At 43.7% G+C, this 57671-nt stretch carries 61 protein-coding genes, 4 pseudogenes and 1 riboswitch (2 of these 66 cut by a window edge); of the genes and pseudogenes, 22 read left to right on the top strand and 43 right to left on the bottom strand.

Going from position 1 to position 57671, the window contains the following annotated elements:
• Positions 1-620: the 3' portion of an aminoimidazole riboside kinase gene (locus P7F88_RS03430; RefSeq protein WP_277821944.1), read on the top strand. Its footprint begins 301 nt before the window's first position; 620 of the gene's 921 nt are visible here — the last part of the coding sequence; the start codon falls outside the window, past its left edge; the stop codon is at positions 618-620.
• A gap of 70 nt (positions 621-690) precedes the next feature.
• On the opposite strand, the gene pdxR is transcribed toward P7F88_RS03430, so the two are convergent.
• Positions 691-2112 (bottom strand): MocR-like pyridoxine biosynthesis transcription factor PdxR, encoded by a 1422-nt coding sequence (gene pdxR, locus P7F88_RS03425; RefSeq protein ID WP_277821943.1) that lies wholly within the window; start codon positions 2110-2112, stop codon positions 691-693.
• A 95-nt stretch (positions 2113-2207) separates the two neighbouring features.
• Here pdxR and P7F88_RS03420 point away from each other — a divergent pair, with 95 nt between their 5' ends.
• Positions 2208-2864 carry a pyridoxamine 5'-phosphate oxidase family protein gene (locus tag P7F88_RS03420; protein ID WP_277821942.1) on the top strand — a complete coding sequence of 219 codons (657 nt, stop codon included), beginning with the start codon at positions 2208-2210 and terminating at the stop codon, positions 2862-2864.
• Between the two features lie 122 nt (positions 2865-2986).
• Positions 2987-4654 (top strand): AMP-binding protein, encoded by a 1668-nt coding sequence (locus tag P7F88_RS03415; protein WP_277821941.1) that lies wholly within the window; start codon positions 2987-2989, stop codon positions 4652-4654.
• Positions 4655-4727: 73 nt separating this feature from the next.
• Here the strand turns inward: P7F88_RS03415 and P7F88_RS03410 are convergent, their stop codons facing one another.
• Together P7F88_RS03410 and P7F88_RS03405 are read right to left on the bottom strand one after the other, a co-directional pair.
• Complete coding sequence (locus P7F88_RS03410; RefSeq protein WP_277821940.1) at positions 4728-5084, bottom strand: YibL family ribosome-associated protein; 357 nt, start codon at positions 5082-5084, stop codon at positions 4728-4730.
• A 74-nt stretch (positions 5085-5158) separates the two neighbouring features.
• Positions 5159-6919: an ABC transporter transmembrane domain-containing protein gene (locus P7F88_RS03405; protein ID WP_277821939.1), complete on the bottom strand. Its 1761-nt coding sequence runs from the start codon at positions 6917-6919 to the stop codon at positions 5159-5161.
• 148 nt (positions 6920-7067) lie between these two features.
• Here P7F88_RS03405 and P7F88_RS03400 point away from each other — a divergent pair, with 148 nt between their 5' ends.
• The 4 genes from P7F88_RS03400 (at position 7068) to P7F88_RS03385 (ending at position 9912) form a co-directional block, all read left to right on the top strand.
• The gene (locus tag P7F88_RS03400; protein WP_277821938.1) at positions 7068-8294 is read left to right on the top strand and encodes an MFS transporter; all 1227 of its coding nucleotides are present in this window, start codon (positions 7068-7070) and stop codon (positions 8292-8294) included.
• A 2-nt stretch (positions 8295-8296) separates the two neighbouring features.
• Positions 8297-9214, top strand: a complete 918-nt coding sequence (locus P7F88_RS03395; protein WP_277821937.1) for a Gfo/Idh/MocA family protein — start codon at positions 8297-8299, stop codon at positions 9212-9214.
• An 87-nt stretch (positions 9215-9301) separates the two neighbouring features.
• Entirely contained in the window at positions 9302-9568 is a 267-nt protein-coding gene (locus P7F88_RS03390; RefSeq protein ID WP_277821936.1) for a hypothetical protein, read from the top strand.
• A 101-nt stretch (positions 9569-9669) separates the two neighbouring features.
• Entirely contained in the window at positions 9670-9912 is a 243-nt protein-coding gene (locus tag P7F88_RS03385; protein ID WP_277821935.1) for an EF-hand domain-containing protein, read from the top strand.
• Between the two features lie 43 nt (positions 9913-9955).
• Here the strand turns inward: P7F88_RS03385 and P7F88_RS03380 are convergent, their stop codons facing one another.
• The 19 genes and pseudogenes from P7F88_RS03380 to P7F88_RS03290 all read right to left on the bottom strand — a co-directional run bounded on the left by P7F88_RS03380 (position 9956) and on the right by P7F88_RS03290 (position 26170).
• Positions 9956-11014, bottom strand: coding sequence for a threonine aldolase family protein (locus P7F88_RS03380; RefSeq protein ID WP_277821934.1), 1059 nt, complete (start codon positions 11012-11014; stop codon positions 9956-9958).
• A gap of 92 nt (positions 11015-11106) precedes the next feature.
• The gene (locus P7F88_RS03375) at positions 11107-16059 is read right to left on the bottom strand and encodes a diguanylate cyclase (RefSeq protein ID WP_277821933.1); all 4953 of its coding nucleotides are present in this window, start codon (positions 16057-16059) and stop codon (positions 11107-11109) included.
• A 134-nt stretch (positions 16060-16193) separates the two neighbouring features.
• On the bottom strand, positions 16194-16952 hold the full coding sequence (locus P7F88_RS03370) for an adenosylcobinamide-GDP ribazoletransferase (protein WP_277821932.1): 759 nt from the start codon (positions 16950-16952) through the stop codon (positions 16194-16196).
• Between the two features lie 26 nt (positions 16953-16978).
• On the bottom strand, positions 16979-17578 hold the full coding sequence (locus P7F88_RS03365) for a histidine phosphatase family protein (protein ID WP_277821931.1): 600 nt from the start codon (positions 17576-17578) through the stop codon (positions 16979-16981).
• Entirely contained in the window at positions 17575-18198 is a 624-nt protein-coding gene (locus P7F88_RS03360; protein WP_277821930.1) for a histidine phosphatase family protein, read from the bottom strand. The genes P7F88_RS03365 and P7F88_RS03360 overlap by 4 nt, the downstream gene beginning before the upstream one ends.
• Positions 18195-19493, bottom strand: a complete 1299-nt coding sequence (locus P7F88_RS03355) for a cobyrinic acid a,c-diamide synthase CobB (protein ID WP_277821929.1) — start codon at positions 19491-19493, stop codon at positions 18195-18197. Before P7F88_RS03355 ends, P7F88_RS03360 begins: the two co-directional genes overlap by 4 nt.
• Positions 19493-20943: pseudogene (locus tag P7F88_RS03350) on the bottom strand (cobyric acid synthase). Before P7F88_RS03350 ends, P7F88_RS03355 begins: the two are co-directional and overlap by 1 nt.
• Before the next feature lie 231 nt (positions 20944-21174).
• Positions 21175-21519, bottom strand: a complete 345-nt coding sequence (locus tag P7F88_RS03345; protein WP_277821928.1) for a hypothetical protein — start codon at positions 21517-21519, stop codon at positions 21175-21177.
• A gap of 62 nt (positions 21520-21581) precedes the next feature.
• Complete coding sequence (locus tag P7F88_RS03340) at positions 21582-21755, bottom strand: DUF6693 family protein (RefSeq protein WP_338405529.1); 174 nt, start codon at positions 21753-21755, stop codon at positions 21582-21584.
• Entirely contained in the window at positions 21752-21895 is a 144-nt protein-coding gene (locus P7F88_RS03335; RefSeq protein WP_277821926.1) for a DUF6693 family protein, read from the bottom strand. The genes P7F88_RS03340 and P7F88_RS03335 overlap by 4 nt, the downstream gene beginning before the upstream one ends.
• Positions 21896-21920: 25 nt before the next feature.
• Positions 21921-22433, bottom strand: a complete 513-nt coding sequence (locus P7F88_RS03330) for a GNAT family N-acetyltransferase (protein ID WP_277824534.1) — start codon at positions 22431-22433, stop codon at positions 21921-21923.
• Between the two features lie 49 nt (positions 22434-22482).
• Positions 22483-22704, bottom strand: coding sequence for a VF530 family protein (locus P7F88_RS03325; protein WP_277821925.1), 222 nt, complete (start codon positions 22702-22704; stop codon positions 22483-22485).
• 83 nt (positions 22705-22787) lie between these two features.
• Positions 22788-23114 carry a hypothetical protein gene (locus P7F88_RS03320; protein WP_277821924.1) on the bottom strand — a complete coding sequence of 109 codons (327 nt, stop codon included), beginning with the start codon at positions 23112-23114 and terminating at the stop codon, positions 22788-22790.
• Positions 23102-23322 (bottom strand): annotated as a pseudogene (locus P7F88_RS03315) (GNAT family N-acetyltransferase); the annotation flags it as partial. The gene P7F88_RS03320 and the pseudogene P7F88_RS03315, both read right to left, overlap by 13 nt.
• Positions 23319-23798 carry a MazG-related protein gene (locus P7F88_RS03310; protein WP_277821923.1) on the bottom strand — a complete coding sequence of 160 codons (480 nt, stop codon included), beginning with the start codon at positions 23796-23798 and terminating at the stop codon, positions 23319-23321. The gene P7F88_RS03310 and the pseudogene P7F88_RS03315, both read right to left, overlap by 4 nt.
• Before the next feature lie 158 nt (positions 23799-23956).
• Positions 23957-24223 carry a Txe/YoeB family addiction module toxin gene (locus tag P7F88_RS03305; protein WP_277821922.1) on the bottom strand — a complete coding sequence of 89 codons (267 nt, stop codon included), beginning with the start codon at positions 24221-24223 and terminating at the stop codon, positions 23957-23959.
• On the bottom strand, positions 24216-24470 hold the full coding sequence (locus P7F88_RS03300) for a type II toxin-antitoxin system Phd/YefM family antitoxin (protein ID WP_277821921.1): 255 nt from the start codon (positions 24468-24470) through the stop codon (positions 24216-24218). Before P7F88_RS03300 ends, P7F88_RS03305 begins: the two co-directional genes overlap by 8 nt.
• A gap of 135 nt (positions 24471-24605) precedes the next feature.
• Positions 24606-25448 (bottom strand): DUF3626 domain-containing protein, encoded by an 843-nt coding sequence (locus tag P7F88_RS03295; RefSeq protein WP_277821920.1) that lies wholly within the window; start codon positions 25446-25448, stop codon positions 24606-24608.
• Positions 25449-25507: 59 nt separating this feature from the next.
• The gene (locus tag P7F88_RS03290) at positions 25508-26170 is read right to left on the bottom strand and encodes a DNA alkylation repair protein (protein ID WP_277821919.1); all 663 of its coding nucleotides are present in this window, start codon (positions 26168-26170) and stop codon (positions 25508-25510) included.
• Positions 26171-26661: 491 nt separating this feature from the next.
• On the opposite strand from P7F88_RS03290, the gene P7F88_RS25745 reads away from it, so the two are divergent.
• Positions 26662-26844 (top strand): hypothetical protein, encoded by a 183-nt coding sequence (locus P7F88_RS25745; RefSeq protein WP_422127380.1) that lies wholly within the window; start codon positions 26662-26664, stop codon positions 26842-26844.
• Between the two features lie 176 nt (positions 26845-27020).
• On the opposite strand, the gene P7F88_RS03280 is transcribed toward P7F88_RS25745, so the two are convergent.
• Both P7F88_RS03280 and P7F88_RS03275 read right to left on the bottom strand, forming a co-directional pair.
• The gene (locus tag P7F88_RS03280; protein WP_013868556.1) at positions 27021-27308 is read right to left on the bottom strand and encodes a type II toxin-antitoxin system RelE family toxin; all 288 of its coding nucleotides are present in this window, start codon (positions 27306-27308) and stop codon (positions 27021-27023) included.
• Entirely contained in the window at positions 27298-27549 is a 252-nt protein-coding gene (locus P7F88_RS03275; protein WP_277821918.1) for a type II toxin-antitoxin system Phd/YefM family antitoxin, read from the bottom strand. The genes P7F88_RS03280 and P7F88_RS03275 overlap by 11 nt, the downstream gene beginning before the upstream one ends.
• A 1056-nt stretch (positions 27550-28605) precedes the next feature.
• Between P7F88_RS03275 and P7F88_RS03270 the strand changes: the two genes are divergently transcribed.
• The 6 genes from P7F88_RS03270 (at position 28606) to P7F88_RS03245 (ending at position 32348) form a co-directional block, all read left to right on the top strand.
• Positions 28606-28851 (top strand): type II toxin-antitoxin system CcdA family antitoxin, encoded by a 246-nt coding sequence (locus tag P7F88_RS03270; protein ID WP_277821917.1) that lies wholly within the window; start codon positions 28606-28608, stop codon positions 28849-28851.
• The gene (locus P7F88_RS03265; RefSeq protein WP_277821916.1) at positions 28851-29168 is read left to right on the top strand and encodes a CcdB family protein; all 318 of its coding nucleotides are present in this window, start codon (positions 28851-28853) and stop codon (positions 29166-29168) included. Before P7F88_RS03270 ends, P7F88_RS03265 begins: the two co-directional genes overlap by 1 nt.
• A 79-nt stretch (positions 29169-29247) precedes the next feature.
• Entirely contained in the window at positions 29248-30276 is a 1029-nt protein-coding gene (locus tag P7F88_RS03260; RefSeq protein ID WP_277821915.1) for an IS110 family RNA-guided transposase, read from the top strand.
• 395 nt (positions 30277-30671) lie between these two features.
• A complete protein-coding gene (locus P7F88_RS03255; protein ID WP_277821914.1) occupies positions 30672-30956 on the top strand; it encodes a type II toxin-antitoxin system TacA family antitoxin in 285 nt (94 codons plus the stop codon).
• Positions 30953-31231: a type II toxin-antitoxin system RelE/ParE family toxin gene (locus P7F88_RS03250; protein WP_277821913.1), complete on the top strand. Its 279-nt coding sequence runs from the start codon at positions 30953-30955 to the stop codon at positions 31229-31231. Before P7F88_RS03255 ends, P7F88_RS03250 begins: the two co-directional genes overlap by 4 nt.
• Positions 31232-31322: 91 nt before the next feature.
• Positions 31323-32348, top strand: coding sequence for an IS110 family RNA-guided transposase (locus tag P7F88_RS03245; RefSeq protein WP_277821912.1), 1026 nt, complete (start codon positions 31323-31325; stop codon positions 32346-32348).
• A 394-nt stretch (positions 32349-32742) separates the two neighbouring features.
• Here P7F88_RS03245 and P7F88_RS03240 read toward each other — a convergent pair whose 3' ends face one another.
• The 4 genes from P7F88_RS03240 to P7F88_RS03225 all read right to left on the bottom strand — a co-directional run bounded on the left by P7F88_RS03240 (position 32743) and on the right by P7F88_RS03225 (position 35409).
• Positions 32743-33381, bottom strand: coding sequence for a hypothetical protein (locus P7F88_RS03240; protein WP_277821911.1), 639 nt, complete (start codon positions 33379-33381; stop codon positions 32743-32745).
• A gap of 140 nt (positions 33382-33521) precedes the next feature.
• Positions 33522-34127, bottom strand: a complete 606-nt coding sequence (locus tag P7F88_RS03235) for a hypothetical protein (protein ID WP_277821910.1) — start codon at positions 34125-34127, stop codon at positions 33522-33524.
• Entirely contained in the window at positions 34096-34287 is a 192-nt protein-coding gene (locus P7F88_RS03230; RefSeq protein ID WP_277821909.1) for a hypothetical protein, read from the bottom strand. The genes P7F88_RS03235 and P7F88_RS03230 overlap by 32 nt, the downstream gene beginning before the upstream one ends.
• Before the next feature lie 477 nt (positions 34288-34764).
• On the bottom strand, positions 34765-35409 hold the full coding sequence (locus P7F88_RS03225) for a hypothetical protein (protein WP_277821908.1): 645 nt from the start codon (positions 35407-35409) through the stop codon (positions 34765-34767).
• A 1199-nt stretch (positions 35410-36608) separates the two neighbouring features.
• Here P7F88_RS03225 and P7F88_RS25740 point away from each other — a divergent pair.
• Positions 36609-36815, top strand: a pseudogene (locus tag P7F88_RS25740) (phage integrase N-terminal SAM-like domain-containing protein); the annotation flags it as partial.
• A gap of 63 nt (positions 36816-36878) precedes the next feature.
• Positions 36879-37419: pseudogene (locus tag P7F88_RS03220) on the top strand (tyrosine-type recombinase/integrase).
• A gap of 3 nt (positions 37420-37422) precedes the next feature.
• Here the strand turns inward: P7F88_RS03220 and P7F88_RS03215 are convergent.
• The 15 genes from P7F88_RS03215 to P7F88_RS03145 form a co-directional block, all read right to left on the bottom strand.
• Entirely contained in the window at positions 37423-38436 is a 1014-nt protein-coding gene (locus P7F88_RS03215) for a nicotinate-nucleotide--dimethylbenzimidazole phosphoribosyltransferase family protein (protein WP_277821907.1), read from the bottom strand.
• A gap of 2 nt (positions 38437-38438) precedes the next feature.
• Positions 38439-38960 carry a bifunctional adenosylcobinamide kinase/adenosylcobinamide-phosphate guanylyltransferase gene (gene cobU, locus P7F88_RS03210; protein WP_277821906.1) on the bottom strand — a complete coding sequence of 174 codons (522 nt, stop codon included), beginning with the start codon at positions 38958-38960 and terminating at the stop codon, positions 38439-38441.
• Positions 38961-38965: 5 nt separating this feature from the next.
• A complete protein-coding gene (gene cobD / locus P7F88_RS03205; RefSeq protein ID WP_277821905.1) occupies positions 38966-40042 on the bottom strand; it encodes a threonine-phosphate decarboxylase CobD in 1077 nt (358 codons plus the stop codon).
• Positions 40042-40305: a cobalamin biosynthesis protein gene (locus P7F88_RS03200; protein WP_277824532.1), complete on the bottom strand. Its 264-nt coding sequence runs from the start codon at positions 40303-40305 to the stop codon at positions 40042-40044. The genes cobD and P7F88_RS03200 overlap by 1 nt, the downstream gene beginning before the upstream one ends.
• Positions 40245-41015, bottom strand: a complete 771-nt coding sequence (gene cbiB, locus P7F88_RS03195) for an adenosylcobinamide-phosphate synthase CbiB (RefSeq protein WP_277821904.1) — start codon at positions 41013-41015, stop codon at positions 40245-40247. Before cbiB ends, P7F88_RS03200 begins: the two co-directional genes overlap by 61 nt.
• Entirely contained in the window at positions 41005-42378 is a 1374-nt protein-coding gene (gene cobA / locus P7F88_RS03190) for a uroporphyrinogen-III C-methyltransferase (protein WP_277821903.1), read from the bottom strand. Before cobA ends, cbiB begins: the two co-directional genes overlap by 11 nt.
• Positions 42371-43168: a precorrin-4 C(11)-methyltransferase gene (gene cobM, locus P7F88_RS03185; RefSeq protein WP_277821902.1), complete on the bottom strand. Its 798-nt coding sequence runs from the start codon at positions 43166-43168 to the stop codon at positions 42371-42373. The genes cobA and cobM overlap by 8 nt, the downstream gene beginning before the upstream one ends.
• Entirely contained in the window at positions 43165-43986 is an 822-nt protein-coding gene (gene cobJ, locus P7F88_RS03180; protein ID WP_277821901.1) for a precorrin-3B C(17)-methyltransferase, read from the bottom strand. Before cobJ ends, cobM begins: the two co-directional genes overlap by 4 nt.
• 120 nt (positions 43987-44106) lie before the next feature.
• Entirely contained in the window at positions 44107-44817 is a 711-nt protein-coding gene (locus P7F88_RS03175; RefSeq protein ID WP_277821900.1) for a sirohydrochlorin cobaltochelatase, read from the bottom strand.
• 10 nt (positions 44818-44827) lie between these two features.
• Positions 44828-46465: a cobalamin biosynthesis protein gene (locus P7F88_RS03170; protein WP_277821899.1), complete on the bottom strand. Its 1638-nt coding sequence runs from the start codon at positions 46463-46465 to the stop codon at positions 44828-44830.
• Positions 46466-46477: 12 nt separating this feature from the next.
• A complete protein-coding gene (gene cobI / locus P7F88_RS03165; RefSeq protein ID WP_277821898.1) occupies positions 46478-47242 on the bottom strand; it encodes a precorrin-2 C(20)-methyltransferase in 765 nt (254 codons plus the stop codon).
• Positions 47235-48491, bottom strand: a complete 1257-nt coding sequence (cbiE, locus tag P7F88_RS03160; protein WP_277821897.1) for a precorrin-6y C5,15-methyltransferase (decarboxylating) subunit CbiE — start codon at positions 48489-48491, stop codon at positions 47235-47237. Before cbiE ends, cobI begins: the two co-directional genes overlap by 8 nt.
• Positions 48481-50322: a cobalt-precorrin-5B (C(1))-methyltransferase gene (locus P7F88_RS03155; protein WP_277821896.1), complete on the bottom strand. Its 1842-nt coding sequence runs from the start codon at positions 50320-50322 to the stop codon at positions 48481-48483. The genes cbiE and P7F88_RS03155 overlap by 11 nt, the downstream gene beginning before the upstream one ends.
• A 125-nt stretch (positions 50323-50447) precedes the next feature.
• Positions 50448-50621, bottom strand: a riboswitch (cobalamin riboswitch).
• 185 nt (positions 50622-50806) lie between these two features.
• A complete protein-coding gene (pocR, locus tag P7F88_RS03150; protein WP_277821895.1) occupies positions 50807-51724 on the bottom strand; it encodes a transcriptional regulator PocR in 918 nt (305 codons plus the stop codon).
• Between the two features lie 126 nt (positions 51725-51850).
• Positions 51851-52669 carry an MIP/aquaporin family protein gene (locus P7F88_RS03145; protein ID WP_422127370.1) on the bottom strand — a complete coding sequence of 273 codons (819 nt, stop codon included), beginning with the start codon at positions 52667-52669 and terminating at the stop codon, positions 51851-51853.
• A 569-nt stretch (positions 52670-53238) separates the two neighbouring features.
• Here P7F88_RS03145 and pduA point away from each other — a divergent pair.
• From pduA to P7F88_RS03115, 6 genes are all read left to right on the top strand, one after another.
• Positions 53239-53520 (top strand): propanediol utilization microcompartment protein PduA, encoded by a 282-nt coding sequence (pduA, locus tag P7F88_RS03140; RefSeq protein WP_277824528.1) that lies wholly within the window; start codon positions 53239-53241, stop codon positions 53518-53520.
• A complete protein-coding gene (pduB, locus tag P7F88_RS03135; RefSeq protein WP_277821894.1) occupies positions 53520-54323 on the top strand; it encodes a propanediol utilization microcompartment protein PduB in 804 nt (267 codons plus the stop codon). The genes pduA and pduB overlap by 1 nt, the downstream gene beginning before the upstream one ends.
• A 20-nt stretch (positions 54324-54343) precedes the next feature.
• Entirely contained in the window at positions 54344-56008 is a 1665-nt protein-coding gene (locus tag P7F88_RS03130) for a propanediol/glycerol family dehydratase large subunit (RefSeq protein ID WP_277821893.1), read from the top strand.
• 12 nt (positions 56009-56020) lie between these two features.
• The gene (locus P7F88_RS03125) at positions 56021-56671 is read left to right on the top strand and encodes a propanediol/glycerol family dehydratase medium subunit (RefSeq protein WP_277821892.1); all 651 of its coding nucleotides are present in this window, start codon (positions 56021-56023) and stop codon (positions 56669-56671) included.
• Positions 56672-56685: 14 nt separating this feature from the next.
• Complete coding sequence (gene pduE / locus P7F88_RS03120; RefSeq protein WP_277821891.1) at positions 56686-57207, top strand: propanediol dehydratase small subunit PduE; 522 nt, start codon at positions 56686-56688, stop codon at positions 57205-57207.
• A gap of 78 nt (positions 57208-57285) precedes the next feature.
• Positions 57286-57671, top strand: partial view of a diol dehydratase reactivase subunit alpha gene (locus tag P7F88_RS03115; protein WP_277821890.1) — the 5' end (the start) only. The gene runs 1438 nt beyond the window's last position; 386 of the gene's 1824 nt are visible here — the first part of the coding sequence; it begins with the start codon at positions 57286-57288; the stop codon falls past the right edge of the window.

Below are 57671 nucleotides of genomic sequence, written 5' to 3'. Positions count from 1 at the left end.
AGCCAAGTGCTGATCAGTTTATGCAAACATCTGATATCCCTGAGTTCAAAGCCAACGAGTGGCTGCATGTTTGCTCAATTGCACTGGCAAACGAACCTAGCCGCAGTAGCACGTTCGCTGCTATGGAGCAGATTAAAGCAGCTGGCGGATTTGTTAGCTTTGACCCAAACCTTCGTGATGAAGTATGGGCCGATCACACTGAAATTAAAGATGTTGTACTAAAAGCTGTATCACTGGCAGATGTTGTGAAATTCTCTGACGACGAGCTGTTATTCCTTACAGAAACAGATTCACTGGAATCAGGTCTGGATGCAGTCAAAAAATACAACAACCCATTGGTTCTGATCACTCAAGGAGCGAAAGGTGCTCTGGTTGTTCGTGAAGACTCACAAGAGCTTATCGCCGGTAAAGCGGTTAAGCCTGTTGATACTACAGGTGCCGGTGATGCTTTTGTTGGTGGTATGCTGGCAAAGCTTGCACAAAGTAACGACTGGAATACAGAAAAATACATTAAGTCTGCGGTTCAATGGGCAAATGGCTGCGGTGCACTAGCAACCACCCAAAAAGGCGCGATGACAGCTCTGCCAACACAAGCTGATTTATTGGATTATATTGCTTAACACAGAGTTATTTTATTGCTGCTGATGCCTATCCAGTTCAACGATTAGCATTGGCAGCCATTAAAAACGTTTACCGATAAAACAGTTTAGCCAACTGTGATACTTTACTATCAATTTGATCTAACGCTATATTGCCAAAACCAAGAACCGCCCCATTCCATTTTCTGTCTGTGTTACTGCCAAATTCGTAATATCCCAAAGCTCTTACAATGAGCTCCTCTTTCTCAGCCAATTCAACAAACTCGTCTTCATTAATGCCCTGAACCCATTTAAGCGTTAAGTGCATCCCGGCTGGCTGACTAACCACCTCAACCGCATCACCAAAATGAGTCGCCACCGACTCCACCATATGCTCATACTTGCTCTTATATAGGCGTCTCATCTTCCTGATATGCCTTAGCAAATATCCCTCACTAATAAAATCCGCCAATGCTGCTTGAGTATGAGTTGGTGAATCACCAGAAAGCGCATCTTTTATTTCCAGGCACTTCGGAAGCAGCGGCTCTGGCACAACCATATAACCCAATCTTAATCCGTTAAACATCACTTTACTAAAGGAACCGATATAGATAACACGGTCATCCTGACTAATTTGACCTGCTAGCCCTTGCAAGCTGGTGTAAGGCCTATGAGCAAACTGAAATTCACTGTCGTAGTCATCTTCGATGATCCAGCTTCGTGTTCTGGTTGCCCAATCAATAAGCTTTAGCCTTTGTTCAGTATCTAGCGTTGTCCCCATAGGGTACTGATTACTAGGTGTTATATATAACGCTTTGGCTGCGCTTCGAATAGCTTGTTCTACATTCAACCCTATCCGCTCTTCTACTTTGACAGGAACGTAATTTAACCCCAGTAATTTCATCACTTTAGTCATCTGAGCATACCCTGGTTGCTCCATTAAAACAGAGCCCGATTCATGAGTGGTCACCATTAAGGCGATTGATAGAGCCTGTTGAGCACCAGCAGTAATGATAATTCGTTCGGGGGAGCATTTTACTGACCGACTACCAGCCAGATAATTAGACAAAGCAACTCGAAGGTTATGGTCACCTTGAAGATCCTGATTACCTAACAAAGACGTACGAGAAAGGTGTCGTTGTAGTAATCGCTGCCAGATAGCATATGGAAACTGCTCTAAATCCGGGACTCCGGGAGCAAACGGCGCGTTAATTCTGGTTACATTCAACTGACCTCTGCTATGCGCTTTCTTAGACTCAGAACCGATAAAATGTTCTGGAAGCTCAAGAGTAATATAAAAACCAGATCCTCTTTTGCTTTCTATATAGCCTTCTGCTACAAGCTGTTCATAGACCAGAGTCACCGTATTTCGGCTCACAGAGAGTTCTTCCGCCAACTGCCTAGAAGAAGGAAGCTTTCCTCCTTTGTGCCACAGCCCGCTAACTATTTTATCTCTTATTGCCTGAAACAGTGCTTCCTGTTTCGACCCAACAGTATAAGCTAAGGATAAATCGCCACTGTCTAACGGCTGCATACTGGCACCATGTAAATATTAATTTTGGACCTAATCACCATACCAGTTGCTCATTATATTGAAAGCACATAAATGGATATCAGGGAAAAGAGACAATGCTTTCGCAAACAAAAAGAACAGAAATTAATAAAAGTAGCCACAAAGCCGTATTCGATACAGAGAAACTGCATCAAATAATTGATGAAAGTTTAATCGCACATATCGCTATCATGGAAGAATCAGGACCGGTAGTTATCCCGATGCTAGCCTGGCGTGTAGACGACTATGTGTATATACACGGAGCTAAGAATAGCCGTCTGATGAAAAGCCTGAAAAACGGAGTCCAGACTTGCTTAACATTTACGCTATTTGATGGTTGGGTATTGGCTCGCTCTGCCTTCCATCATAGCGCGCATTACCGCTCTGCCGTGGTGTTCGGTAGCTTTGAAGACATCAACGACAATGTTAAAAAAGATCGATTGTTAAACCACTTTATTGAACAAATAGCACCAGGACGTACCGAAGATATCAGGCTGAGTAATGAAAAGGAGTTATCCGCTACCGTCCTACTTGGCATGCCGCTTACGGAAGCGTCTGTGAAAATAGGTAAGCACGGTGTCAATGATGATAAGGATGATCTTGAGCTGGATGTCTGGGTTGGGATTTTACCTTACCGAACTCAAGTTGGACCTCTTGAACCTGTTTCAGATTTAACCGAAGGTATCAACACACCCGACTATAGCTCTGCATACTCCGGCAGGTGGTTCAAATAGTGCCAAATTGTTAACAGCCGCCACAAGCAAACGTTTGCTTGTGGCAATTAGAGCAAATTAACTATTGTTTTTATTGTCAATCCGTTATCTTAATGCGGTGTTTTAATCAATTAATCCAATCTATGAACTCTACTGATAAACCCTGGCTAAAAAGCTACCCTTCCGATGTGCCTGAAACTATCGATGTCGATCAATACCAAAATATATCTGAGCTATTTAGAGAGTCTTTCTCAAAAAATGCTAATAAAGCGGCATTCGTCAATATGGGGCACTCGTTAAGCTATCGTGAGCTCGAAGAAAAAAGCACCGCTTTTGCAGCCTATTTGCAAAAAGAGCTTCATATGAAGAAAGGTGATCGCATCGCTTTAATGATGCCAAACCTTCTGCAATACCCAATTACTATCCTTGGTGCTCTTAAAGCTGGCTTAGTCGTTGTAAACGTAAACCCACTTTACACACCAAGAGAACTCCAGCATCAGCTTCGAGATTCCGGCGCTACGGCGATTGTTGCTGTGACTAATTTTGGCAACAACCTCCAACAAGTGATCGGGAAGACCAGCATTAAGCACGTTATTCTCACTCGCATTGGCGACGAGCTAGCCCCGCACAAACGTACATTGGTAAACTTTGTGGTTAAGTACGTTAAGAAGATGGTGCCAAAATATAATTTGCCTGGTGCAATTTCACTTAGAAGAGCGCTAACACAGGGTAAAAACCTGACGTTTAATGAACCAGTGATAAATAGCGATGATCTCGCATACCTACAGTACACAGGTGGCACTACCGGTTTGGCAAAAGGTGCAATGCTTACTCACCGCAACATCATTGCTAACGTTCTGCAGGTATACGGCCATTTTGCGCCAAGAACATCATTAGAGAACGAACACGCGGTAACTCCACTTCCGCTGTACCATATCTTCGCTAACTCAGTAAGCATGATGCTGATTATGTTCTTTGGAGGCACGAACCTATTAATTACAAACCCTCGTGACTTAGATGGATTCGTCAGTGATCTGCGTAAGTACCCTTTTACAATGATCTTTGGTCTGAATACCCTGTTTAACGGACTGAACAACCACTCAGGTTTCCGTGCTCTGGATTTTAGTACCGCTAACTTCACCATTGCAGGAGGTATGGCTACCCAAAAGCATGTAGCTGAAGAGTGGCAGAAGATAACGGGTATGCCGATTGTCGAAGGTTACGGTTTAACAGAATGCTCCCCGGTTGTTGCAGGTGGCGTTCATACTCAACAGTCATTTGTACCTTCAATCGGTGTACCAATGCCCGGGACAGACCTAAGGATCGTCAATCCGGAAGGTAATGAGTTGGACGCCGGCGAAGTGGGTGAAATCCAGATTCGCGGCCCTCAGGTGATGAAAGGCTACTGGCAGCAAGAACTAGAAACCAAAGAAGTCATGCAGGAAGGTGGCTGGATTAACTCTGGCGATATTGGCCGCATGGACGAGCAGGGTTTCTTCTATATCGAAGACCGTAAGAAAGACATGATTCTGGTGTCTGGCTTCAATGTATTCCCTACTGAGATAGAAGAAGTAGCAACACTTCACCCTAAAGTGGTTGAAGCAGCAGCTATTGGTGTACCAGATGACGTTGCAGGTGAGCGAGTGAAACTCGTGGTTGTCACTAGCGGTCCTGTTACTCCGGATGATATTAAAAAGCACTGCAGAAACCATCTGACCGGATACAAGATCCCGAAAATCATTGAGTTTAGAGATGAGCTGCCTAAAACGAACGTAGGTAAAATTCTTCGACGAGAGTTACGCGACAGCTAGGCGCGCAATTGATACAAAAAAGCCTCTGCCAGTGAATACTGACAGAGGCTTTTTTAATTCTGGACAGAGGCTATTAAAACTTCTTAGGAGCAAAACCTGTCATTACATCCAGACGAAGCTCTTTTCCTAGCTTAGTCATTGGGTGAACAACCACCAGACCTTTAACTGAACGCTTCAATTTACCCATATCCGCCTGCTCTGCTTTAGTGATTTCGCGAGAGAAAGGCATATCTAACAAGCTTTTACGCTCTTTGTTCAGGTCATACTGTTGCTTGTGCTTCAGTTGGTTAATCTTTTTAGTTACCTGATCAATTTCATCAGTAAACTTTGAAATCATTGGCTGATCGCCACGAGATTTCGCCGCATCAAGCTTACGCTTACAGTTATCCAGGCGGTTTTGTTGCTTCTGGATATCAGTTTTCATACTCATGGCAATCAACTCTATGTTTGTTAAGGGGCGCGGAGTATAGCATATACTCAACTAACGTCACTAATGTAATCTGGTTATTGTAAGTTTTTAAACTGAAGCTCTACCAGTCGACTGTATAACTCACTGCTTTGAAGCAAAGAGTTATGGTCTCCGACATCCATCAATCTTCCATTTTCTAGCACGGCTATTTTATCCGCATGCTGAATGGTAGAAAGACGATGCGCAATAATCAAAGTGGTACGATTCTCCATCAATACTTCTAACGCTTTTTGTACCTTGTGTTCACTTTCGCTATCAAGCGCGCTGGTCGCTTCATCCAGAAGAAGCACTTCAGGGTCTTTTAGTATCGCTCTGGCGATCGCTATCCGCTGCTTTTGCCCACCAGACAGACGAACACCTTTATCCCCCAGAAAACTATTGTACCCCTCAGGCAGATTAACAATAAACTCGTGCGCGTTAGCTTTTTTTGCTGCTTCTATCACATCCTCATCAGTTGCTGTCGGGTTGCCATAACGTATATTGTGGAAAACGTCGCTACTAAACAGAGCTGGTTGTTGAGGTACTAAAGCCATTTTGCCTCTTAGTGCTTCTGGTTTGAACTCTTTAATGTCTACGCCACCAAACAACAAGTTACCCGACTGTGGATCATAAAAGCGCTGTAAAAGCTCAAACAATGTCGACTTACCTGCACCTGAAGGTCCTACGAGTGCTAATACTTTTCCTTGTTCAGCTTTCAATGTTAGGCCATCGGTTGCAGCTTGATCTGGGCGCGAAGGATAATGGAACGTAACATCCTTAAATTCGACTTCTGCAGGTAAGTTTTCTGTCGATAAACCTCCCGACTTTGGTGGAGTAATATTACTTTTTACTTCAAGAAGTTCGATCAACCTTTCCATTGCTCCTGCAGCTCTTTGCAGTTCTCCTAGCACTTCAGAAATAGTGGCAAGAGAAGAAGCAACAAGAATGGCGTAAAAAACAAAAGCCCCTAGCTCTCCCCCACTCATCACACCGGAAATTACGTCACTACCACCGATATAAAGCATGCCTGTAATAGCGCCAAATACGATAATGATAACACCAGCGATAAGGGTTGCTCTTTGCTGAACACGTTTACGACCAACCTGAAACGCCTTCTCAACCTCAACAGAAAACCCGGCTCTTTCCTGTTCTTCTCTGGTATAACTCTGAACAGTTTTGATGTGCTCAATCGCTTCTCCGGCATAGCTGCCGACATCTGACATGGAGTCCTGACTCTGACGCGACAACGCCCTCACCCTGCGGCCATACACTAATATTGGCACCAGGATAAAAGGTACTGAAATCAGCACAATTAATGTCAGTTTTATATTTGTGGCAAACAGCATTATCAATGCACCTACAAACATCAGAGCACTTCGCATCGCCATAGAAAATGACGAACCAATAATGCTCTGAAGCAAGGTGGTATCTGTGGTCAGGCGAGACATCACATCACCACTGCCTTTGGCTTCAAAATAGTCAGGTGGAAGCGTGATAGTGTGATTGAAAACGGCAAGCCGTATATCAGCACTGACTCGCTCACCCAGCCAGGAAACCAGATAAAACCGGGCATAGGTACCGGCAGCAATCATAACCGTTACCGCCAGTATAAATATCACCGCTAATCGCAGTTGTTCAGGTGAACGCTCTGCAAACCCAGAGTCAATGAGCAACCTGACTCCTTGCCCAATAGACAGCGTGAGCGCTGCCGTCGCAATAAGAGCAATCAAAGCAAAAAAGGCTCGTAGTTTGTATGGTCGAACAAAGGTAATTAAGTTAAGTAATATCGATAAATTTTTGTTTTTATTCTTATTCATAACGCTTCCAGTTGAAGTTCGCCAAATCTAAATGGCATAACTAGACTTTATATCATATGTAGTGGTTATGCTTGAATGTCACGTCACATTAAACCAGAATGGCACCCTCTAAGTAATGAAACTAGCAACACTCCATGGACGGTAATTGATGTCACAAGATCCAGAATTCACCCAGGTACAGAACACACCAGAAGAAAGGAAAATAGCTTCAACCTGGAAAACACCGCAGAATTTTCTGCTTATTATTTCTATTATTGTGCCTATTACCTTTTCCAGTTGGATGGCGTTACTGAATAATTTTGTCGTTGAAAGGGCGCAGTTCGACGGTGCAGATATTGGATTACTGCAAACCGTACGCGAGATACCTGGGTTCCTCGCTTTCTCCGTTATCTTCTTGTTAGCGTTTATTAGGGAACAGCGATTTATGATTATTTCGCTTTTCCTGCTCAGCATCGGTGTTGCGATCACTGGCTTTTTCCCGTCGCTTTTCGGACTTCTGGTTACTACATCCATTATGTCGATAGGTTTTCACTACTTTGAAACCTTAAAACAGTCCCTTTCTTTGCAATGGTTAAGTAAAGATGAAGCCCCGGAAATGTTGGGAAAGATGATCTCCGTTGGTGCATTGGCCTCCTTGTTTACCTATGGCTGCTTGTGGCTGCTGTTGGAACAGTTTGCGTTGGATTATAAATGGGTCTACTTGATCTCTGGTGGCGCTGGGTTCCTGTTGGTGCTTGTTATAGCGCTCTATTTCCCTCAGTTTGAAACCCATACCCAGCAAAACACTAAACTCGTTCTGCGTAAGCGTTACTGGTTGTACTACGCGCTCACTTTTATGAGCGGAGCAAGAAGACAGATTTTCACCGTATTTGCCGGATTTTTGCTGGTAGAGAAGTTTGGCTACTCGGTTTCAGATATCACGCTACTATTTCTAATCAACTACTTGTTCAACTTCTTATTTGCCAAGAAGATTGGCAGATTTATCGGTAGAGTTGGTGAACGCAAGGCGCTGGTCTTCGAGTATGTCGGACTCTTTATAGTCTTTTTCGGTTATGCAATTGTTGAATCAGCAGAATGGGCCGCAACGCTTTATGTTATCGACCATCTGTTCTTTGCCATCGCTCTGGCTATTAAAACCTACTTCCAGAAAATTGCAGACCCAGCGGATATGGCGTCGACAGCAGGCGTAAGCTTTACCATCAACCATATCGCCGCAGTAGTGATACCCGTCACCTTTGGCTTTATCTGGTTAGTGTCTCCGGCGGCGGTATTCTATATTGGGTCATTTATGTGTGTAATCTCTCTACTGCTTTCACTCAACATTCCCGAAAAGCCAGCCAGAGGGAAAGAAGTTCGCTTTTTTAGTTGGGGGTAGATATGAAAATTGCCGTTATTGGTTTAGGGGATATTGCATGTAAGGCTTACTTACCAGTGATCACTCAACTCAGTAATGTTGAGCTGATATTCTGTACCCGAAATCAACATTCACTAACACAGTTAGCCCAACAGTATCGAATATTTTCTACTGAAACCGACTATAAAAGCCTTATCAAGCACCAGCCTGACGCCGTGATGATTCACGCAACTACTTCAGCGCACAATGAAATAGCATCTTTCTTTCTACAAAACAGAATCGCTACGTTTGTGGATAAACCGCTGGTTGATAGTTACGAACAAGCTGAAAATCTCTATGAGATGGCTGAGCGCTACTCCACCCCTTTATACGTTGGTTTTAATCGTCGGCATATCCCGCTTTATAACCAGAACCTACCAGAGTTAGCTGAAGGTAATGTTGGCGAGCTAACTTCTTTAAGATGGGAAAAGCACAGATACAACCTAACCGGTGAAAGTCGCACCTTTATCTTTGACGACTTTATTCACCCTCTCGATAGTATCAACTTATCTTCAAATATCTCCTTGGACGATATTCATATCGTTACGCAGAAAAAAGATAATCAAATTGCCCGCATCGATGTTCAGTGGATGATAAACGGCTGCATTGTTGAGGCCTCAATGAATCGAATGAGTGGTGCAACTTTCGAAAGAGTATCTGCTTGTTATGAGAACCAGACCTATGAGTTTGATTCTTTTATTCAGGGTAAGCACCTGAGTCAAAACGTAGCGACAGAGATAAAGCTCAAAGACTGGACACCTATGCTGGAATCAAAGGGATTTGTTCATATGCTTAGAGATTGGATTTCGGTGATAGAAAAAGGTGCGATGAATCCAGAAGTTGTAAACCGAAATTTACTGACACACAGAATTGCTGAACATATCTATAGTCACGTAAGTTAACCCAACTCTCAATTATTGGATTCGTTATTTGACCATGTTTTCTACAGAATTCTATTATTAATACGTATAGTCAACTTTGGTATAAATATGAGTAACGAAACCCAAGAACAATTAAAAGCTTATCGTTTGATTTTACTGGCTATTGATGATGTGGTTCGCGCTGGCGCACAACCGAGATATGATGGTGATGACAGCTCATCAAACCCAGCTTCTTTTAAGAAACTGGTCATGCAATACGCTGGGGATAAAGTCAGTGAAGAAGCCATCGATCAAGCTTTAAAGATACCTCTTCAGGATATAGCCAAAGCCCTAATGAACGTATCTAAAACCGGGTCAGTTCAGGATGTTCGATAACTCCTGAATTACTCCATCATTTCTCCTCAATCAGCGAGTAGTCTGTAACCATCAAATAACGTACTACGCATCATGCGATTCGTATTTAATGGGTACAGACTATGAAAAAAATCATTCCTTTATCACTTGTTCTTGCATCGTTCTTTTCCGTCCAAACCATGGCAAATGACCAGCCACCTCAAGGGCAGCCACCTTCGTTTGAAGAGATGGATACAAACGGTGACGGAGAGCTTCAAGCAGATGAAGTAAGAGGGCCACTAGCCGATCACTTTGATGAGTTTGATAAAGATTCAAGTGGCGGACTTTCAGAAGAAGAACTACCGCCACCTCCACCAGCTAGATAAGTTTTTGTATACCCCGCACCGCTGCGGGGTATATACCCTAGTATTAACCAGAGATTGAAGCCGCACACCCAACAAAAGCATCAACTTCATCTTCAGTAGTAGAAAAACTCGTCACAAGGCGAACAACACCCTCTTCCCAGCGTCCGTGGTAGAACTGAAATCCTGCTTCATCTAAGACTGCAATTGTCTTTAACGGCAACTTGCAGAAAATAATATTCGTTTCCGATGGGTTTATCAGCTCAACACCATCAATATCGCTAAGTCCCTTTCTCATTTTGGACGCCATAGCATTTGCGTGATTCGCGTTATCGAGCCACAAGTTGTCAGTGATATAGGCATCTATCTGAGAAGACAAGAAACGCATCTTTGACATCAGGTGACCGGAACGCTTACGACGATATTCCAGTTCTGTCGCCAGGCTTTTATCAAACAGTACAACGGCTTCTACTCCAAACGCACCATTTTTAGTTGCACCAAAAGAGAGTGCATCTACCCCTGCCTTCCAGGTCATTTCTGCAGGAGAACAACCAAGCGCAGCTATAGCATTGGCAAAGCGAGCGCCATCCATATGGAGCTTCATATTGTGCTTCTTACAGACATCACCAATGGCTTGCAACTCTTCCAGTGAATAAATACTGCCAGTTTCTGTAGCTTGTGTAACGCTTACCGCAGAAGGCTGAACAGAATGAACATCTCCAGCTTTAACGGATGCACGGGCGGAAAGCTTTATAGGGTCAATCTTGCAATCTGCACCATCAATCGATATCAGTTTCACACCATTACTAAAGAATTCAGGCGCACCACATTCATCGTTATTGATATGGCTGTCCGGGTGACAAAGTACTGCCCCCCACGCGGGTGACATTGACGCAAGGCACAAGCTATTCGCAGCTGTTCCTGTAGGCACCAAAAGTACTGACACTTCTGTTTCAAACAGCCCGCTCATTTTCTGCTGTAGCTGCTGAGAAATCTCATCTGCACCATAAGGCATTGCGCCACCGGAGCTATCGCTAATCAGCGCTTCAAGAATTTTAGGAGACACTCCAGCGACATTGTCACTGCCAAAAGAGATCATTTGCTTTGGTGCGGTTTTAGACGTCATAAAAGTTCTCAATCCTACTGCAATCAAACAGTATTCTGTAATAGTAATCAGAGGATTGTACCGAAGGTAAGTTTATCTGAGAATAGATTTATTTAAGGCTCACTGACTACCCGATCTCGTCCCTGGTTTTTTGCTTTATAAAGAGCAGCGTCTGCACGCTTTATCAACGCCCTACTTTGGCGCTCTCCCTGATATTCAGCAACACCAAAACTTGCGGATACCCGCTTACCAAAATCAAAATCAATATCGCGAACTGTTTTACGTAGTTGTTCAGAGTATTTCATTGCTTCAATTAATGGCATTCCGGAACATATGATCAAAAACTCCTCTCCGCCCCAGCGACCCAGCGTACACCCCGTTTTAAGTTGATTTTTCATTGTTGCGCCTAATTTTTCTAGCACTACATCACCGATATTATGACCAAACGTATCGTTTATCGATTTGAAGTGGTCAACATCTAGTAAAATCACACTAAACGTAGAGTGTTGTTGGGGGGCAGTTTCCAGCTCGATATCAAGTTGTGCATCAAGTTTGTACCGATTGTATACCTGGGTAAGCTTATCTATGACACTCGCGCGCTCAAGTTCAGCCGTTCTTGCTCTTACTTCGGCTTCAAGATTCGAATAGTTATTTGCGTTAATTAGGGAGATAGCTGCCTGGCCTGACAACAGTTTCAACAATTCCACACGCATTGGCGTAAAGGCGCCTGATACCTGATTATTCTCTAAATAAAGCGCACCAATCATTATGCCCTGGTGATGTATTGGCATACAGAACAAGGAACGGACATTATTCTGCTTAACATAACGCTCCTGGCTGTAACGCTGCTCTGTTTTAGCGTCTGGGATAATAATTGACGATTCAGTTCTAACAACCATGTTGAAAATAGCGTTTGAATAGCTCTGACAGTCACTTTGGTTCAATGGCGTAAAATGCCGTATCTCTTTATCAATCACTTCAGAACCAGCTACAGCTACAATACCCCGCTCTTTTTTGAAAAAGAGTACACCTTTCTCAGCACCTGCGTTTTCAACTGCGATAGTAAGAAGTTGCTTTATCAAATCATCAAACACAATCTCTTTTGAAATAGTTTGAGTCGCTTTTAGAATAGTGGATAAATCAAACTTAGATACACTTTCCGTAACCTTGATATCCGACTGTAGCTCAGATTGAGAATACGATTCACTCTGACTAATTAATGGTAAGTAACTCTTAAACTTAACCAGAAGATGACGTAGTTTATTTCTTGCCTGCCACAACTGGTAAAAATGCCGAGCCTGCTTCAGATAGTAGACTCCAAGATTTTGCCTTCCCCGCTCAAAATAAAACTCCGCTGCCATTTCCCAGGCTAAGCCACACTCTTGATTAAATCCCTCAGCTTTCGCGCCTTCTATCGCGCGATCAAACAGATCTGCTGCCAGCGCATACTTTTTTTGTTTCGAGTTAAGTTTAGCCTTAACCAATGCAATACGATGAATATGATTATTTGGCGAGTGCATCGCCCATTTCTCAAGCTGTTTCAAATTGCGTTTAACTGCAAACAGAGAAGCGATATCTAAATGATCCTTTGATAACAACGCCAGTGATTCATAGAAAATAAACAATGGTACGTTGTACGTACCCGAAGCGGCTTTGATAAACGCCTTCCCTTTCTGAGCATAATCCAAAGCAGGCGAGCTACAGTTAAAATAAACCGCCAACATCAGTTTTGCACAATAGTAGTTGAATAGTGTTGTGCCATCCGATTTATCGATATGAATCGGAAGATTAACGCTTTCGCGATATACGCCCCCTTCTAGTACATGAGGATTGTCGACTTCTTGCACGAAATTTAAGGCGGTTTGATGCCAAATTGAATTCCAGTAAATCGAAGAGATATTTTCATAAAAGCCAAGGTCTTCAGCGGCAATACGCATATCGTCAATCACATCATCTAACGGTAATGCGACATGAAACTTTGCCTGACACTCATTATTTAGCGAATAAGCCGCGTACTCAAAGTCCCCTAGTTCCAGAGCCTGACGATATGCGAGGCGCAGCTCTGGTATCGATTCCCGGATATGATAACCAAAGTTCTTTATCACCCAACCCCAGTTGAACTGAGCCTGATGAACGGGAAGGTTGTTCTTTTTGGCTATCTCAAGGCCTAATGCTCCAAATTCTAGCCCGGCTTTTAAATTGCCGATCACTGAACACTCCAGAATCCCCCACCATGAGTAACCAAGTCCAGCGATACTGCAGTACCCATGTTTAACCAGAATCCGGGTAATATGCAAAATTAACAATACTGTCAGATAAGGGTTCGCCCAGTAGGTTGCGGGGATCGTATTGCTAATGAGATCAACGATAAGTAGTACTTTCTCATCTTCGATTCGTTTTTGATTAAGAAGCTGTTTTTTAGCACTTTTTTTAGTAACAACAAGCTTAGTCATCCATAATTGAATCAGCAAATACCACTCTTTCGGCCTGGCTGGTAACTTTACACCAAGAATAGACAATGCCTCTAAAGCGCAATCAACAGCTTCAGGCAGTCTGTTTTGAGCCGTGTACGCTTGTATACGAATAAGGTACGCCTTGCCTTTCCAGATGGACGATTCCTGACTATCCAACAGTATATTCAGCCTGGCCGTTTTTAAATCATAATCCTTAGTCAGAAACGCCGCTTCCGCAGAAAGTAAGTATAATTCTGATGCCAACTCCTTGTATTTGTCCCAGTAGCTCCCCGGCATGAAGGATACTGCCTTTTCAAAGTAATACTTAGCGGCTCCGAATGCGGTTGCTTGTTTAGCTCTTTTACCGGCAGAAATATTTAGAGTAATAAGAGTATGCAATAGCGATTTTGAACTGGTCGTCTCACATGCCAGATTAAGGTGTTTAACCAGTTCAAATACGTGTTTCTCAGTATCGTCGGGATCATAGTATTCAGAAAGTATTGAATAAATGGTGAGATGAATCTTTGCTGCTGACTTCTTGTTCAACAGCTCATACGCCGCTTCCTGAACCTTATCATGAACAAATACATACTGAATTTCGTCAATCGCACTATCGTTCTGAGCCAATCTCCAGTTTTGGCTTAACGGCCTTAAAAGACCTTCATCAATGACAGGCTCAAGGAGCAATGCTACTTTATCCGTCGACGAACCTAATAATGTGGAGAGTATTTGTAACTCAAACCTGTTGCCAATACATGCCGCAAATGTCATTGCTTCTATACAAGCATCACTAAATCTGCGCAGCTTGTGTGTCATTAGGTCGACAACATTATCGCTAACTGCCAACCCTTCAATTGAACGAATGTCATACTCCCAGCTTCTTTTGTCGTAATCGTAAGTCAGGATGCCTTCTTTATGTAAGTTCAAGAGAAACTGATAAACAAAAAACGCATTTCCGGCTGTTTTCTCGTAGATGCTCTCAGCCAGTTGTGTATGATTTACTTGGGACTTAAGTGAGTCTTTAACTAATTGCTCAACATCTTCATAAGTAAGATTAGTGACTTGTATTTTATTGATAAACAGGTTGGAGAAACTTAGTTCATTAAGTGCCAACGAAAAAGGATGGGCGTTACTAACTTCGTTATCGCGCCAGGCGCAAATCATCAAAAGATGGTTAAGTTCGGAGTCCAACATTAAGTAGTGCAGCAAATTTATTGAACCGGAATCTGCCCATTGCCAGTCGTCGATGAAAATGACAACCGGACATTCGTTGCTACAAATGGCCCGGAAAAATGCCCGAATAGCCTGATTAAACCGATTTTTAGCCTTCTCACCTTCAAGTCTTGGCGCTTTTGATTGCGAGCCAATAATCAAGGCTAATCTGGGAGCCAACTCTGTAACGACCCCACTAAGGTTACCCAGTACATTTGTAAGATGCTGTCTGCATTTAAGCAACGCTACCTCATCGTTCCTTAACATGAGATCTACGTACTCATCAATAACCGCAATCCAACCACTATAAGGCACGTCCGATTGATATTGGTCGAACTTACCGGAAATAAAAATACCTAGCTTTTCAGTAAGTGGTTTATATAACTCATGCACCAGAGCACTCTTGCCCGTACCAGAATAACCGTATACCAGCGTAAGTTCTTTACTTCCCTGACTGGTTCTGCCAAACGCATCCAGAATTGTCCGAACTTCTTTTTCCCTGCCATAAAGCTGATTAACTATATGGAACTTATCAGAAGAATCGTATTGAGCTAAGAGAAAGTCCTGTACAGAACCTTGCTTCTTATACTGCTTGTAGCAAAGCTCCAGATCCGCTAGGACACCTGACGCACACTGGTACCTATCATCTGCAGACTTAGACATTAGTTTTAAGATAATCCTGGCCAGAACTGCAGGTATATCGCGACTTAATTTCGAAGGATCTTCCGGGGGAATGGCAATGTGCGCATGAACAAGTTGAATGCCTGATAAGTCATCAAAAGCCGGTGCCCCAACAAATAGTTCATACAGTGTTACCCCAAGAGAATAAAGATCACTGCGGGAGTCAACTGGCCTATTTACACGCCCAGTTTGCTCTGGAGAGATATAGTGAAGCGTTCCTTCCAGCTCATTCGTGTTGATAAAACCCTGGACTTCCTGAATCAGTTTCGAGGCGAGGCCAAAATCAATCAGATATAATTGCGAAGTTTCCTGATCCCAGAGTAAATTTGTTGGATTAATATCTTTATGAATGATTTGCTTCTGATGGACACTCGTCACCATCTTCGTTAGCTGGAGGGCAATATTAAGCTTTGTTAAAAATGGAGGTTTACCGTCTTTTAAGTACTCTTTTAACGGTATCGCCTGGGTGTCTTCTCTGCTCAAATAGAGCGTATTTTCATACTCATATATCCCATCATACGGAAGTATTCCGGGTATCTCTGTTAGGGAGTTATTTATCTCAAACTCATTTCTAAATCTCAATAGCTCTTCCGGGCTAGGAAAGTCTTTATTCAGTATTTTTAAGATAACAGGTTTAAAGCTTGCCGCTTCGATTGCGCGACATACCTTCGAAAGCGGACTTTCATAGATAGTTTCAATATTCCGAAATCTATTTAGCAACGCTATTCACCTCTTTAGTCACCCCTTATTATTTACTTCGTTTTAACCCTTTTGAACATAAGGACTAACTTAAATATAGGTTACTTGAGTATAAAAAGAAGAGGTTGTGGGCTCCAACTTGAATTTGTAACAATTTAAACGGCTAAAAACACCAGATAACAAAGCACTTCAGACATCTGCTGAACGGCGCCTAGAGCGTCACCCGTGTAGCCACCAACCTGTTTAACCATCCAGCGGCTAAACCACAGCCGAGCCGCTATTAATGTAACAATTAACAGTACCGCTAGTTTGAATGTCGGAATTAATAAGGTCGTTAAAGCAGCTACAACCAGTAAGGTAACAAAGTCACTTTTACTGCTTGGACTTTTGGCGACTTTAAGTTTTGATTGCTCAGTTTGACGCACATATCCATGGGTATAAATAAAGCTCACCGCCATAGAGCGACTGAGCACATGAGCGATAATAAGTGCCAGAGGTATTTGTTCCAAAGAAACAAGGCTCGTGTACTTTAACAATAGGATCATGATCATCCCCAAAAGCGCATAGGCACCGATTCGGGAATCCTTCATGATTTCAAGTTTTTTCTCGGGTGTGAACCCACCACCAAAGCCATCACAGGTGTCCGCAAAACCATCTTCATGGAAAGCACCAGTTGCATAAATTGAGAATGCCATAGAGATAACAACCGACACTTCAACCGGCCAAATTGCGTTCGCTGCACTAAATACAATTGCTGTAAGGCAGCCGATTAGAAGCCCAACTAACCCGCAATACTTATAAGATTCGTTTTTGAGCTCTTCACTATAAGGCACTGAGGCAGAAACCGGTATACGGGTAAAAATCGCAACAGCGAGGAGAAAAATCTGGCTTTCCTTGATGAGTTTTTCTTTCATTTTAAGGTTCTTGATCTGTTCATTTGTTATGACCAGTGCACTTCTGGCCACAGTTTGCCCTGGTCATCATGATATACAGTAATGGTGACTCTTGCCGCATAAGGAATATTTAGACGCTGGAGATAAGTCGCAGTTTCAGGTATTTCCAGTATTTGCCGCAACAATTGTTTGATTACACCACCATGAGTAACTAACAGAATAGATTTTCCCTGATGCTGTTCCAGTAAGTGCAACCAAGCTTGTTGAATACGCTGGTCATAAGCTTTTAAACCCTCACCATTTGGCGGTAAGGTCTCCCAAGGATGGGACCAAAATTTCATCAACAGCTCTTGGTTAGTTTCCCAAACCTTTTGCTTGGGCACCCCATCCCAATCACCAAAGTTAAGCTCCTTAAAAGCGGGCTCTTCGATTACTTCTAAATCGTATTTATCTGCGTATTCCAGAGCAAAATCTTTGCAGCGACTTAATGGTGAGGTTACAACTAAATCGATATTTTGACAGCCTGATGCTGAATCATGCATTTGCTGAAACCCGGTCTCGGTTATTGCAAAGTCAGTATGGCCTCTAAAGCAATCGTCACCTTCAGGCAAGCCATGCCTGAGCAGTTCAATTCGAGTAGTGGTCATGCAGTTTCCTTATTTTCAGCAACATCACTGCTTTCAGATAATCCATAAGGTTGACCTGAATACTCCAGTACAAATGGAGTACCGTTGTTTTCTATCCCTCTTCCCTTACGCCAGGACGGAACACCGCTTAGGATATTGATAAACGCCCGAATCCACTCGCCATGAGAAACAACAACAACCTCTTTTTCATCTCCCAGATATTGCTCATTCATTTGAACTATGTCGTGCAGAAAACTTAGGATGCGTGATTCAAAGTCCTGCTCCGACTCTGCGCCAAAAACGGCGTCCATTTTATATTCGTAGCGTCGATGATAGGCATTCCAAAACGAGGTTAACTCATGATCCTGATCGATAACCTTTCCTTCCAGCACACCAAGCTTTCTTTCTCTCAAGCGAGTATCAGTGATTACACTTAGACCAAGACGATCTGCAAGAATTTGAGCTGATTGATGAGAACGACCCAAATCGCTTGAGTAGATAATCGGAGAAACCAATTCAGGGAGCGGTAATTGGCGCAATAGCTCTTCAGCCTCTGATGTCAGCGGACTGTTGTGCCACCCCTGAATTCTACGATCCAGATTCCACTCGGTTTGTCCGTGCCTGATAAGTACTATTTTCAAAGCTCGCCCCGAAATATCTTAGCGGTGAGTTCAGGGTTATAAGGAAAGTACCAGTGAACATAAGATGCGATAACATTCTTATGTTTCCAGACAGGATCCAACTTTCTACCTCTTTGGGAAATTGGCATACAAAGCTCATGCTCTTGCGATTCCGTTTTCGAGTAGTGGAACGTGTGACCTCTTAATTGCTCATTTCCCGCGAGCTCACCTTCAACTAATCCGAGTGCCGCGAGTTTCTTTTGCATCGTCGAATGTGCATCAAGAACACCACACATCTCTTTGTCATCGCCTTCGACTCCAGTCAGTGTCTTGTTGAGATAGAGCATCCCGCCACATTCAGCGAGCACCGGCTTACCCTGATCAACATGATTGTGGATCTGCTGCTTCAATTCGGCATTCTCGGACAACTCATCCAGATAAAGCTCCGGGTATCCTCCTGGTAAATACAGAGCGTCGCACTCTGGCAGCGGCTCTCCCTTAATCGGAGAAAAAGTGATTATATCCGCACCCTGCGCTTGCAACAAATCAAGGTTAGCCTGATAGATAAAGCTGAAGGCGGTGTCAGACGCAACTGCAATGTTCACACCAGCTAAAGACTTCTCATATACAGGAGCATCACCAAGCTCAAAAGATACAACTGGCGGTAGTGAGATATCACCGCTCTTTCCGATAAGTTCCGCAGCAAGGTTTAGCCTATCGTCCAGATCTTCCAATTCCTGAGCCTGTACCAATCCAAGGTGCCGTTCAGGCAATGTTAACCCCGCATCTTTTGGCATATAGCCACAAAATTCTAAGGGTATTGGAAGAGATTCTTTCAACATTTCTGCATGCCCGGAAGAGCCAACCCGGTTGGCAAAGACACCGTACATTTCAATATCGTCACGATAGTTCGCCAGACCGTATGCCAGCGCACCAAAGGTCTGAGCCATTTTTCCTGCATCGATGATGGCCATTACCGGAATACCCAGCGTTGCGGCAATATCAGCACTAGAACACTGCCCATCGAACATGCCCATAACACCTTCGATGAGGATAAGATCCGCATCCTTTGCCGCTTCAGCCACAAGCTGTTTGCAATGTGCTTCCCCACACATCCAGAAATCGAGCTGATACACAGGCTGCTTTGAAGCAAAGGAAAGAAAATTCGGGTCGATAAAATCAGGCCCGGTTTTAAATACCCTTACCTTCTTTCCCTGATTGGTAAAGTATCTGGCAATAGCAGCAACAATGGTTGTTTTACCGCTTCCGGAACTGGGAGCCGCAACCACCAGCGCCGGACAACTCACTGAACCCATTACTTTTGAAACTCCTTTAAATCCGGCCACAGTTTCTGTAAATCAAGGTGCTCTTCAATGGCATCAGCCACTCGGTTGATACCATCTTCACGCATTTGCGCAAAATCAACACCCTGAGCTTCACGTAAACCAGCCCAGCGTAAAATAGATCTACAAGCATTCGGAGATTCAAAGATACCGTGTAGATAACTACCAAATACCTGCCCATCCATACCTATTGCGCCATCTTTTCCTTCGCTTAAAGAAAGAGGTGCGTCTTTTGCTACACCTTTAGTAATACCCGCATGGATTTCGTATCCAAAGACATCAACAGTACCCTGCTCAGGTAACGTCAATGTACCTTTGGTCCGCTTAAGCTGTTTGTTGTCTTTAAGTTCGGTTTCCAGAGGCAAGTAACCGAGACCAACGCTTTCTCCTGCTGGTCCTTCAAGCCCTAGAGGATCCGCTACCAGCTCGCCCAGCATCTGATAGCCGCCACATATACCCATCAACTTGCCACCAAAGCGTAGATGGCGTTCTATCTGCTTATCCCACCCCTGTTCATGCACAAATGCCAGATCACTACGAACACTCTTCGAGCCTGGAAGAATAATTAAATCAGCGGGAGGAAGTGGTTGGTTTTTACCAACAAACACCAGATCAACATTTGGATGCATACGCAATGGATCAAAATCGGTGTGGTTACTGATGCGTTGCAGAACCGGAACCACCACTTTGAGTTGTGGTTCATCATTATTTAATTGGCTGATGTTTATCGCATCTTCAGCTTCAAGCATTAACCCATGTAGATAGGGCAAAACTCCGATGACTGGTTTGCCAGTTTTTCTTCCAGCCAATCAAGACCGTTCTCTAGCAACTTGATATCACCACGGAATCGGTTAATAACAAAACCAGCCACGCGGTTTTGCTCCGACTCACTTAGCAGTGCTAACGTTCCGTACAGATGAGCAAATACACCACCGCGGTCAATATCCGCCACAATAATAACTGGAGTATCGGCCTCTTCAGCGAATCCCATATTGGCAATATCGTGGTCACGAAGGTTTATCTCAGCCGGACTACCAGCTCCTTCTATCATCACGCTTTCGTATTCGTCTTTCAGGCGCTCAAACGATTCGATAACGTACTTCATCACCTGCGGTTTAAATGCGTGATACGACACCGCATCCATATCTTCAAGTGCTTTACCGTGAATGATCACCTGAGCACCAATATCAGTATTCGGCTTTAGCAGCACCGGATTCATATCTGTCGTTGGCTCAACGCCACAAGCATACGCCTGAACCGCCTGAGCTCGACCAATCTCGCCACCATCGACGGTAACCGCACTGTTAAGCGCCATATTCTGTGGTTTAAATGGCGCTACCTTTATGCCTTTTCGTGCCAATACGCGGCAGAGGCCCGCAACGAGGACGCTTTTCCCTGCGTCAGAGGTGGTGCCCTGCACCATTAAAGCTTTTGAAGCACTAATCACTGTCTGAACTCCAATAATTCTTTGACCGTAACCATCCTATCAATAAGTCTTAGATGTTTAACAGATAAAAAATGGGCTTGTGATGGTAATAAATTGCTGTCATTGCAATTCTTTGAATTGGTAACAACGGAAATAAATATTTTTGATTTACTCAAGGTGGGGGATCAATAGATGTTTAACTAACATCTATTGATCCAATTCGACTGGTTATTTACATGATTCAGGTAGTATAAAGGTGTATTGCTTCACTTCACTCACTCTAATCAAACCATCAAAGTCACTCGCAAATCCGTCTACTTGTTCATTGAGTATTTGTCCACGGAACTCAATGTACATTGGCTGATAGTTTTCTTTCTGGTTGGCTTTATAGAAATCATTCATTTCTAAGCCCGCCCAGTTGTAGCTTACCCAATATTCCTCTTCAGTATTACAAGCACGAAAGCTATGCACTTCATGTCCGTATACGTATAAGCCTTTATATACCTTTTCCACAATTTCGGCATGACCGGCAACAGAAAAAAACGCCAAGGTGAATGCAAGTAATTTTTTCATTAATGAGCTCAATATATAAAAGTTATGTGGGTTCTGATACGGACGCGCATACTACCAGTTATTTAGTTCACCGTCGTGTTATTCAAAGCGTAGTTCCACACTCGATAGAAGTAGAATATATAACCAATACCAAGAGTTAGTATTGAAATAACAAACCAAAGAAGTACGTGGCCTAAATCACTGAACATGTTGATGTTGCAGTCCATTCTTCTCTCCACACCATTCTCATCAATCACTGAGGTTCTATTGATAATAAACTTCGAGAACGAGTAAGGAAAAAGAACATCGCAATACCCAGTGTCACCAGACTAAGAAGTAGCCAAATAATTAGATGACCCAGAATATCGAGAATGGCAACATCCGCTTTTAATTTCATTTTATTTTCCTTTTAATACCTAAATTCACTTAGCCCAGACATATTCTTGCGCACTTTCATGGCGCCCATTTAGCAATGTAAAATCTTTAATATATCTCTTAGATTTAAAGCCGTTATTTTCCAGAGTTCTACACGAGCCTATATTGGTAGTCAACGCTATTGCTTTTAATACTCTTATCTCAGTATTTTCAACCACATATTTCTGGAGATATTTCACTGCTTGAGTAGCAACACCTTTACGTGTGTATAGCTCTCCGACTCTATATCCTACCGTACCCACTGTTGATTCTGATTCATCGATACTCAAATTTAGGCGTCCACAAATCTGGCCATCTAACGTCTTTATCAGCATAGGCACCATCGTTTGGTTTTCATAATTTTCCAGAAACTGTTCTATCTGGACTCGAACGCCAGTCAGAGAATAGAAACTGCTTAAGCGTGGAGGAATATGCTTCTCAAACCATTCCCGGTTTTCCAACTCGAAATCTAACAAGTCGTTTGTATCAGAGAGCTTGACTAGCTCAACAACTATCTCCATCACAGGTCTTCCCAGATTTGAATGTCTACCCCATTGTTTTATTTAAAACTTACTGGCAAAACGTTTCTATATAAAGCGCTTCAACCTTGTCTCGTGCCCACTGAGTGCGGCGTAAAAATTTTAAAGATGACTTGATAGAAGGGTTATTGTAAAAGCAGTTGATCTGTATACGTTCGTCCAAACCCTTCCAGCCATAATGCTCCTGAAGGCGAACAAGTATCTTCTCTAGAGTCAAACCATGCAAAGGGTTATTCGGTTGCTCCTGACTCATGGCATATCCTTAATAAAAATCGATTTGGACGCAGTGTAACAGATTAAGGTTGTCATCATACAGCTAACAACCTCATATACTCGTTAAGTACGCTTAGATTTAATTCTGGTCACGACTTGCTTGATTTTCGCGTAAGCCACGGATAAACCGACATAAATTGAGAAGAACAAAGCAAGATCAATCATCGCCAATTTAAAATCAAATGGATCGGAGAAAATGTTATACGTAAAACCTGCCTTTGCTTCTAAAAGTCTGGCTAAAGCCACTGCGGTAATAATTATCAAAATGCCCATACACTTCCTCTGCATAACTCCAAACAAGGTATGCATGGGTAACACACTGGCAAAAAAATCAATTTTGATTCTGCTAAATCTGCGAAGCAATATACAATTTTTCTCTACAGCTGCCACTCAGAGCGCAGTACTCCGTACTTGACTGAATCGTAATACTCACCCTGGAAATAACGAACTCTACGTAATCGCGCTTCTTGTTTAAATCCTAACTTTACTGCAAGAGACATCACCCTTGGATTTCCAGACCAGGTTGTCATACCTACTCGCTCTTTTCATGAATCTCAAACAAGTGAGACCCCCATAACGAAACGGCTTTTGCGGCTATTTCTTGACTCGTACTAGCTCTTGTATGTCAACTAAATCAACTTCCCTGGCCAATATCCGTTTGTATTCAACTAATCGATGAACCGGGATTACCGGCAATTCGATACCTTGATAATCCTTAATCACAGACTCTGAAAAGTCGATTTCAAGCTGATGCCAGGAGCCATCTTCTGCCGATTGTATCCTGGTATTTTTAGACAAGCCGATTTCAATTTTCTGACCGTGATGAATCAGCTGAAAATACTCAAGATCCCATCCGTATTCAGCGTAGTGGGTTAGAGGTTTAGATATATATTCCGCTACATGTTTCAGTACTTTATTAGCGTCAGAATTACGAATGTAAAGGTCTATGTCAGCGATTTCTCGACCACCACCATGAATAGTCGCCGCTAACCCACCGACAATTTGGTACTCCACATCCTCTGAATCTAAAACGCCTTTGAGCCATTTCAAGGCTGCTGTTACTTTCTTGCTCATTAAATCCCTTGTACTGAATATTGCAGAACCACATCGCTAAGCTAATAGACACGATATATTATAAAAAACGATAACACTAAACTCTGCCTAAACCAAAAATGCCAAAGGTGAGCGGTCTCTATTTAGTGGCTTGTTAGCTAACGCACTCAACAAGTGCGCTAGTAATGATAGCGGCAAGAAATGATAGTAATCGCTTGATTATCTACGGCGTAAACCAAGCGATTTGTGTCGTCAATACGGCGAGACCAAAAGCCCGAGAGATTTTCCTTCAAAGCCTCTGGCTTACCTATGCCTTCAAATGGAGAACGCTTAACATCATTAATAAGCTTATTGATACGCTTAAGTGTCTTCTTGTCTTGGGTTTGCCAATATAAGTAGTCACTCCAAGATTCATCTGTCCACGATAATAAACGCTGACTACTCATCAATTAGATCTCGTGGTGTCGCTTGACCTGCACGATACTGAGCGATGGAACGGTTCAAATGCTCCGCATTCTCTGGTGAGCGCAGTAGATGTACAGTTTCCATTAAGCTGTTGTAGTACTCCAGAGACATTACAACTGCGTCTTCTGAGTCACGACGAGTAATGATCGTTGTATCAGCGTCGTTAACGACCCCGTCCAACACTGCCTTTAAACTATTCCTAGCTTCAGTAAACGATACAATTCTCATAGAAACCTCACATGTACAATAAACAAGACAAGTATAAACTTACAAACTCAAGTTGTACAGTAACACGAACATGTATGCGACAGACAGCTAACGGGCGAAACCACCAGGCGTAAGAAGCCACTCATAAATGCGCTTTTATACTCGTGCGGGCTGATATCCAAACCTAGCCAGGTAGTGCCATACCTTTTTTACATCTTGTTCATCATACTCCAGTTCTGTCACAGCCGAGCCAAGGATTCTTGCATTGATCGTACCGTTTAGTGCCAGTTCTTCGGCTAGATCAATGAACTGCTGGCCGCGATAGTCAGGATAACGACTCATATCTTCAATAGTTAGCTCATAACCATTGTGCCAATTTACAGGGATACCGAGTTTCGAAGCATCCTGTTCCACTTTTGTTGCGCGGAAAACCGGGTCTAATACTAGACATTCGACATCATCATGTAAGCGAATAACACCATGAATATGAGCTTCAATATAGTCATCAAGCAAATCGATTTTTGATGAAGAAGCTTTATCTATGAGTCGCTTTACACGGTTCGAAATCGCAAAATCTTCTGGTTCAAAGAAGCTATCCGGATAACAAAATGTGGTTCGCTCAAGAATATGCGATTTCAGTTTAAAATACGAAGAACCAAAACGAGGTGAAGCTCCTGCTTCATAATTGCGGAAATTTAGAGCACCATATTTGGGTCTAAGGTTATCTGGAGCATTGTCGTATGCTCCATCGAAGGCACGCTTTTCCCAGGACCATCGTTCGCCACCGGAATAAGCCGTCAAACCACCATTACTAGTGCCAGTTTCAAATTGGGATTTCAAGTAGCCATCTTCTGCGATAGCCTGGAGTAGAGGCTTATTATCCAAAGTGTAACGATCTGGGTGGAAGTTAATTGTAACCGCACATTTCAAGGGGTAATACTCACCTTTAGACTTCATGCGGATATTCTCAATAGCTAGCTCTACTATGTTGTTACCCACGAAATCTCCTATTTTCGAAAAGCGTTAGGAATCACTCTTAAATGCTAGCATGCCAATACTCAAAGTGACATCAACTCTTGCCGTGTCTGTTTATCTAAATTTTCCAGTGCATAGCGAAAAGCTGTTCTTGGCATTTTTGTATAATTTCTTCTCAAATAATCCACAACTAGTTGAAGCTCTTTTTTAGAAAGTACTTTCAGTAACCACCCATAACCCTTTTGAACTAAATGATGCTCATTTTTGAGCAAAAGATCAGCAATTTGTAAAGGACGCAATCCATCATAAAACCCTTTATTTATCGGATATATTAAGATAACAGCAGCTGCCCTTTGAACAGCATAATTATCATGATGAACCCAGTTAAGGACTCTTTCGAATAACTCATTATGCTGCCGGATTAATTCACCAAAAGCATGAGTACAAAAGTCATCACAATCGCCCCAATCGGTAACATACTCAAACAACCAATTTTCGAAAGTAGTAAACGTTTCTATTGTGTATTGTTTCTTTACTCGAAACGCCCAATCATAAGCTATTACACCCAGAGCCCAGTCTCTACGCTTAAGCAAATTTTCGCAAATTTCAAAGACATCATATATCTCTTTACTTTCAAGAGCTCTAAAGACTTTCGCGGATATACTGCGAATTTGGCTAGTACGAACACCTTGTGTTGGATAGCCAATTTCTCTTAACTCTTGTTCAATAAGCCCTATGGAATCCATACTAAACCCCTCCAAAATGCTGACCACCAAATACATTGGTATACCGATTAGCTAATTGGCAAAAATGCCAAAGGTTAGTTGTCGCTCTTGTCTTTTGAAATATTTACGAAACCTAAGACTATAAACATAAGTGAAACGCCATAAAAAGCGATTTGGTCTCCGAGTAGTCCCCCGATCAAAAATAACAAACCACCAAGTATGAATAGCAAACCAGTTTTTTTACTTCTCGTCATGCTGAATCCTTCTTTCAACAACCAAAATATTCAATTTTGACTCTATCTTCGTAGCCAAAATACACTTATACGAAATTTGCTCATTGTAACGCGATTAATGTTCCAGAACCGCCATAGGAGCCGACCCAACTTCAATAACTTATCTAACAAGTGGTGGCTCGACTCATGATGACACCTAACGAATGATATGGACTCCCTCTCCCTGAGCCAAAGCGTGCCACAGTTAACTTTGACTACGCATAGAAACTGGAGGCTACTATGTCCACCATTCAAATTATTGGCGTTAATCTTGCGAAAAATGTGTTCAGTATTCATGGCGTAGATGCATATGGCAAGTACGTCTTGCGCAAAACTGTTAAAAGAAACAAACTCTTAGACACACTCGTCAATATTCCACCATGTATTATTGGGATGGAAGCCTGCTCTGTTGCTCATCACTGATCACGAGAACTTAAAAAGCTGGATCATACGCCTAAGATTAGGGCTTCTAAGTTTGTCATTCCATGCCGACAAAACGAGAAGAACGACCCGAATGATACAGAAGCCATTGATAACAATATGATCAGACCGAGATGCCAAAGGTTAGCCCTCACTCTTAAGCAATTTGTATGCTGCTGTTACGAGAACCTCGATGCTAGCTTTTTGTACACTGCATCTTTATCCCTTTTACCAATAGCCAACACATACACCACAATTTCATCATCGATGACTTCGTAGGCTAAGCGATAGCCCGCAGTGCGCAGTTTAATCTTGTAAACTGAGTCATAGCCACGAAGCTTAGATGAAGGAACATGCGGATTTTCGAGACGCTCTTTAAGCTTCTTTTTGAACTGACTTTGAATCGGTGGAGCTAACTTGCTCCACTCTTTCTTGGCGGCAGGTAGAAATTTAAGCTTATAAGTCATCGATATCTACTTCCACCGCTTCAGATAACTCACCACGGCGACTTTCAACTAGTTTTGCAAGCTCGTAATCATCGAGCAAATCCATCAGAAACTCATAAGTTTCTGCTGGGACAAGATAAGCTGCTGGCTTATTGTGGTTCAGGATAGCAATAGCAGAACCATCAGCTTCGTTTAGCAAAGCGGTGGGATTTTTCTTTAACTCAGAAATACTTGCTGAACAATCAGCTAAAACCTGTCTCATAACAACACCAATTAAGCACATAAATAAGTGCTAATTTTAGACCTTATTATAAGTCATGACCAGAGGTTTTTAATTGCAATATAGTTATAATGCCGAAATGACAAAGCGAATCAGATAACTTTGTTGTGCGAAAGGTATTGGATGCTGTCGCAGCCAACAGAATGATGTTATCTCGACTTTTTGTAGTAGCGTTTTCTTGTTTCTAAATATCGATTCGAATGCGGATGAAAGCTCCCTTTCAGCATGTAGGAACCTACAAGCAAAGTTGTCATTACTAACACCATTAGCCATAAGTGTATGCTAGCAAGGATAAATAAATAAGCGAGACATCCACTAACTATACCAGTAGCAAATAGGCTAGAGAGAGCTTCCTGCCTTTCAAAGTAAACGTAAAATACTCGGTGGCATAAGAGTAAGCCCAAAGATATGACTGAAAGTGATAGTGGGATTAATTGAAATGAAGTCACGTCAATTAACTTCGTTGCATTAGCCAATATATATGCTGAGTTGACCGTCAGCATTCCAGAAACTAGCCCACTCAAATGTTTTCGAATGATCATCTATTTCCCCGAAGTACCTAACGAATGACATGGATTCCCCCTCCCGAGGATCAACCACACTTAAGTGGTCATTATTAAAACCGGAGGCACCATGTCTGATTATTCTTTTTTCTGCGGTATCGACTTCGCTAAAAACCACTAGCGGAGAGCCTGTTAATGCGGCGGACACATTATGATGTCATCTAACGAATAAGGCACCGCAGTCGCGCAAAGTTATCAGGGCCACGATGTTGCGAACCATCGATAAGAAGGCCGAATGTAGAGCGGCAGTCCAAAACCCATCACCTGAAGTTTAGCGGGCGTTTGACAACCTGGGGAATCCATGTCGCCTGCTTAAGCGGCTACCAATACACGCCCCCCAAACAGACCACCGTAATCACTAAACTCAACTCTAACCAAAAATACCACAGGTTGGCAGTCCGTCTTAAAGCACTTGTTATATGCCATGCTCCCACCTATACTTGATGCGTACATATAATGCGCATAGGTTACTACAATGAGAAATACATACAATACACAAGCCCCCAAAAAAGCAGCAAACTTAAGCTTAAACAGTGAATTACTTGCTGAAGCAAAACGCCTTAACGTCAATCTATCTGCGACTATGGAGAAAGCTTTAGAGAAAGAAGTTAGTCAACTGCTAAAAAAGGAATGGTTAGAGCAAAATTCGGAAGCCATTAATGCTTGTAACGAACTGGCTGAAAACCACGGACTATTCTCTGATTCTTACCGAGTATTCTAATGTCACAATTTGCTTTATACCCAAACAACGATAAAAACACCGCTAAGGCTTACCCATACTTTGTCGATGTACAAAGTGAACTTTTGGATACACTTAATACACGACTAGTCATCCCACTAACTCCTGTCGAATTTCTTGACAAGAAAGCCCCTACTCATCTTTGTCCTGTGATTCACATTGACGAAGGTGACTTCGTGATCCTGACACACCAAATGGCTAGTGTTCCAACGAAAATCCTACGTGACCCTGTGAATGAGCTAAGTACTTTTCGGGATGAGATCATTGCAGCGATTGACTTCTTAATCACTGGCATATAACGAATGATATGGACTCCCTCTACCCGAGCCGCAGCGTGCCATAGTTAACTATGGATACGCTTAGAATCTGGAGGTTACTATGTCCACCATTCAAACTATTGGCGTTGATCTTGCCAAGAATGTATTCAGTATTCATGGCGTAGATGCATATGGCAAGTGCGTCTTACGCAAAACTGTTAAAAGAAACAAACTCTTAGACACATTAGCCAATATTCCACCGTGTATTATTGGGATGGAAGCCTGCTCAGGTGCTCATCACTGGTCACGAGAACTTAAAAAGCTGGGTCATACGCCTAAAATTATGGCGTCTAAGTTTGTCATTCCATACCGACAAAACGAGAAGAACGACCCGAATGATGCAGAAGCCATTTGTGAAGCTGTCTCTAGGCCAAAAACTCGATTTGTCTCGGTTAAAAGCGAAGAGCAGCAAGCCGTACTTTGCCTACATCGAATACGGCATAGTCTAGTAAAAAGTCGAACCGCGACCATTAATCAACTTCGTGGCTTACTGTCCGAGTTTGGCATCATCATTCCTCAAGGTCGCTATCCACTTCAGAAAATGGTGCCCGATATTCTCGAAGATGCCGAAAATGGCATTCCTTTTCTTGCTCGGGAACTACTGAGTGATTTAGTAAACAACATCCGCCACCTTAACGAAGAAATCCTTCGCTATGATAGAAAAGTCTATCACCTGAGTAAGGAAATGAAGCAAGCAGCCAAGCTCATGGCCGTCCCTGGGGTTGGGGAGCACAGCGCAACAGCTATAGTCGCAACCGTCAGTGATGGCAAACAGTTTGGTACCAGTCGCCAATTCGCGGCGTGGATAGGATTAGTACCAAGGCAATATTCGACAGGTGGTAATGTACATCTTGGTCGTATCAGTAAAAGAGGCGAAAAGCACATTCGTACTCTGCTTATTCATGGTGCGAGAGCTGTCATTGCCCGCTGTAAAGAGAAAACCGATAGAAACAGTTTATGGATACAACAGCTCGTTGAAAGACGAGGATACAAACGAGCGGCTGTCGCCCTAGCAGCCAAAAACGCTCGAATAATTTGGGCACTATTAACAACAGACAACGAGTATAACGCTAACTATATAAGCGGTTAGCCCTTACCGAATCAAAGCAATAGCCATTGATGACAATATGTTCAGACCGAGATGCTAAAGCCTGTTTAGCAAGAAAGTGGAAAACACTGTCTAACGAATGAGGCCAGCATCAAGCGAATATCATCAGGGTGACGGGTAAAATCCGATGAAGCACCGAATGTAGAGCTGCTGTCCGATCCACTGTTGTCAGCGGTAGCTATTGTTGACAAAAGAGGGAGTCCATGTAGCCTTGCTAAGGTGCGGTTAACACCACTAGACCCAAACAATGCCACCATAAACACTAAAGCCAACCGAACCGAAAATGCCCAAGGTTAGCCGTCACTCTTAAGCAATTTGTTAGTTGCCCGACCCAATGTGTAGTGCTAACATTTGTACACACACAAGAGGAATGCATTATGGACACTAGAATTCAATTTCGTGTTGACGAAGAAACCAAACGTCTAGCCCAGCAAATGGCAGAGAGCCAAGGCCGAACACTTAGTGATGCTTGCCGTGAACTCACTGAGCAACTAGCTGAACAGCAAAGAAAAACATTATCGCATGATGCTTGGTTAACAGAACAGGTAAACCTAGCATTTGAGAAGTATGACTCAGGTAAAGCCGTTTTTGTTGACCACGATACAGCAAAGTCTCGAATGGAAGAGCGTAAAGCAAGAATTCGTAACCGAGGCAACCAATGATTGTCTGGGAAGAAGAATCTCTAAATGATCGTGAGAAGATCTTTGAATTTCTATACGACTTTAACCCAGCAGCAGCCGAAAAAACTGATGACCTCATTGAGTCAAAAGTTGAGTGCCTGTTAGAGCAACCTTTAATGGGAGTTCAGCGTGATGGAATACGAGGTAGGCTGCTGATCATTCCTGAAATTTCGATGATTGTCTCGTACTGGGTTGAGGGTGAAATCATTCGTATCATGCGTGTACTCCATCAAAAGCAGAAGTTCCCGACAAGCTAACTTCAGGCGCTGGGCAACTAACGAATGACATGGACTCCCCCTCCCGAGGATCAGCCACACTTATGTGGTCATTATTAAAACCGGAGGCACCATGTCTGATTATTCTTTTTTCTGCGGTATCGACTTAGCTAAAAACCACTTCAGTCTTCATGCTGTCGACCAGAATGGTAAAGTTCTAATCCACAAATCCGTTAACCGCTCTAACTTGCTGACTACAATAGCAAATATGCCACCTATGCGTATAGGACTTGAAGCGTGTGGCGGTGCACACTATTGGGCGAGGACACTTCAAAAACTCGGACATGACCCACGCATCATGGCAGCTAAGTATGTCGCACCATATCGAACTAAAGGCAAGAACGACCTCGATGATGCCGTTGCTATCTGCGAAGCGGTTCAGCGACCTTCTACCCGATTTGTTCCGATTAAATCGCCCGAGCAACAAGCCATATTGTCCGTTCACCGAATGCGGGAGCATTGGGTTCGTGAACGAACCGCTATCATGAATCGTATTAGAGCACTGCTTTCTGAGTTCGGCTTAGTTATACCTGTCGGTCGTTCATCTTTAATGAAACAAGTACCGCTAATGCTTGAAGATGCTGAAAATGAACTTCCTCAACTGGCAAGAGCTGTACTTCATGATGCCTCTCAGCATCTCGATATGCTCAATCAGCGTATTGCTGATACTGAACATACTTTTGATACCTTTGCTAAAGCCAGTGACAACGTTCAACGAATAATGAAAGTCAGAGGTATTGGCCCTCAAACAGCAACCGCAATATTGGCATCAATCGGCAATGGATCCCAGTTCGATAAAAGTCGGGACTTCTCTGCATGGTTAGGTTTAGTGCCCAAGCAATACTCCACAGGCGGAAAACCACGACTTGGCAGAATAACCAAACATGGCGACAAGTACCTTCGAACACTTTTAGTTCATGGAGCGAGAACAGTTATCTCCAATCTGGGAGATAAACAAGACAGGTTAAGCCAATGGTGCAGAGGCGTATTAGAGCGAAGGGGGATGAATCGAGCCATTGTGGCACTTGCAGCTAAAAATGCTCGTATCATCTGGTCACTGCTACACAATCAAACAGAGTATAAAAATTGCGCTGCCTAAGCGCTTTACGTCTTAAGCAGCGTAACAAAAGTCACACCCACCGGGTCATAGCGGACGCAATGGATGGAGATAGGTTAAGACCACTAGCGGAGAGCCTGTTAATGCGGCGGACACATTTTGATGTCATCTAACGAATAAGGCACCGCAGTCGCGCAAAGTCATCAGGGCCACGACGTATGCAAATCGTCGATAAGTAGGTCGAATGTAGAGCGGCAGTCCAAAACCCATCACTTGAAGTTTAGCGGACGTTTGACAACCGGGGGAATCCATGTAGCCGCATTAAGGTGTGAGCAACGCTACCACGAAACTTAACCTTACCACCATAAACACAAAACCCAACGATGGAATGAAAAATGCCATGCGTTGAGAATCACTCTTAAATGCTTTGTTATATTTATTTTTCCACGGGTTGTAAGCATCCCTCGACTAAATACTCCCAAATTTCACCAGAGTCATAAGTATTACGGGTAAATTCTGGACCATCTGGTAGCTCCATTTGAATGTTGCCCTCGCCAGTCCAATAAGCACGCCAAATATCCTCAACATTTTGTATTGTAGCAGTTCGATAAGCATGACGAGCCAAAGAAACATGCTCCATGTTAACTTTAGCAACCCGATTTAGCGGCGACTCCAAAAGCTTGAACTTACGAACCGTTTTCAGATCCCACCCATATTTTCTGCTCACCTCTTGGCATGTTTCAAAATCACCAAAAGCATATGTTGCAGATAATCGAGATGGATACAGTGGATGATGTTCCTTTCTATAAACTTCCGCATCATATTCAATTCTATAATCATTGATAGCACTTAAGCAGTACGGTGACACTGCCATAGGATCTCTTTGGCTAGGTTCAAATGGTAAGTAATTTAGGCTGCCATCTTCATACTTAGCACGTGTTTCTTCATGAAGCCATGTACTACAAGCGCCTGATGTATACGCCCCTACCTTATAATTATTCGCGGCTAAAGGAGACGAAAAATTCACAAACACAAAAAACTCATCTGGAATATTTTCATTATTATTAATAAACATCTTAAATACCTTACTAAATTATAAATATAACGCCCGCTTAACTTGCTGCCAACTGCACCACACTCAAGCAGGCCACCGTAATCACAAAAGCCAAACCGAACCAAAAATGCCATAGGTTGGCAGTCAGGTTGAAGCGTTTGTTATGTACGTTTTTGCTGTTTGGAAAACTCACCAACAATAGCTTTTACGTATTCTTCGAAAGCACCAATCACATATTGCAAACTACCTTTTTCAAACAACACATAGCGCCCTTTTCGGCGTTCACCCCCACTAACATACCTGATAGCATTCCCGCTAGCATCAACATCCCTTATGCCATCATGATGGAATAGATTCGAGTGCTTTTGAATTAAGCTTTCTATCTCTTTGACTGGTTTACTATTAGACTTGAATGCACGACCATCGTTATGAACGCAGTTATTTCTTAGTATGCGTAATTGATCAATAGCCTCCCATTCAGCGGTATTTTCCAAGTTTGGAAAGTGGTGCTTAATGAAATTATGTACTTTTACAATACCTGAGCCTTCATATCGGTCGAACTTCTTGCCGCCCAAATCTTTGTGATAGCGCCTACATAGAGCCTGTAATTCAACTTCGTAAGTGCTGTAAATCGTCTGAAAGGCAGACCGACGATTCAAACTAGGAAAGTACTCAGTAAAGATCTCATCTAACATGACTTCTTGGCTGGTTAAGCCGCAATAATGTTCAATATACTCATGAGATCCCTTCTTCAGCGCATATCTCAATTACTTGTTCTTCTGGCCCATTTTCCTTAAATTTTGCGACTTCCGATTCAATTACATTTTCAGTCTGGATGACAAAAGAGTCCATCATGATGTCAGTAAATTGAATAGGTGAAACATATGGGAATTTAACCCCACTAAACAGTGAACCAATTGTTGTCATTATCAACTCCTACGACTCGTTTGATAACTAATAAGTACATAACGCCCCAAGCAGAGGCAATTTTTAAAGCAGGCTAAAATCGACGCCAAGCGGCGAGAGCCTGCTTAAAATTGTCCCCTGACTTGGCTTGTTAAATGCACTTCCATGCAAATAAAATTCAAAGAAATAGTGGATGCGACAATACGGGAGAGCCGAAAGCCAAATTCCTTTTTCAAACTTTCAAAGTGCTTCCGCAACACAGTACGAAAGCAATGATTTTCATGGTTCAAATACCACTTGCAGATGTCGGTGCCAAGCAAGCCCGTAACAAAACGCAACTACCAGGCTTTCCAAAATACCGCACTCTATTTCTCAAGTGCATTTAACGCCTGCTTAAGTGGCAGCCAACTTACACTGCACTCAAGCAAAACACCGTAATCACTAAACTCAATTCAAACTAAAAATGCCAAGCGTTGGCTGTCCGCCTTTAAGCACTTGTTAAGCGCCGACATACTCAGGCGCAGTATCTTTTAAAGTTAATAGCACTTCATGAGCAATTTGCCTCATGCAGGCCAGTTCTGGTCTGCCTGCTAAAGCCTCTTCGATATTGCCATCAGAAAACTGCCAACCTAATGAATTATTGCGAGATAAATCCATATAGGCTTCCTCAAGGTCTGGATCAACATGAGCGCCCCCGTCTGTATTAGCTACATTTTCAACAAGTTCTCTGCGACAATAAGTTCTACCTTTATTATCTTTGAGCACATCGTTGTTCCACCAATCAACGAACTTTATTTTTTGGGGCGTTATAGGTGATCCGCCCATTTGAACCATTGGCATGTATTCCCCACCTTCTCCAGATACTCTCATTCCAACCAAATTACATTCAGTAAGTAAATTGCCTGGATTAAGTGGTCCAGCGGTATCGTAAAACCTCTTACTTCTTAAACCTAGCTGTTCAAGTAAAGATCTCGACTGCCCTCTATGATGTAGAAGAACCCTGAGTGTTAGAGCGATATGCTTTCCTATAGCATCAAGACCCAAGTCAAAGCTTGTACAAGCATGCTCTAGTAGAGAAATTTGCTCCTTGAGTTCCTTTTTCAGATCATCTTTGGTACGACTAACCCTTTTCTTCTTTGGCACAATACCTCCTTTGCGCTTAACGCTTAGCTAATGGGCAAAAAACACCCAATAACCTCAATAAAAACAACGATAACACCAAAACCAACCAGAACCAAAAATGCCAAACGTTTTTTGTCCCGTTAAGCGCCTTGTTAATAAAGGACTTACCTCGCTACTGGTGTTCACTACTGCACAACACCCGAAACGGCGGAGAAGCTAAATACATGCAGGCTACTGACCACCTGAAATAACCAGAAACCGAATTGAAGCTCGCGCAAAAACTAAATTTTCCGAGGAGACGCCGCCCACAGAAGTAACGGCAAAACTAATTGCCACTCAGTGATGTTGAAAGACCGAAAATGGTTGGTGGCATATTAGCCCTTTCGATGACCTAAAATGGCGAAAGCACCAAAGAACCAACCTGAACCAAAGCGATTGCTTGGCTACCTAAAAGCCCAAATACTCACCACAAACACAGAATCACCTAACCACAAACTTTATGTTTTTCAGTAGCCTATTAACGCCCTGTTAACTGGCTGCAAACCGCCACAAAACCTAACAAGGCCACCGTAATCACGAAACTCAACCGAACCAAAAGTGCCCAAGGTTTGCAGTCCATTTGAACAGTTTGTTATGTGGCGAGACAGTACGATGAACCTAAAGGCTTGGTGGCAAAGTGTTGATTTGGAATATCATTACTAGACCCTACCACTGAGTAAAACGGACAGCTGCCCAAGTTGAACTGACTCGATTAACGCACTTGGCAATGAAGCGACATTTGAGGAGGTTCCCGCACCAGCTGTGCTCACATGGCAAAGGATACTTTCACTGAAGCTAACCACAGCGAGCACAGAAATTTCGGTTTGTGGACAGGCATCCCACTACAAAGAAACAGCGTGCTTGAACACATAGAATCATGATGACTGAAAGGTGAAAAGCACTGACGTAGAACTCAGTATCCTTGCGCCGAACAAAGCTAGAAAACATGAACTAAAACAGCTACATAACGCTTTCTAAACGGTTTCTTTCCGTCTATCTCACACTGGTTTGTCCGTTTATAGCACGAACTAAAGAGCCAGTTAACCATTTGATTAATAACTCAATAGTAAACAGTTCAGTTTAACTAACAACTCTAAAATACGGAAATCATCCTTATATCACACTAAATTTTGCCAAGAATCAGATACTGTTCATAAAACCAGTTAAAACGAGCAACGAACATGAAGTCAAATTCACCGTTTATTCAATATATCATCGAGTATATGTTAGCCCGGCATTATGCGCTCAAGACGGTACAAAGCTACGTTTATTGGATTAAACAGTTTATTTACTACAATCAGAAACAGCACCCTGACAAACTGGACGAATCTCACGTTGAGGCATTTCTCACCTACCTTGCTACATCTAGAAACTCTTCACAGAAGACACAAGCTATTGCCTTAAATTCTATAAACTTTTTGTACAAAGAGATTGTTAAGCGTCCACTCTCAATGGAATTAAGGTTTCAACGTTCTGCCATTGAAAGAAAGATTCCTGTAGTCCTTACGCGTAAAGAACTAGGCAGACTTTTCCAGGCCATAAACCCCATATATAAACTCCATGTACAAATGCTATATGGTAGCGGCCTAAGGCAAATGGAACTCCTGCGATTGCGGTATCAAGATATCGACTTCGATTATGGTGTCGTTAGGGTCTGGCAAGGCAAAGGAGCTTCAATGGCAATTTCTATTCCCTTCAAGAAAACTATCTGGCGATCCTGAAACAGGCTTGATTAGACGTCACCACATCGACTCTACAGCACTGAGCAAAGCAATTAAGCAAGCATCCAGAAAAGCAAAAATATCCAAACACGTTACCTGCCATACATTAAGGCACAGTTTCGCGACTCATCTATTAGAATCGAGAGCCGACATACGAACAGTCCAAGAGCAGTTAGGTCACAAAGATGTAAAAACGACCCAAATATATACTCACGTACTTAACCGAGGTGCAAGCAATGTCACCAGCCCGCTTTCTTTACTATCTACATAGCTGTCACACCAACCAATGCTTCACAGCACTATCTAAGCTAGCGATGATTTCATGCTCTAACAGCCCATGCTGCTCTGCAAAATAGAGACATGCACCTAAACCACACCCTTCGATTACATAGCCTTTTTCATACATGCGGATCGCTTCGTGCTCCGAAAGCAAAAAGTTAGCTTTAGGAGTAGATAAATGGCAGTTATCCGGCAGCGAGTATGCCGCGACTCTTGAGTCGTTAGAATCAAGCACCCATTTGGTTGTTGAAATGGAGACTTCCTTAACCGGTGAGCCGCCGTTCATCGCGATCACGGGTGCGAATATCATCGCGCCACCAGCCAGGTTAAGTTTCTTAAACGGAGCCTCTAACAACGCGCAGCATGCGCGCTGGACAGGGTCTGAAAGTTCAAAGCTTTGGCGATAGCTTGCAACATCTAAAGGGTGGTCTGAAGATTTTTTCCACAAAGAGTTTAGCAGTTCTGATTTTATGGCGAGCTTTTGAGGATCTTTTGTACTACCTGCGAACCAGAGTGACTCATCTATCCAGCGCCGAAGCCATAGTGTGGCAAAGGTTGTTCCGCCAATGCCCGATTCTGCAATCAGGTGCTCTTCTTTGTTGTTGGCCTGTCTTTTTAATTCAGGAATGAGCGTTTCCTGAATCAGTTTTGCTTCTTCGCCAGTATCACACTGATGAACCACAACATCATCCAGTTGGCAATCCGTAAAATCAGGGGTGTTGTCCAGTCCTAATTGATAACAGTGAAGGCGAATCTTAAAACCCTTTTTCTGAAGCGCTTTAAACAATCCATGAACGAGAATAGCAGGGGTAACAGAGCCATTACCAAGAACAGGAGAAGGAAGGTATTCGCCTTTTAACAAGGTGTTTGCTTTACCACAAGCGATATGTTCAGTGTCACGCGTTGGGTGAAGCTGCATTAACCCCTCTCCCGCTCCTGCATCACTAATCTGATGCAGGTTAGGAACAGGTGCCACGGAGTTTAGGGTAATGTAGTTCAACCAACTCATAATTATTCTCCTTTAAGAGTTAATGGCAGTCCCGCTGTCACTAGTGTGACCTTAGAGACCTGTGCAGCAATTGCCTGATGTAGCCACCCTGCTTCATCCACGTATCGGCGGTTTATTTCACCCATAGGTACAATGCCGCAACCCACTTCGTTGCTGACCAACAGTACCTGTCCGGGTAGTTCCGTCAGTGTCTGTAAAAACTCGGCTTTTGCATCTGCCCACTCTTTATCAGTATCTCCAAAGAGTGAGTTGCTTAACCATAGTGTTAAACAATCGACCAAGATGCAGTTATCTGGCGTGCTGTGCTGTTTTAGTGCGTCAGAAAGGGCAAACGGCTCTTCTACCGCCAGCCATTCTGATGGTCTTTGCGCTTTATGCAGCTCGACGCGCTTTGCCATCTCTTCATCACGCACTTCAGATGTCGCGATATAAATAACGCTTTTGCCAGACTCTTTTGCAACGCGTTCGGCATAGCTGCTTTTACCCGATCTGGCTCCACCGAGGATAAGTTCTACATTACTCATTGAATTTAAACCTCACTATTTTTTGAGAGATTCCTGCCTTCGCAGGAATGACGAACTAGGCTTTTATGTAGCGAATTTAAAGCACACTCTAGTTGCTGCCACTGAGCCTCAGTTTCAGGCAATCCAAAGCGAATGGCATTTTTCTCATCACACAGTCTTGTCAGCACCTGTTGGCGACATAGCAACTCGTGGCACGCTTGTGCATCTGGCATATATACCGTAGTGAATAGCTGCGTCCCGGCTCGCTTGCAATCGAGTTTGCTATCGAGTAGCTGATTTAACCGTTCAGAATCGTCTGCAATTCTCTTTGCTGTCGCTTCTTGCCATTTCATATCCTGAAGCGCGTTTTTCATCACCCAACGGGCAGGCCCTGTTACTGTCCATGGGCCGAGTGTTTCTTCAAGCAAAGATTTTATGACCGACTTAGCAAATACAAATCCAACTCTTGCTCCGGCAAGGCCAAAGAACTTTCCTACTGAACGTAGAACAATCAGGTTGTCGCTATGTTTGTAAGGGTTCAGCATAGAGATTTCTGGAGTGCAATCCGCAAACGCCTCATCTACTATCAGATAACCGCCTTTTTGCTCTTTGTTGCTTAAAACTTTGTGCAACTGTTCCTGCTCGGTAAACTTTCCGCTTGGGTTATTTGGATTGATTATCAGAATAACATCGCAGGTTTCTATCTGCTGCGCCGTTGGAAAGTCGTCATAGAACTCGATTTCCCACTCGTTGCCATCCTGTTCAAAACTACTCCATGCGTGCTGATGCTCTTTGTACCCCACTCTTGGCAACGCAATGGTTCCACAGCGCCCTAGCTCAAGGGTGATGCCCCCTGGAAGAGCCATAATTGCAGCCTGAGAACCAGATACGGCTATCGGTTCAAACGCCGCGTCGTAATACACTTTCGCTGCTGGTTCTAATCCATCATTAGTTTCAGGAAGTCGGTTCCAAACGGATGTTGGAATGTCACCTACAGGGTAGGTAAACGGGCTCACTCCTGTTGAAAGGTCGAGCCACTCTGTGGGCTCTGTGCCATATCGGGCAGCAATCTCTATCAAATTGCCACCATGTTTAATCGTCATTAAATTACTCCTACAATGACGCAAGCGAAAGCTAACCATAGATAACTCAGCATAAAGCTTCCGCGTTCAACCAGTTTATTCGCGGCAGGAATAGAGTCAGCATTGGCATACTCTCCTGTTCCCATCGTTTTTTTGTCATGCAGTACCCCGTGATAATAGGTAGGGCCACCTATAGTGACATTCAGCGCACCGGCACCACTCGTCATGACAACGCCACCATTTGGACTACTACACTCTTTGGCTTGTGTCCTCCAGCAGGTAATTGCATTACTGAAATCCCCTGAAAGGCATAAGCCAAAGCGGTAGCTCTGGCAGGTAACCAACCTAAGAAATCATCTACCTTGGCGCTAATAAAGCCAAAATTTATGTACTTTTCGTTTTTGTAACCCCACATGGCATCCAGAGTATTGGCAAGCCTTAACAATACTGCACCTGGAGCACCTAAGATCAAGAACCAGATCATCGGAGCGAACACGGCATCATTACCATTTTCTAATACCGACTCAATAGCAGAAGAGGTGATATCTTTCACTTCCATTTTTTCAGTATTCCGGCTTACGATCATGGATACCTGATAGCGCGCACCCTCAATATCACCAACTTTAAGCGGCTGATAAATATTGTCCGCATGTTGAATCAAACTTCGCCCACCGATAGTGAGATAAAGAATCACTACATTGAGTACAAACCAGAACACTATATTGAGTTCCAGTGCAAACACAACCAGATACTCCGTTCCGATGACCAGTGGAACCACCGCTAACAACCAGGCAAACAAACCTTGCTGTTCCTCACTGAGAAACGAAATGCTTCGACAAAATGTTTCAATACGTTTAACCAGATAACCGAAACCTACCAAAGGATGAAAGCGGCGGGGCTCGCCCAAACACTTATCAATCCATAGCGCGAAAACAACTGCCAACGCACTTGCCAGCAGGCTTAGGTCATCCGATAGCGTGTATTCAGGCAACATCTGCTCGCTCGCATGATTGTTCCAGATCGGTAATATCAACAAACTCTGGAATGTCGTTGCTCTCAGCTAAGTAATCATTCGCTATTGCCCACTCTCTTACTTCTTCGTTCAGCGGTACTAGCTGAGCATTTTCGATTACATCCGGGTGATGCTGAGCAATAGACTGGAACACCGCTATATTTTCAACCAATACCCACTCTACCTCTGGCAATGCATAGTGTTGAGGCTCACTTTCCATTCGGCCAGCTAAATAGAATTTCTCTTTTTCACCAAAAGCTTTTTCTTCGCTAAGCGTTAGCGTTACTGCCTTATCAGAAAGGTTTTCCGGTCGGATTCCAATATCACTCAGCGCTTGCCTTACGTAGCGGTTGTCACTGCCCATAGGCATACTGAACTTACGAATGTCCCAATGATTCACTTTCACTGCGCGCCACCACACTTTAAAGGACGGCAGGTCACTGAAGTTAAGCTCTGACAGAGAAGTTAGATACTCAAGGTCTTCGTTATCAAGCAGAGAGTTAACCGGCAAGTTTTCAACCGCTATCACTTCCGCACCAGCATTCCGAAGTGATTTCAGCTCCTCATACTGACCACAGGTAAGCATTCTTACGCCAGTCAGCGGTAACTGATTTCGCCAGTCCAGTTCATCCGCCTGCTCAACCACTTCTCCGATAATCACTAACGCTGGCCCTTTATATCCAGCCTTCTCTACGTTATCCGCTATGGTTTCCAGCGTGCCAGTGATGCAGCCATGATCCGCACTTGTTGCAGAACTGATCAAAGCAATTGGTGTGTTTTTGTCTTTGCCGTTCTCAATCAGATTTTTTGTATGTTCAGAAAGCTTCTTCGCGCCCATATACAGCACTAACGTACCGCCATCAGGACCAAGACGGCTCCATGAGTTAAGTGCTTTGGTATTCTTATGACCACTAACAAAAGTCACGCTTGACGCGACACCACCACTTGTTAGCGGGAAACCTGAGTATGACGCAGCACCTAATGCTGCAGTGATTCCAGGAATGATTTCGTATGGAATGCCCTTCTCTTTCAGGTCACGGCACTCTTCTGTTGTGCGACCAAAAATACAAGGGTCACCCGCTTTCAGGCGAGCCACTGACTTACCAGCCAATGCAAACTCAAGCACATCCGGGTGCATACCATAATCGATATGAGTGCCCTGATAACCAAGGTAACCAACCTGATGAATCTGAACGCCTTCCGGAATAGTGGATAAGATCGCTGCACTCACCAGTTTGTCATAACAAACCACATCACAATCCGCCAGCAGTTGTTTCGCACGGCAAGTCAGCAAACCCGGATCACCAGGACCCGCGCCGATAAGATAGACTTTTCCCTTATTCATGGCTTTCTCCTTCTGTTACCGGCTCTGCTTCAACGACTTTGGCTTTTCGGCAAGCGTGGGAGAAAGTCGGGTCATAAAGTTTAGAATCAACAAAATCATCGATAGCAAATACCTTACTCACGATGATCATCGCAGTAGATTTAATGTTCGCTTCATGCATTTTTTCTGCGATATCCGCTAGTGTTCCCCGGATAATGCGCTGCTCAGGGTGGGATGCTTTCTCAACCACACAAACCGGCCAGTTTTGCGGATAAACATCGCTGAGTTCACGCACCACTTTTCGGATTAGAGTTGCACTCAGGAACAAACACAATGTCGCTTCGTGACTCGCCAGTGCTTTCAGATTCTCTTTTTCAGGCACTGGTGTTCTACCAGATGCGCGGGATAGGATAATAGTCTGGCACTCTTCAGGTAACGTGAGCTCCTGACCAAGCGCTGCAGCAGATGCCTGGAACGACGAAACACCCGGAATCACTTTCCAGTCGATGCCTAAGTCGTTTAAGCGACGAGTCTGCTCGGCAAGTGAAGAGTAAATGGAAAGATCGCCCGTTTGCACACGGGCAACGTCTTCGCCCTTTGCATGCGCATCGGTGTAAACCTTAGTAATGTCATCCAAATCCATACTAGCGGAATCGTAAACTTTCGCATCAGGACGAGCACGTTCAATAACGGCTTTTGGTACAAGGCTTCCTGCGTACAGGATCACCGGGCAGGTTTCTACCAACTTTGCGCCTTTAACGGTAATTAAATCCGGGTCGCCCGGTCCGGCACCAATAAAATAAACGGTCATGCTACATCCTCACTTTTTTCTGATTCTTGTTTTAGAGAGCGCCCTGGAGTTTGCCCTTCTCGAGTTTCTCCATCTTCCAGTGTGTATTTGTTTTTGTATCCACGCGGTGTCACGATCAAATCGTTAAAGCGATAACTGCTTTCGTTACCCACAATTACGGCGGCATTCATACCAAACTCAAGCTCGGTAAATTTATCCAGTGTAGAAAGCTGTACGCTTTGTTCTTCACGATAAGCTGCGTTAACTACCGCGACTGGCGTGTCTGCTGGTCTGTGCTTTAGCAGGATTTGCTGCGCTTCGATAATATGATTCTGACGCTTTTTAGAGCGTGGGTTATAGAAGGTAATTGCGAAATCGGCCATTGCTGCGGCTTCAATTCTTCTGATAATCACTTCCCATGGAGTCAGCAGATCAGACAAAGAAATCGTACAACTATCGTGGCCAAGTGGCGCACCCACCAGCGATGCACAAGCGTTAGCAGCCGTAATGCCTGGTACGGTTTCTACTTCGATATCAATATCCTGAGATGAAAGCAGCTCAAATACCAATGGCGACATAGCATACATGCCAGCATCACCAGAACAGACAAGCGCGACGTCTTTACCTTCCTGCACATGTTTGATTGCCGCATCAGCGCGCTGCCACTCTTTGGTCATCCCGGTTCTGACCAGGGTTTGCGTATCAATAAGTGATGCGATGAGCTTTACGTACAAGCCATAACCCACTACCACATCTACGCTTTTAATCACTTCTTGTGCACGAACGGACATCAGGTCCAGACTGCCGGGACCAAGTCCCACTAGATATAATTTAGCCAACGTTCGCCTCCTCAGCTGGCGCTTTTAGTCGAACCAGACCCTGTTCAATCTGGGTGAATATAATGTCTGTTACCGCATCCAATGAGAGAAGATTAAATGATTCTCCGTTGTCACCTTCAGCTATCTGAACATCGCACTGTTCAGATAGCTGAGCATGATTTCCACCATGTCTTTCACAAAATGGTTGCCGGATACCAGCAGAAGCGGAATGATTCGTAGCACAGGCTTAGTATCGCCTTCGAACTTGCCCTTAATAGTGGTTTGCAGCAGGTCAAATGGCATTGCACCTTCCAGTGAGCAGGAGATGTTTTTGGGCGAAAGTTGTGACAACAACGTATCGCAGTAGCTGATAGCCTGATGCCCCGGGTTATCCAGATATGGCGCACCGTGATGAACAAAGAGATTGATATCACTGCCGGACTGAAAACGGGAGTTGAGAGTAGACAGCAAATCATTTGCTCTGTGGGTGTGGTGGATAATCGCAGGAGTATAGTCAATTGCAGATAGGGAGAAGTTTTTAAACCCTTCTACAATCATTTCCACCTGCTTGTGCTCATCGGTCGGGAAAAGGTAGCAGGAAACCACCAGAATGCGCTGGTAGCCTTCCATATCAAGAGACGCCAGTACCGATGGTAAGTGCTGATGTTGCTCACCTTTCGCTGCCAGCTTTTTAATCACCATACGAGAACTCACAGCCACCCGCACGGTACATTGCGGGTAGCGAGCCTGAACCTTTTCTTGAAGTTCCTGATAGCGCCCCTGCTCTACCACTGAGCCAAAACAGCTCAGTACAATCGCGGTGCCTTTTGTGTAATGTCTTAATCTTTTCATGTCTTTCTTATCATTCCGCCGCGTCTACTGCCGCGAAGTACTTGTTTTCAATAATTTGGGTTAACGGCTTACCTTCAGCAAGCGCTGTGAATACTTCGCGCCATCGTTGTTCGGTAAACTCTTCTACTCCACGCAACCACTGTGCATGGTTTTCTGATGGTTGTTCTGAGCGTTCGTAAATCACCATAGTCGAACGATTCCTGCATGCACCCGCACACATGGTGCGGCTGATCTTGATGCGCTTATCGCCTTTCGACAGCCCAAGTTCTTTTAGAATGCCTCGTAGATCATGAGCCAGATTCTTGCTTCCGGCTTTTGCACAACGCTTGCCTTCGCAAAGCAGGATATGGTGCTTGTGGAACAGCATTGGCCTGTCTAAATCAACGTGTTTCGGCTTGCACTGATAGCCTTCAACCACTTCGCTACCATGTGCATTTACTTTGATCTCTTTGGTTTCGATTTCAGTTGAAGACGCAGGCAAAGATTTATCGCCATGGCGCTCTTCGCTGCCATGTTTCTTTGCCCCAAACCAATTTTTGCGCTTATGCCTTACCAAAGGTTCGCTGAATTCTTTACGACAGCAAGCCACTGTCATATTGAAGCCATCTTGCTTAAACGCCCATTTAGCAACAACTAACTGGTTGGTATTGCTTAACTTAAGCGCAGCGGCTTCAGCGACTGAATTGCTGCCAGTCACTTTCTTCACGTAGTCCGAAGGGTTTTCAATACCTTCGATTCCATCAAGCTGATCTGCGGCAAAGGTGACAAACGGCCACTGCATTTCCGCAGATAACTCGTTAAGCCCGACTTCATCCGCTTTAAGCTCGATACTTGCAATTGCCTGTACTGAATCCAAAGTGAGATTAAACTTCTCACTAAAGGCTTCTAATCCGGCTTTTAGAGTAGAAATAGGTGTGTTACGGTCACACCCCAGTCCAAGAACCAGAGACTTAGGACGCCATAATACCAACTTGTTATCCCAGTCCGAGATTCCCGGATTCTTTCGGTCACTGATTAGTATCGCGCCTTTAAAATCTTTGCTTCGAATACCTTCCAAAGAGGTATGGGTAAGGATATTGGCGGGCATACGTTTTTCGTATTTCCACCAGTTTCTCTCGCCAGTCTCTTGAGCCACAATTACAGCTTCATCATTCACAACGGCGGCAGAAACTTTAGTGATTGACGGCTCCGAAATTGGATCTAACTTCCAGCCAAATGGCGCGCCTAACATATCGGTTGAGATGTTTTCTGAAACATCGGATGCCGTAGTAATCACAGGTGTTGCTTTCACAATGTGCGCAACTCGCTGAGTCAGCTCATTTGCTCCACCACGATGACCAGACAGCATAGAAATAACAAACTGCCCCTGCTCATCCATGCAGATCACTGCAGGATCGGTACGTTTATCGTCAATCAGCGGCGCTATCATCCGGCTGACAATGCCAGTCGCACAAATGAAAATATGTCCGTCATACTGATTAAAGTGTTCCGCGATAAAACCAGACAGTGGTAGGTTTAATAGCAGCGCCCTTTCAATATCATCAAAAGCAACAGGTGCAACAAACAGGTCAGCAAAAGGTAACGCTCGTTTAAGCTTTTCGCCCTGTTTTGCTCCCGTTGCGGTAATAGCGTAAATAGCCAGTTTCATTATAAGTACCAGTTACGCTGCTGACTGCTTGCCACGAAGCACACCACGTCGCGTACGGATAGAAAGCTGAACCATTGAGAAGTAGCGGTGCTCTTGCGGAACGTCATCCAAATTTCGATAGATCTCTTCCTTGTCAGTGCTCGCATGAGATACATAGGTTGCAGTGTCTTCAAGACCAAGCTCTTTTAACTTCGCTGAAAGTGCCTCGATCATACGTCCTGCTTTGATCAACATAATGGTGTCAAACTCTTTCACTAACGACTCCAGACAGTCGATTCCATACGTCGCGGGTACAACACAAAAACGCTCTTTGCCATCGGCCAAAGGTATCTTGGTAGCAGCAGGAACGGCGGTAATGGAAGTTACACCAGGGACGATAACTGGAACCACTTCAGGCGCGATTTCTTCTAGTTCTTCCTGAATATATGCCCAGGTGCTAAATACCGATGGGTCGCCTTCTGTTACGAACACAACGGATTTACCCTGCTTTAATCGGTCGAGAATCGTTAACGCAGCGGATTGCCATGCCGGTACATTGACCGACGCATCGCGAGTCATTGGGAAATGCAAGAAACAGTGCTCGCCTTTGATATTTTCTTCATCGATAGCACCAGTAACGATCTCCCATGCAAACGAATCTGCTTTGCCTTTGTTTTTCTCGGGAATGGCAACGACGTCCGCTTCCTGAATCAGGCGTGCAGCTTTAAGAGTAAGTAGCTCACTGTCTCCCGTACCTACGCCTACTGCGTATAGCTGACCGCATTTATTATTATTCATGTGTATCTCCCGGAGACTGTTGATTTTTTACAAACGAAAAAAGATGAATGGGGTTTTCTGCCTGATAGCGTTGGTAGTGCGCCAAAGGCTGGGTATTTGAAATATTGATTAGCTGAGCATCAAAACGAAGTTCGTTGTTTTTTGCCCATTGGTAAACTTCAGCAACGGTATCCATGGTAACGGCTGAAACCACCAGACGACCGCGCTCTTTTAAAGATGTCCATGAATAGGAAAGAATGGCATCCATAGCACCTCTGCTACCACCTACAAAAACCGCATTTGGCTTAGGCAGCTCAGTCAGAGCAATTGGAGCAGGTTCTGTAATCAGCTCGACATTATCGGTGCCGTGAGCACAGATATTTGCCTGAATACTGTCAAAGCAAGCATCGTTACATTCGATGGCGTAAACCTTACCTTTAAAAGCAAACTTCGCGCTTTCAATAGAGATAGAACCAGAGCCTGCACCAATATCCCAGACAATATCCTCCTGGCCGATTTTCATTGTTGTCAGCGCCAGATTTCTTATCGGCTGCTTGGTGATTAAACCGTTTTGCGGCATACGTTTAAGGAAGCTTTCGTCTGATGCAAACTGACCATTGCCACCCCACAACGCCTTACTTTCGCGCTGGGCGACAAGGACATTTAGCTTATCAAACTCGATATCACACTCGACCAACTCATCAACCGTGAATGTTCTGACTCGTTCTGAGGTTCCACCCAATTGCTCACAAACAGAAAGCTGCCAGTTGGTTTCATAAAACGCCTGCATATGACGCGCAATAACCTGCGGCGTATTTTTGTAGTCGGTAAGTATGGCAAACAAGCTACCCTGCTGCATCTGTGCTACCAATCCGGCAAGCTCTCTTCCGTGAACAGAAAGGTAGCTCGCTTCATTCCATGGTAAGCCCAATTTTGAGAATGCCAGTTGGGCGGAGCTTTGGGTTGGAATAAACGATAGTTCGCTGGCAGGAAGCCTTTTAAGTAACGTTGTTCCGATACCAAAAAACAGCGGGTCACCGGATGCAAGAACAACCACATCACCCTCTTCACTCTCATCAATAACTTCGCTAAGCCATTCTGAAAAGCCCTGCGTCATATCCAGAAAGGTACCATTAAACTGTGGGAACCATTCGATGTGACGGGGGTGTCCGGCAACAACTCGTGCTTCCGACACCACACTTACCGCCCGGCTCGTTAAACTCAGGCAACCATCTTCTGGAACACCGACAACAACAATATTAGCCATCATTTTCTACCGTCTGATACAAAAGAGCATGAATCGTTGAAACAACGATTGGACTGCCGCCTTTACGACCAGTGCTCAAAATATATGGCACCTTCTTCTGTTCCAGTAGTGCCTGCTTTGACTCTTCCGCTTTCACAAAGCCAACCGGAATACCGATAACCAGCGCTGGTTTAATTTCGTCAGCTTCTACCATTCTCAGAATTTCATACAGGGCCGTTGGGGCATTGCCGACACCGATGATGGCACCATCAAGTAAACCAAGGTCACGAGCTTTACGCATTGCCCAGATAGCGCGAGTATCGCCGCTCTCTTTTGCGGCAGCGATAACACCTTTATCACTAATAAAGCAGTAGGCCTGATTGTTATTAACAGAAAGGCGCTGAGCACTGATTCCACTTGTGATCATTGTGACATCGCTGATGATTGGTGAACCCGCTTTCAACGCACTGATACCAGCCTGAACAGCGCCCGGACTAAATTTGAAAAGCTTAGCAAACTCGAAGTCGCCAGTGGTATGAATAGCCCTTCTCACAACTGGCCACTGCATTTCGTCAAAGTTGTGACCACCGTGAAACTGTTCGATTTCATTGTCTATGATAGAAAACGAGTCGTTTTCTATTACCCGTCCCTGACGAGTCATTTGTTGCATTGAATCCATGGTAATTCCACCTGAAAGTTCTTCTAATTCTCTCTGTTCGTGCGCCTGCACTTCTCCCGAAAACCGACCCAGTGGAGAACCATCAAAGTCGATAAAAAGGACATCGACTGCTACTGCGTCAGTAACATACTCGCTGGCATGTTTCTGTGCCTCTTCACATAGTCGATTAAAATAATCTGTCGGGTTGTGTTCACGAACCAGATCTAATACATGTCGTCCCGTATTAGCTTCTGTAATTTGTTGGCATAACTCTTTTGGGATATTCGACTCAGAAGCTAGTTCACTTAAATGCTTAAAGTCGATCGCATGGCCAGAAACATGAGTCATCATTCGACCAGATGTTAATTTGCCCAGCTTTCCTATCATGGTGACAAGTGTCACTCTGTTTATGCCGTAACGTTTTGCCGCGCGAAGGCCCACGCCAATAAAGTCCCCAGCTTGTATAAATGCCATTTCCCCAAGTTCAGGGAACTGCGCCATTGCTGCTTTTTCTGAACGGCTGCCTGTAGTTAACACCAAATGATCCAGCCCATTAGCCTGAGCAATCTGCACCGACTGCCTTACTGACGCTGCATAAGCCGATGTTGAGTAGGGTTTTACTGTTCCGCGTGTACCTAAAATTGATATGCCACCAATAAGCCCCAACCTTTCGCTTATTGTCTGTTTGGCGGCTTCTTCACCACCCGGAACCGAAATTGTCAGTTCCAGCCCCTTTTCGTCCCGCAGTTTGTCTGGCGCCTTAGCCCACTCCAGCTCAGCCATTTCTAAAATATTGGCTTTTGGCACCGGGTTAATAGCGGGCTCTCCGACCGGAAGCTCCAGCCCTGGAAGCGTTACTGTTGCGACACCTTCACCACCCTTAAGGTGGATGCCAGTTTCGCCATCCCAACGAGCGGTGCATTGAATTTCCAGGCCGTGAGTACAATCTGGGTCATCTCCGGCGTCTTTGATAACGCCAGCGATAACTTCTTCAAATCCTTCAGATTTACCAGTTTCTAGGCGCGCAAGAGGGAAAGTCACCAAATCTCGGTTAGGTAACTTGATCTCGATATCGGTGAACAACTCTTTGGCAATTAACGCTCTCACCGCAGCCCTCGCGGCCGCAGCAGCACATGCGCCTGTGGTATAGCCCCAGCGCAGTTCTGTATTGCTTTTTGAACGTTTCAGTTTTCCCACTTACACCACTCCAAAATGTATATACATTTCAAATTTTATTTACAGCAAGGGCAGGAGAAATCGTGTGACAAGACGACTCTGAGTGCTCCCGCCCAGATTGTTCTATTTGATCTGTTCCCGAATTATTCGGGTATCGCAATTTAGCAGGTTCTGACTTACGGATAACTTGCAAATCTACCGATACAAACTATCCGCTTACAGTTGCGGGTACAGTCCAGGATTCTCACCTGATTCACTTTTAACTTTGGCTACGAATCAATTTCGTATAATCGCCAAGCACTAAATAGCTTGTGAGAATGTTCTCACATGGTTAACTTATCTAAATTGATACTTATCAATTTATACAAAAAGATAGAAGTTTCGATTAAGTTTTGCGTCCATGATAAATTCCGACCACTCAGTAATACAAAAATTGCCGACCAATAACAAATTTAATAAATACATCCATCATGTTTATATAGCAAATTATTTATCCGAAAAATAATTAAACATCCACTAATATTTCTTCTTCATCTTTTAACGATTCCCTAAATTCTTGCGGTGTTATTTTGTACGCATTCTTGAACACTTTACAAAAATAGCTTGCCCCCGAAAAACCTAGGTTATGCGCAATTCTTGAAATTGACCAATCACTATATTGCAGCATCTTCTTAGCGCCAATCATTCTTTGCTGATTAACGTAGGCATTAAAACCGATTTTCATCTCTTTTTTGAATAGCTTACTGAAATAGTGGGGACTTAAATAAACATGATCCGCAACTTCTTCAAGTCCAACATCTTCAAAGAAATGTGCCTCTATATATCTCAATGCTTTTTTAATTTTGCTGTCATGAGGCTGACTATTATCATTTACTTTAAATAAAGTTCTAACATCATATTTATCGTTAATAACAACAAAATCCATATGTTTTTTAATTGAGTCATCAACTAACGTTTTAAGTAAATCCGCGGCAGAAAAAACTTTGGAATAATCTGCAACAGCTATGTTGTTGTAATCCTCTATTAGCTCCGCGTCTTTCATCCATTTCATATCAACCAGCTGGATATCTCCGACCTTCGTACCACTTTCGACTCTAATCTGACCACAGAGTACAAAGCCAATTAGATGACCACTTACAATTAAAGGTATAGAGAAATCAACTAATCCAGCATGACAACGATACACACACGGCTTATTTGATTTTGATGCCTCTAGCCCCCCACATCGATCACTTTCTATGCATCTTGCGTACAACTCAGGCTTTTTCCTGATTTTCTGACAAAAGCTAGTAAAGTTAAAGCAAGCCGATACTTCTTTGCCATCGATATCGACCAGAACCACTGCAAGCCCTGTTGCATTAGCAAAGTCTTGTAAAACCTTGTTTATTCCCTGAGATTCCAGGAAGCTTTCTGGTCGATTCATTAGAATTTCCTTTTAACTTTGATTTCTAAAGTGATAACAGTATCAAGTTCACAACATCACCTACGCCATCTCTGATGAAAGATATCAAAATGGGGAACTATTACCACCAATTAAATCAATATTGATTTAATCCGTTGCTGTTCCGGGCAAATTATTGGTGATAAGTGCCCTATAGCCAGCACCGCCAATAATCGCACCAATTAAAGGCGCAACAATTGGAACAATGAAGTAAGGGATATCTCTCCCTCCTGTAAAGGCTACTTCACCCCAACCCGCCATCCATGCAAACAGCTTAGGACCAAAGTCCCTGGCAGGATTCATTGCAAAGCCAGTTAATGGACCTGTGGCTGCGCCGATTACTGCAACTAAAATACCAATAAGTAGTGGAGCCATTGCACCTTTAGGAACGCCATTTCCATCATCTGTTAACGCTAGAATCAACGCCATCAGAGTTGCTGTAATAACTATCTCAACTAGGAATGCGCGCCAAAGTGGAATCGCGCCATTTGCATAGGTACTAAATATACTTGCCAGGTAAAGGCTCTCTTCACTACCGCGAACCATACCTTCAGCTTGCTCGTACGCGATAAACAAATCTGCATATATCAAGTAACACATAGCAACACCGAAACATGCGCCTGCTGTTTGGGATAGTGCGTAGGGGATAACCTTTCTTTTATCAAAATTCGCAAATAACCAAAGCCCCACCGTTACCGCTGGATTTAGGTGCGCGCCGGAGATACCTGCACTCAAATAAACAGCAAGTGAGATACCCAAACCCCACGTAATACAAATTTCCCACAAACCAAAGCTAGCACCTGCGACTTTTATGGCTGCTAAACAGCTAGCGCCAAAAAACAGAAACAGCCCTGTACCCAAGAACTCAGAAATACACTGTCCTTTTAATGTATCTTTCATATCATTTCTTCCAGTTAGTTCCGTCATACATCGATCCAAGAAATGTGACGAAATGGTGTTATTGTTAATGTAAATAGATAATTAATTGAGTTCTCTGATAATTGTTCTTTTGGAAATAAGTCATCTTTTTCCTGACTTTTACTATACGCCATTCTCATAGCAATAAATTGTCATTCGGTACGCTGTATAGCACTTTTTTGTCTTCATGCCATGCAACTATATTGTCATTTTACTCTTGATTACAACAGATATGTCATTGTATTTAATAGCATTGCCCAATATTTAAACAGCAATATATTTTTGTCTTTTTAAATATCTCAAAGTGTTAGCAAGCTCATAAATATGCCAATAATTTGCTCTAGATCTCGATTGTGAAAATATCCGCTGAGAAAATTTTTATATCCTCACCCTCGCCTCTAAAGCCCTGTGCTCGTGGGGTTTAATAACATCAAGAACAATTATTTCACATCCCATTGATGTTTTTTTGCCAAATACTGCCCTGTAAGTACACAATTTTTTTCCTCAACACCGTATAGATTTAACTCCGAGTTCTCATGTTCGAAAAAACAAACACCAAATTAAATATCGAGGTAGTTATGCAACAAGAAGCACTAGGAATGGTTGAAACTAAAGGTCTAACAGCAGCGATTGAAGCGGCGGACACCATGGTTAAATCAGCAAACGTAGATCTAGTAGGTTACGAAAAAATCGGCTCTGGTCTGGTAACAGTTATCGTTCGTGGAGACGTAGGTGCAGTTAAAGCAGCGACAGACGCTGGCGCATCTGCTGCAGCTAACGTTGGCGAAATCGTAGCAACTCACGTAATTCCACGCCCACACACTGATGTAGAGAAAATTTTACCTAAAGGAATTGAGTAATGGATAGCAACCTGGTCGACGCAGTCATGGCTCAGGTTATGGCTAAGGTCAACGACAAAGCAGATGCAACATCTGACCAGAATGAAAAACAACGAGGCAAAATAATGGAAAAGACGTGTGGTTTAACTGAATTCGTTGGTACAGCGATGGGTGACACTATCGGTCTGGTTATCGCAAACGTAGATAGCGAAGTACTAGACGCAATGAAGCTTGAAAAGCGCTACCGCTCTATCGGCATCATGGGGGCACGCGTAGGTGCAGGTCCACATATTATGGCTGCGGATGAAGCCGTAAAAGGCACTAACACCGAAGTGGTTTCAATTGAGCTTCCACGCGATACAAAAGGTGGTGCTGGCCATGGTTCTCTTATCGTGTTTGGCGGTGATGACGTTTCTGACGTTCGCCGCGCAGTAGAAGTCGCTCTAAAAGAGATTGATCGTACGTTTGGTGACGTATACGCGAACGATGCTGGTCACATCGAACTTCAATACAGTGCTCGCGCAAGCTACGCACTGGAAAAAGCATTTGGTGCTCCTCTAGGTAAAGCGTGTGGCGTAATCGTTGGTGCACCTGCTGCTGTAGGCGTACTAATGGCAGATACAGCAGTTAAATCTGCAAACGTAGAAACTGTAGCTTATAGCTCTCCTTCTAACGGTACTTCCTTTAGTAACGAAGTGATCCTAATCATCTCTGGCGACTCTGGCGCTGTAAGACAAGCTGTTACTTCCGCTCGCGAAGTAGGTAAAACCTTACTGTCAACTATGGGTGACGAGCCAGTAAATACCCGTCCTTCTTATATTTAACATTTAACAGAGGTTGCTCCATGAAATCAAAACGATTTGAAGCATTAGCAAAGCGCCCTGTTAACAAGGATGGTTTTGTTAAAGAGTGGGTAGAAGAAGGCTTTATCGCGATGGAAAGCCCGAACGACCCAAAACCTTCGATTAAGATTGTAAACGGTGAGGTTGTCGAACTAGACAGCAAACCAAAATCTGAGTTCGATCTAATCGACCACTTTATTGCGCGCTACGGTATTAATCTGGAAAACGCAGAAAAAGCAATGGCTATAGACTCTGTGAAGTTTGCCAATATGCTTTGTGACCCTAATGTACCGCGTTCTGAGATTGTTCCTCTGTCTACAGCGATGACTCCTGCGAAACTTGTAGAAGTTATGTCACAGATGAACGTTGTTGAAATGATGATGGCGATGCAAAAAATGCGTCCAAGAAAGTCACCTTCTCAACAGGCTCACGTAACCAACATTAAGGACAACCCGGTGCAAATCGCAGCTGATGCTGCTGAAGGTGCACTTCGCGGATTCGATGAGCAAGAAACTACCGTTGCAGTAGCACGTTACGCGCCATTCAACGCTATTGCTCTGCTTGTTGGTTCTCAGGTTGGTCGTCCCGGCGTACTGACTCAGTGCGCACTAGAAGAAGCGACTGAGCTTAAGCTAGGTATGCTAGGCCACACGTGCTATGCAGAAACGATTTCTGTTTATGGTACTGAGCCAGTATTTACCGATGGTGATGATACGCCTTGGTCTAAAGGCTTCCTTGCATCTTCATATGCGTCTCGTGGTCTGAAAATGCGCTTTACCTCTGGTAGTGGCTCTGAAGTACAAATGGGTTATGCGGAAGGTAAGTCGATGCTTTACCTGGAAGCTCGTTGTATTTTCATCACTAAAGCAGCTGGTGTACAGGGATTGCAGAACGGTTCTGTTAGTTGTGTTGGCGTTCCAACAGCTGTTCCATCTGGTGTTCGTGCAATCCTTGCTGAAAACTTGATCTGTACAACTATTGACCTTGAATGTGCATCAAGTAATGACCAGACGTTCACGCACTCTGATATGCGTCGTACTGCTCGAATGCTAATGCAGTTCTTGCCTGGTACCGACTTTATCTCTTCTGGTTACTCAGCGACTCCTAACTACGACAACATGTTTGCAGGTTCAAACGAAGACGCAGAAGACTTTGACGATTACACCGTACTTCAGCGTGACCTTCGTGTTGACGGTGGTCTGAACCCTGTAACCGAAGAAGCCGTTGTTGCAACCCGAAACAAAGCAGCCCGCGCAATGCAAGCTATCTTTGCTGGCATGGGGCTACCAGAAATCACAGATGAAGAAGTAACTGCTGCAACCTACGCTCACGGTTCGAAAGATATGCCTGAACGTAACATGGTTGAAGATATTAAAGCAGCGCAAGAAATCATCGATGAAAACAGAACAGGTCTTGAGGTTGTTCAAGCGCTTGTGAAAGGTGGTTTTGACGATATTGCGCAAGACATGCTTAACATTCAAAAAGCAAAAATTTCCGGAGACTACCTACACACTTCCGCAATTATCCTTGGTGATAACGAAGTAGTGTCAGCGGTGAACCACCTGAACGATTATGCCGGTCCTGCGACTGGTTACCGACTAGAAGGTGAACGTTGGGAACAGGTTAAGAATATTCCAAACGCATTAGATCCGAACGAGTTGGGTTAAGGGGGAGTGACCATGGAAATTAATGAAAAACTACTTAGACAGATCATTGAAGACGTGATCACTAACATGCCTACTCAGGGCGAAAGTAAAGCGGTTTCGTTTGCAGATAAGCCAAGCGGAAAGAGCTTTTTAACCGACCTTGGTGAAGCAAAAGTAAGCACTAAGAAAGACGAAGTTGTTATCGCTGTTGGTCCTGCATTCGGGCTTTCACAAACAGAAAGCATCGTAGGCGTACCTCACCAAAATATTTTGCGTGAAATGATCGCAGGTATTGAAGAAGAAGGTTTAAGCGCTCGTGTTGTTCGTTGTTTTAAATCTTCTGACGTAGCGTTTGTTGCTGTGGAAGGGGAAAACCTTTGTGGCAGCGGCATCTGTATCGGAATTCAGTCAAAAGGTACGACGGTAATCCACCAGAAAGGCTTACCACCACTATCTAACCTAGAACTGTTCCCTCAGGCACCGCTACTTACCCTGGATACTTACCGCCAAATCGGTAAGAACGCTGCTAAGTATGCAAAAGGTGAAACGCCTCAGCCAGTTCCAACACTGAATGACCAGATGGCTAGACCTAAGTATCAAGCTAAATCAGCGGTTCTGCATATTAAAGAAACCAAACACGTTGTGGTTGGTAAGAATGCAGTAGAGCTACAGGTTGCCATTTAAGAAGGATTATAAAAATGAACTCAGAAGCAATTGAATCTATGGTTCGCGAGGTGCTGGATAAAATGAATGGTCAGCAAGGTGCTGCACCATCTTCTGCTAGCGCAAAGCCTCAAAGCAAATCGGGCGCAACCGTCAGCGATTACCCTTTGGCAAGTAAACACCCTGATTGGGTTAAAACTCCTACAGGTAAAACAGCAGACGATATCACGCTTGAAGGCGTAATTAACGGCACTGTTACTAACCAGGACATGCGTATCACCCCTGAAATTTTAAGAATTCAGGCTGATATCGCGCGTAGTGCTGGTCGTGAGTTGCTTGCGGTTAACTTCGAGCGTGCTGCAGAACTAACGCAAGTTCCTGATGAACGTGTTCTTGAAATATATAACGCTCTTCGCCCTTACCGCTCAAGTAAACAAGAGTTGTTAGATATTGCCCAGGAACTTCAAAGCAAATATCAGGCAACAGTTTGTGCTGGTTACGTAAAAGAAGCTGCCGAGCTTTATGAGCAAAGAAAGAAACTAAAAGGCGATAACTAAGCCACCTTAACTCTCCCCTTTTTCCTACTTTAAGGGGGAGAGTTTTTTTGCAGACAATGACTGAAAACTGGAAGTATTATGAAATATATCGTTGGTGTAGACATAGGTAACTCTTCAACAGAAGTGGCTTTAGCCCGAGTTGAACAAAACGGATTACAAGAATTTGTTGCCAGTGCACTAACAGAAACCACGGGGATCAAAGGAACTAAACAGAACCTGGTGGGTATATACAAATCATTAAATCTGGTTGTAGAGAAAGCCGGACTTACGGTCAACGATCTTGACCTAATAAGAATTAACGAGGCAACGCCGGTTATTGGCGACGTTGCTATGGAGATGATTACAGAAACCATCATCACCGAATCAACAATGATTGGTCACAACCCTAAGACACCAGGCGGATTAGGCATAGGTGCAGGCGAAACCATCTCAATCAGTGACCTGCTTACAAAAGACAACTCCAA

Source organism: Vibrio hannami (assembly GCF_029589055.1).
GTDB lineage: Bacteria > Pseudomonadota > Gammaproteobacteria > Enterobacterales > Vibrionaceae > Vibrio > Vibrio hannami.
This window is presented reverse-complemented; position numbering and strand designations above follow the sequence as displayed.

Bases quoted from the DNA above. Each gene is read 5' to 3' on its own strand.
- P7F88_RS03405 (WP_277821939.1), bottom strand. From the start codon at position 6,919: ATGAATAAGAATAAAAACAAAAATTTATCGATATTACTTAACTTAATT.
- cobI (WP_277821898.1), bottom strand. From the start codon at position 47,242: ATGAATAATAATAAATGCGGTCAGCTATACGCAGTAGGCGTAGGTACG.
- P7F88_RS03370 (WP_277821932.1), bottom strand. From the start codon at position 16,952: ATGAAAGAAAAACTCATCAAGGAAAGCCAGATTTTTCTCCTCGCTGTT.
- P7F88_RS03125 (WP_277821892.1), top strand. From the start codon at position 56,021: ATGGAAATTAATGAAAAACTACTTAGACAGATCATTGAAGACGTGATC.
- P7F88_RS03300 (WP_277821921.1), bottom strand. From the start codon at position 24,470: ATGAGAATTGTATCGTTTACTGAAGCTAGGAATAGTTTAAAGGCAGTG.
- cobA (WP_277821903.1), bottom strand. From the start codon at position 42,378: ATGAATAAGGGAAAAGTCTATCTTATCGGCGCGGGTCCTGGTGATCCG.
- P7F88_RS03215 (WP_277821907.1), bottom strand. From the start codon at position 38,436: ATGAGTTGGTTGAACTACATTACCCTAAACTCCGTGGCACCTGTTCCT.
- P7F88_RS03345 (WP_277821928.1), bottom strand. From the start codon at position 21,519: ATGAAAAAATTACTTGCATTCACCTTGGCGTTTTTTTCTGTTGCCGGT.
- P7F88_RS03240 (WP_277821911.1), bottom strand. From the start codon at position 33,381: ATGTTTATTAATAATAATGAAAATATTCCAGATGAGTTTTTTGTGTTT.
- P7F88_RS03335 (WP_277821926.1), bottom strand. From the start codon at position 21,895: ATGAAATTAAAAGCGGATGTTGCCATTCTCGATATTCTGGGTCATCTA.
- P7F88_RS03230 (WP_277821909.1), bottom strand. From the start codon at position 34,287: ATGACAACAATTGGTTCACTGTTTAGTGGGGTTAAATTCCCATATGTT.
- cobU (WP_277821906.1), bottom strand. From the start codon at position 38,960: ATGAGTAATGTAGAACTTATCCTCGGTGGAGCCAGATCGGGTAAAAGC.
- P7F88_RS03305 (WP_277821922.1), bottom strand. From the start codon at position 24,223: ATGAGTAGTCAGCGTTTATTATCGTGGACAGATGAATCTTGGAGTGAC.
- pduA (WP_277824528.1), top strand. From the start codon at position 53,239: ATGCAACAAGAAGCACTAGGAATGGTTGAAACTAAAGGTCTAACAGCA.
- cobD (WP_277821905.1), bottom strand. From the start codon at position 40,042: ATGACGATTAAACATGGTGGCAATTTGATAGAGATTGCTGCCCGATAT.
- P7F88_RS03145 (WP_422127370.1), bottom strand. From the start codon at position 52,669: ATGACGGAACTAACTGGAAGAAATGATATGAAAGATACATTAAAAGGA.
- P7F88_RS03365 (WP_277821931.1), bottom strand. From the start codon at position 17,578: ATGACCACTACTCGAATTGAACTGCTCAGGCATGGCTTGCCTGAAGGT.
- P7F88_RS03310 (WP_277821923.1), bottom strand. From the start codon at position 23,798: ATGAGCAAGAAAGTAACAGCAGCCTTGAAATGGCTCAAAGGCGTTTTA.
- P7F88_RS03355 (WP_277821929.1), bottom strand. From the start codon at position 19,493: ATGGGTTCAGTGAGTTGTCCGGCGCTGGTGGTTGCGGCTCCCAGTTCC.
- P7F88_RS03415 (WP_277821941.1), top strand. From the start codon at position 2,987: ATGAACTCTACTGATAAACCCTGGCTAAAAAGCTACCCTTCCGATGTG.
- P7F88_RS03325 (WP_277821925.1), bottom strand. From the start codon at position 22,704: ATGAGTCAGGAGCAACCGAATAACCCTTTGCATGGTTTGACTCTAGAG.
- P7F88_RS25745 (WP_422127380.1), top strand. From the start codon at position 26,662: ATGTCCACCATTCAAATTATTGGCGTTAATCTTGCGAAAAATGTGTTC.
- P7F88_RS03175 (WP_277821900.1), bottom strand. From the start codon at position 44,817: ATGAAAAGATTAAGACATTACACAAAAGGCACCGCGATTGTACTGAGC.
- pduE (WP_277821891.1), top strand. From the start codon at position 56,686: ATGAACTCAGAAGCAATTGAATCTATGGTTCGCGAGGTGCTGGATAAA.
- P7F88_RS03400 (WP_277821938.1), top strand. From the start codon at position 7,068: ATGTCACAAGATCCAGAATTCACCCAGGTACAGAACACACCAGAAGAA.
- P7F88_RS03420 (WP_277821942.1), top strand. From the start codon at position 2,208: ATGCTTTCGCAAACAAAAAGAACAGAAATTAATAAAAGTAGCCACAAA.
- P7F88_RS03260 (WP_277821915.1), top strand. From the start codon at position 29,248: ATGTCCACCATTCAAACTATTGGCGTTGATCTTGCCAAGAATGTATTC.
- cbiE (WP_277821897.1), bottom strand. From the start codon at position 48,491: ATGATGGCTAATATTGTTGTTGTCGGTGTTCCAGAAGATGGTTGCCTG.
- P7F88_RS03330 (WP_277824534.1), bottom strand. From the start codon at position 22,433: ATGGAGATAGTTGTTGAGCTAGTCAAGCTCTCTGATACAAACGACTTG.
- P7F88_RS03275 (WP_277821918.1), bottom strand. From the start codon at position 27,549: ATGAGACAGGTTTTAGCTGATTGTTCAGCAAGTATTTCTGAGTTAAAG.
- P7F88_RS03250 (WP_277821913.1), top strand. From the start codon at position 30,953: ATGATTGTCTGGGAAGAAGAATCTCTAAATGATCGTGAGAAGATCTTT.
- P7F88_RS03270 (WP_277821917.1), top strand. From the start codon at position 28,606: ATGAGAAATACATACAATACACAAGCCCCCAAAAAAGCAGCAAACTTA.
- cbiB (WP_277821904.1), bottom strand. From the start codon at position 41,015: ATGTTGCCTGAATACACGCTATCGGATGACCTAAGCCTGCTGGCAAGT.
- P7F88_RS03390 (WP_277821936.1), top strand. From the start codon at position 9,302: ATGAGTAACGAAACCCAAGAACAATTAAAAGCTTATCGTTTGATTTTA.
- P7F88_RS03290 (WP_277821919.1), bottom strand. From the start codon at position 26,170: ATGGATTCCATAGGGCTTATTGAACAAGAGTTAAGAGAAATTGGCTAT.
- cobM (WP_277821902.1), bottom strand. From the start codon at position 43,168: ATGACCGTTTATTTTATTGGTGCCGGACCGGGCGACCCGGATTTAATT.
- pocR (WP_277821895.1), bottom strand. From the start codon at position 51,724: ATGAATCGACCAGAAAGCTTCCTGGAATCTCAGGGAATAAACAAGGTT.
- P7F88_RS03265 (WP_277821916.1), top strand. From the start codon at position 28,851: ATGTCACAATTTGCTTTATACCCAAACAACGATAAAAACACCGCTAAG.
- P7F88_RS03385 (WP_277821935.1), top strand. From the start codon at position 9,670: ATGAAAAAAATCATTCCTTTATCACTTGTTCTTGCATCGTTCTTTTCC.
- P7F88_RS03255 (WP_277821914.1), top strand. From the start codon at position 30,672: ATGGACACTAGAATTCAATTTCGTGTTGACGAAGAAACCAAACGTCTA.
- pduB (WP_277821894.1), top strand. From the start codon at position 53,520: ATGGATAGCAACCTGGTCGACGCAGTCATGGCTCAGGTTATGGCTAAG.
- P7F88_RS03280 (WP_013868556.1), bottom strand. From the start codon at position 27,308: ATGACTTATAAGCTTAAATTTCTACCTGCCGCCAAGAAAGAGTGGAGC.
- P7F88_RS03410 (WP_277821940.1), bottom strand. From the start codon at position 5,084: ATGAGTATGAAAACTGATATCCAGAAGCAACAAAACCGCCTGGATAAC.
- P7F88_RS03380 (WP_277821934.1), bottom strand. From the start codon at position 11,014: ATGACGTCTAAAACCGCACCAAAGCAAATGATCTCTTTTGGCAGTGAC.
- P7F88_RS03245 (WP_277821912.1), top strand. From the start codon at position 31,323: ATGTCTGATTATTCTTTTTTCTGCGGTATCGACTTAGCTAAAAACCAC.
- pdxR (WP_277821943.1), bottom strand. From the start codon at position 2,112: ATGCAGCCGTTAGACAGTGGCGATTTATCCTTAGCTTATACTGTTGGG.
- P7F88_RS03170 (WP_277821899.1), bottom strand. From the start codon at position 46,465: ATGAAACTGGCTATTTACGCTATTACCGCAACGGGAGCAAAACAGGGC.
- P7F88_RS03395 (WP_277821937.1), top strand. From the start codon at position 8,297: ATGAAAATTGCCGTTATTGGTTTAGGGGATATTGCATGTAAGGCTTAC.
- P7F88_RS03130 (WP_277821893.1), top strand. From the start codon at position 54,344: ATGAAATCAAAACGATTTGAAGCATTAGCAAAGCGCCCTGTTAACAAG.